Here is a 57,671-nt window from a genome sequence, read left to right on the forward strand (position 1 = left end):
AATACTAGTTATGATATGGATGCAGTAGACGAAATTTGTCTACTGCTTTTTTTAGTCGTTAAGAATGAATATTCTGTATTTTATTGTGGGTTCATTTATCCCGCTATTTGCGGGCAGTAAGTCTCCCGCCTCAAAATTCAGCTAGAGCAAAGAAGTTAGATGGGAGATCCACTGCCCGTAAATGCTCGATTGGTGAGGGCTGATAATCAGTGGGGGTGAACAAAATTCCCCACTGATTAAAGTTTCACTTTATAATTAATAGTAACATTTCGTATGCATACAAAACATGATCGTGAAATTAAGAATAAATTAGTGGAAAGGAGTGCAGGCATGTTTCATACAGATCGTTTACAAATTCGCAAATATACAATGGATGATTTACAGTTCTATGCTTCACTATGGGGGAACGAGAAGGTAATGCGCTATATTGGAAATGGGACGTTAAAAACATATATACAGTGTAAAAAAAGTTTGGAGGAGTGGGTCATTCCTAGCTATAAAAACGGTCTCGGTTTATTTGTATTGATTGAAAAGGAAACGGGAACAAGAATTGGTCATGCAGGGCTGGTAAAGCAGCAGATTGATGGAAAAGAGGAAATTGAAATTGGTTATTGGTTACTTCCTCAGTATTGGGGAAAAGGGTATGCAAAAGAAGCGGCGGCAGCATTTCGAGACTACGGTTTCCAAGCATTACGAATGAATAAATTAATTTCTCTCATTAACCCGAATCATCCCGCCTCAATATTTGTTGCTAGAAAGACAGGGCTCAGCTATGAGAAAACAACTTTATTTCATGGGATGGATGTTCTTGTTTATTCCATTAAACGTGTTGGATGAAAAATTACTTTTTTAAAGGTAAATTGCATTTTTTGAAGAATGGTATATGAAAATAAAGGGGGGATTACATGTACATTTATCATAATGGACTTATTATTCGTGAGGGAACGAGTAGCGTACCAGCATATGCAATTAAAGCATTGTTTGAAGATGCCGGTTGGAGTAATGATAATATCCCTTCTTGGCAAATTGAAAAATTTACGATAGCATTCGAAAATTCAACATGGGCTTTCACAATTTGGGATGAGGAAGAGATGGTTGCGATGGTTAGAGTCATTTCTGATGGAATTATGATTGCGAACATAGTAAATTTAGTTGTGAAGTGTGAATATAGAGGGAAGGGATTAGGTAAGAAGCTTGTAGCTCTTTGCCTGCAAAAACTTCCCCACGGTGATTGGTTTGCGCATACATCAGCGAACAATTTTGATTTTTATAGAAGTTGTGGATTTGAAGTTAGAGAGCTATCGAGAAATGGAACATGTGCGTATTATGGATACCAAGTCGCGAAAAGAGATGGTCACCGATAAATGAATGGAAAGTAAAAAAGTATAGCGAGGTAATTTTGAGACTTTTGATAATAGAGAATGGATTGAGGCTCGTTTTATGATAAAATAAAAGAAAATTCTGTTTATTATTAGGGGGATAAAAATGAGTGTAAAAGCTGGGGATGTATTTAAATATGAAAGAAGATTTACTGAGGAAGAAGTTTTTGAATTTGCAAATATTACCGGTGATAAAGGTAGACACCATGTGGAATACGATGAAAATGGAAGATTAATGGTTCATGGTTTATTGACTGCTAGCATTGGGACGAAAGTGGGAGAAGAGTTACATTACATAGCAAGAGAATTAGTAAGTGAGTTTATTAGACCAGTTTTCACAGGAGATACGATCACTTGTGAACTAACTTTAACAAATGTTGAGCAAATGGAAGGCTATAAAAAAGTTTCAATCGAGTCAGTTTATCGCAATCAGCATGAAAAGACTGTACTAGTTGGGACAAGTTATGGAATTATAAGGGGATAAAAAAGAAGCCTGTTTAACAGGCTTCTTTTTTTATTATTTAATAAACACGTTTTCGATTTTCCGCATAACTCGAGATGAGTAATAATGCAGTTTCTTCTCCTATATTACGAACAATATGAGGAACGCATGCATTCCATGAGAAAGAATCACCTTCTTCTACAATTGCAATATCTTCACCGTGCTGAACTTCTAGTTTTCCGCGTAATACAAGGTGACATTCTTCCCCTTCATGGGCATTTGGTGAGTTTTCTTTCGGGAATCCAGTAGGGATTTCTACTAAAGATAGGCGAAGGCCCCCTTGCTCCGCAACATGTTCAATTCTTTGCTCATCTTTGCCGTATACACTGTATTTCCGTTCTTCTTTTTTGACAATTTTTAATCGATCTTTTTGCTCTAACAATAAATAGGGAAGGGGAACGTTTAAAAAATTGGAGATCGTTTCTAAAGTTGAGATAGATGGTGATGTTTTATTATTTTCAACCTGACTCATAAATCCTTTAGAAAGACCTGTTCCCTCGCAAATTTGTGCAATTGTTATGCCTCTACGTTGACGAATTTCACGTATTGCAGAACCAATATTCATAAAATCAAGCTCCTTTTTGTAAACAACTATTTGTATCATAGCAAAAAAAATATATTTTTTCCCAGTGAAAATGAATTGACGAATAAAAAAAATTAGTGTATGTTTTGTAATGTAAATAAAAGTTTTGTATAAGAAAACTATAAAGGAGAGAATGAAATGAATCAACATATTGGTAACTTAATTATTCGTATCGTGTTAGGGGTAACATTCTTCATGCACGGTTTAACAAAATTCCAATCAGGAATTGACAATATTGCAGGATGGTTTACAAGCATTGGTTTACCAGGAGGACTTGCATACGGTGTAGCAACGTTTGAATTAGTTGGAGGTCTATTATTAATTCTAGGTTTAGGTGTAAGATATATTGGATTATTATTTGCACTTGTTATGGTTGGAGCAATCGTAAAAGTGAAATGGTCAGCTGGTTTATTGGGAGATGGAAAAAATCCTGGTTTCGAATTAGAACTTGCATTATTAGCAATGGGTGCATACTTATTTGTTGCAAAAGCTGATGGTTTTGTAGATAATTTCTTAAAAGAAAAAATGTCAAAGAAGAATTAATTTAAATGGGGGGGCTAACAAGATGAGTTTTCAACTTCATCCCGATACAACACTTGATGTTGTTCATTTATACGTATCTAATGTAAAGAAATCACTAGAGTTTTATACGGAAGTACTAAGTATGAAGGTGCTAAAAGAAGAAGAAGCAGTCGTTACATTTGGGAATGAAAATGGTGAACCACTTCTTATCATTGAAGAAAAGAAAGAAGCTTTTCCGAAGCAAAGAGGAAGAACAGGGTTATATCATTACGCAATTTTATTACCAAGTAGGCAGGATTTAGCGAATGTTCTTCATCATCTTGTAGAGATGGTATATCCACTACATGGCGGAGCCGATCATTACTTTAGTGAAGCTCTTTATTTAGCTGATCCAGATGGAAACGGGATTGAAATTTATCATGATCGACAAAAAGAAGTTTGGCGTGATGAGAATGGAGAACTCCCATTTGTTAGTAACCCGTTAGCTGGTGAAGAATTATTACAACAAGGAAGTACATGGAATGGCTTTCCAGCTGGTACTGTGATGGGGCATATTCATTTCCATGTAGCTGATTTAGAGGAAGCGAAACGTTTCTATGTTGATGGTCTTGGTTTTGAAGTAACGATCCCAGCTCGTAATGGAGCGTTGTTCGTATCTGCAGGTGGTTATCATCACCATATCGGTTTAAATACATGGCAAGGTGAAGGGGTACCACCGCAAATGCCAGGTTCTGTTGGTTTAAAATATTTCACAGTTGTACTAGCGAATGAAAAACAAAAAGAGCAAGTATGTGAAAGCTTAAAAAATATTGGCAAGATTGCTACGTACAAAGATGGAATATTACAAGCCCAGGATCCATTTGGACATTGTATCCATTTCAAAATAAAAGGAGAAGCCTAAAAAGGCTTCTCTTTTTTATTTTCTTATAATTGCTTTTTCGTTTTGTAAAAATAGTTCATCAAATTGTTTTGCAAGCTCAAAATCTAGTTTCGTTAAACCTTTTGCATTCCAAGATGACAAAGTAATAATAACTGCTTTATACTGGATAAGGATAAATGGATGGTGATTATGTTCTTCTGATAGTTTGGCGGCTTCAGAGACAAATTCGACTCCTTTTAAGTAGTCGGAAAACATATATTTTCGTTCAATCCATTTCTCATCTTTTACCATCCATTTATCTACCTTCAATAATTCTTCGTGAACTTCTTCTTCAGTTAATCTTAGCATCATTTTTCACATCCTTTACTGGAAGTAAAGCAAGACCATTGTTAATAAGGCGTGTTACAGCTTCATCAGTTGTGAAAGTAGAAAGTTGTTGTAGTAAAGTTGCCGATGCTTCATGCCCTTTGTTATGCTCTAAAAGTAACTCTAATATTTCAAGGCGCAGCAACCATTCTTTCGCATAAAATTTATTTAATACTTCTTGAATTGCTACTAATTGATCGATATGCGCGTTGTGTAAAATCCCCTCACTTCGAATATCTCGCACTGTTTGATACATACGTTCAAGTTCATTCAGTACAAGTGGAGCAGGAAGTCCTTGAACTTCTTCATCCATTGGGAAAAATGCTGCGGCATCTGCGGCACCTGGGAATACTGAAGTGATTTGTGAGCCAACAGCCATATCAAATGCGCCCCATGAAGCATCAAATAAAACGCGGGCGTTATAAGTAACTGTGCAATCGATAAAGGAAATAAGAGCAATTTTCTTATCGTTTTTCACAATATCTGTTACTGTTCCTTTTACATGAATACCACTTGCGAAAGTAAACTCAGCGATAGTTCCAATTGTAATTCCTAATGATTGTAGTTGTTCGTCTGTACAATTTTCTAATGCAATATTTTCAGTGAGTAATCCAATCGGTGTTCCAAATCCGTCACTGTGTACAGAAGTAGAATGATTCGCTAACTGTTTATTATGAAGCGCTAATGCCGTTGGCGAATTTGTTCGCATGTAAATTAATTCACCTGCATCGTTTTCAATTGTCTCGCTAAATGTACCTGTAATTTGTAATCCACTATTTAGCTCAGCTGTTGCATAGTTCTCAGAGCGAATTGCTTTTTCTAAACCTTCTTTTCCACCTGTTTTAAAGGCCATTGTTTTAGAAAATGTTTCAAGCGCATCTGTTAATTCTTCAAAGGATTCACAAACAAATAGTTGTGGTTGCATTTTTGTTACGTCATAAGTTGTCCCTGTACATGCTTCGATAGAAAATGGAACCTTTTCTACAGCGTCTGTTAAGCAATGTTTGCTTTCGCCAACAGAAGAAAGGAGACCAGCACCATATATCTTTGGATCATCTATATTTCCGATCAATCCATATTCTACTGTCCACCAGAAAAGACGTGAAATTTGTTCAGCTTCCGATAAACCAGAAACTAAGTTTTGTTTTTCAATTACAGCATTTTCAGCAGCCTTAACTTCATCAGGAGTAGAAGTAGGGCTTTCTTTTACTATCGTTAATGTACGAACAGCTTCAAATGCATCATGTTCTTCTTTTGTAGAGAAAGCTTTTGCACCAATTTGCCCAAAACGTTTCACATATTTTGCATATGTAGGATCAAGTAAAATCGGTGCGTGTCCTGCGGCTTCGTGTACGATATCTGGAGCTGGTGTGTACTCGATATTTTCTACTTTCCGGATATCTGTTGCAATCGGTAGTAATCCGTGTCCTTGAAAATCGAAGAATGCTACGCCAGGAATAAGTCCGTCAATTGTTACAGCGCCCCAGCCGCTTGGTGCCAAACACTCATTCATTTCTTCTACTTTTGGAATTGCATCTATATTAATACCAGATGATTGTAGTCCGTTCACATAGGCTGGATGAGCAACGTCTTTTAAGAAGCTATGATTTTGTCTCATAATATAACGCCACACAGCGTGATTCACCGGTGTGTATTGATCATAATGTTGTGTGGATACAAATGGTTTTAAATGCGATGGAATTTCTGTTTTCTTTGTCATTTAGACATCCTCCTTTTTTTCAATAAAATTGAATATCGATTTCGAATAGCTTGTATCACCCCCTTTCATTATTTGTAAGCGCTTATAAAATTTTATCATAAGATTCGGAATTATTTAACATCTGTTTCTGTGAGAAATAGAAAAAGCCCCTATCGGAAAATCCGATAGGGGCGAAAGAATCGCGGTACCACCCTATTTGTAAGTGGAAATATACTTACATCTCAATTAATGATAACGGAAAAATTCCGTCTTTTCCTTCATGCATAAAAGCACTACGAAAAAGAAGCTCCAGAATTGTAATTCATACTTATATATGTGCTAATTTCCACCGACCATTAGCTCTCTGTAACAGGGATATAAGATACTACTGCGATTCTTTCAACGCGTATATATGAAATTGTGTAAGAGGATGGACGCAAAAAAGTCCCTATCGGAAAATCCGATAGGGACGATAAAAATCGCGGTACCACCCTATTTGTAAACAACTAATTGTTTACCACTCACTTTACGATAACGGAAAGATCCGTCTTTCTCTTCATGCATAAAAAGCATTACGGGAAAGAAGCTCCAGAATTGTAATTCACGCTTGTATATGTACTGATTCGCACCAACCATCAGTTCTCTGAGACAGTGATATAAGTCGCTACTAGTATTCCTTCAAAGCCGATATATAATTCGTTCAACTAAACTATGTTTTGTATTATAAAACTATATTAAAAAAATTGTCAACAAAAATTTTTTATCCCGTGTTAATTAGCAGTAAAATTCCTACCTCAAAATTCGGTTGGAGTAAAGAAGTGAGAGGGAAGATTAACTGCCCGTAACTCCCGATTGGTGAAGGCTAATAATCAGTGGGGATGAACGAAATCTCCACTGATTAAAGTTTCACTTTATTTCACTTCTAAACTAACAGTTAAATTAGAGGTATTGCCAGCTGCATCAGTTGCTACAATGTGAATAGTATTTTTCCCTTCTTGTAATTGAGTGCGATCGAAATAAATGTCATAGCTTTTCTCCCAAGGGTTCAGGAATGCCTGGTCCCATACACCATTTCCGTTAATTTCATATTGCATTCTCACTGGAATACCAGGTGCTATCCAACCAGATTCTGACATCCAATCTAGTAGAATATCATCAACTTTTCCTCTAATTACGAGATTTTCTTGGTCAACTTCGTATGTTAACTTAGGTGCAGTTCGATCAAGAAATACAGCAGCTGTTTGTTTTGTTTCTCCGCCAGAATTAGAAGCAACTGCTTCGATTTGATATAGCCCGTCAGCTAAAGGAGTGCCATCGGTTTTTGTACCATTCCATTTGAAAGGTTTGTATCCAGGAGTTGCATTTTTAGCTTGATGGATAATCCCTTGATACGTTACACGTTCTTTCGTAACTAAATTTGCATGCAATGTTACATCATCCACAGGCGCAACTAAATAGTAGTTGATGAGATTATCATCTAGTACGTGGTCGCCATTTGGGCTAAAAGTAGAATTAATAATTTCAAGTCCATCGATACGTTTATAATCTTTAGGCTCGATACTAAATGTGAATGGAATTCGAATTTCTTCTTTTGCCCCTTGTTCTTTTACATATACATTTCCAGTATACACACCTTGTGGTAGTGAGCTATCTACAGTGATAGTAAATGGTTTTTCGGTACTACTATTCGGTTGAATGCTAATCGATGAAGGGACAGAAGCTTTTACTTTTGTGTTTGTGTTTGCATCTAGTAACTCCACACGAGTTGAAAAACTTTTCTTTTTACTAGAAAGGTTTTGTAATGTAACATTTTGCGTCAGTTTTACTTTTCCGCTATTTGGCTTAATAAGACCAAAGCTGACATTGTTAGGTTTTACTAATACATTTGTTTGAGCTGCTTTCGGAATGCTAATTAAACCTGATCCTTGTGCCATAACAGGGTATGTATTTTCATTGACATCATGTAATGTTTTTGCATTGTTAGCAAGAGCCGCTTTCAATTGTTCTGTCGTCCAATCAGGATGCATTTGACGCAAGAGGGCAACCGCTCCAGCTACTTGCGGAGCAGCCATACTTGTTCCGTTATGCGATTCATAGCCGCCTCGCGGTACTGTACTAGTAATTTGTACTCCAGGTGCAACAACATCAGGCTTTATTAGCCAACTTCCTTGTGATGGTCCTCTTGAACTAAAGTTACCGATAAGTTCTGTTTGCTTTGGTTGTCCAATTTTTATATTTTTCTTTCGTTTTGTAATTAAAGTTTTTAATTCTTCCCCATTTGTATTTGATAATTGCATTACTGGGACAGCTAGATGTTCACGTGAAAAATATTCCGGCATCATATTAATTTCTTTTTCGCTAGAGATTAATAACACACCAAGTGCACCAGCTTGTTTCGCTTGTTCTGCCTTTACTAATGTACTAGAAGTACCTTGTAAAATAAGTGCGAATTTCCCTTTCACATCTTGTTTTGCATAATCACTTGGATTGCCATAACCAACGTATACAAGAGGGGGATCATTTCCTATTGGAAAATCGGATTTTGATAACGGTAACCCTTGATATGTTTTGCTGGAACCAGCTACTTGGAATGTTGGAAACGGGATAGAAACCGTAGATGCTCCAACAGAAATGACACTACTTGCGTTACCGGGAGCATCAACAGACCAAGGTTTTGGTCCGTCATTTCCATTTGAAACGACAGTAGTAACACCAAGTTTCGCTGCTCGTTCTAACGTTAATGTTACAGGCTGATCAGGTACATTTAAATCCTGCCCAAGGGAGAGGTTTAACACATCCGCACCATCTTGAATCGCTCGCTCAATCCCTTGGATAATATCATCTGTTGTACCAGTTCCACCGTCATTCATTACACGATAGGCTAGAATAGAAGCGTTTGGAGCAACGCCTTTAATTTTTCCATTACCCGCAATAATTCCAGCTACATGAGTACCATGTACGTTACCATCCATTGGATCGCTATCTTCATCAACCGTGTCATATCCACCGATATAATTTGCCTTTAAGTCAGGGTGTGTATAGTCTACGCCAGAGTCGATAATGGCTACTTTCATGCCTTTTCCATCAAGCGGTTTGCCAGATGGATCTTTTAAATTCCACGCGTCAGGTGCACCAATTGTCGGTCCACCGATATTTGGTGCTTCTTCGTTAGTAGTACTTTTTGATGTTTCATGCAATTTATATGTTAAGTTCGGATAGACTGCTTTTACTTCAGGTAAAGAGGCAAGAGAGGTAATTTGATCTCCAGGAACTGAAATAGAGAATCCGGAAAATAACGTATTATACACTTCTTTAATTTTTGCACCAGGTGCTTTTTCTTTTATTTTCTTAGTCGTATCTTCTTGTGCTTTTTTTAGCTCAGCATGATAAGACTGCGCATTACTATTTTGTAAATCTGGAGCATGCTGAATATTACTTTGAGCAGCGAGAGGTGCATGTTGCAATTCTACAATTACTGATATTTCTTTTGTTGTTTTCGTTTCAACATTTTGAGCAATTTTATGTTCTCCCCACTGTTCAATCGTTGTTTTTAATTGTGGACTAAATTGCTTCTCCTTTTGTAGTGATTCAGCATGAGCGCTTAAAGCTCCAAAACTAGAAAAGACAAGCGCCATGCTTAATAGTGTAGATGTAGTTTTTTTCATTGATACTCCCCCTAATAAAAAAGTTCCAATATTCAGAAATGTAATCTTACATTTTAGTTAGAACTTATAAATATAAATGTTGGCTAAACTATACTTTCGACATAATTCATACCAATCCTCTATGAATTGAAAATTTCTTGGGGAATTTTTTCTGATTATGTCGAATCGATATTTTTCACATATTGTAGGAAGAAAGTGAGGAATGCTATGAGGGAAATGGAGTGATGGTATGAAAAGGCTAATAGTAAGTGGTAGTGTAGTGTTGTTTATGTTTGTATGTTCTATCACTATTACTAGCGCAGAAAATAATAGTGTGAAAGTTGCTTTTATTCGTCATCATAACCTTTGGATTAAAGTTGATGGGAAAGAAAAACAACTTACAAAAGGAGAGAACATAACAGGGCCAAAGTGGTCACATGATGGAGAATGGCTGGCATATGTAAAAGGGAAGAAACAAAATATTCTTGAGTTATATCGGCTGAAAGATGGAAAGAAAGTTACACCGTTTCACTCAGAAGCATCGAATTATCAATGGTCACCAACAGAAAATATAATTGCATTTATATTTACAGGTACATTGAATACATTTGATGTAGAAAAAAAGAATGCAGATTTTGAAAATGTATCGGCTGGTGTGGGTGATTATGCATGGTATCCTGATGGAAAGAACTTTCTTGTATCCTCTGAAGCGCACTTACTTCCAACAGGATGGACAGGGGCTCAGCTATATGAAGTGCAAAAAGATGCACATATGAATCCTCACAAAATGAAGCATTTGTATGCATTGCCAAATGAACATGATGATTTTCTAGCGCTAGTAGCAAGTGGCTTTAAGTGGTCACCAGATCAAAAGTGGATTTCATTTTTAGCGGTACCGACAGCTTCATGGTCAGCTGATAGTAATACGCTTTGCTTAGTTCGAGCAGATGGAAGTCGGTTTGAAAAAGTAGATCAAATGTTATTAAACGAACAATGGTTTCAATGGTCACCATCAAAAAATATATTAGCTTATATTGAAGGGAGCGGAAGAGTGGCATTAGAAAATAAACATTTAAAAGTAAAGGAATTGCCAGCACTTCAGCAGAACATATTTACGCCGAAAGGATATGTTGATTGGGATTTTGTATGGAAGAACGATAGAGTAATTATCGTTTCACGAGCAAAAGAGGCAGGAATAGAAACTCCACCAGAAAAAAGGCCACTACCATCTTTATATGAGGTCGATAGTACAAGTAATGCACAGCATCAAATCACAAAGAAAACGAACAAGCAAGGGGATTACCACCCGATCTTCATGAAGAAGAGTAATCAATTAATTTGGATACGTTCAGACCGTAAGAAAGCGGATGTATGGCTTGCTCATAAAGATGGGAAACAGGAAAAGAAGTGGATTGAAAATATAGATGTACCAGAGTGGTATTATGAGAAATGGAATTGGGAAAATGTTATCTCGGTGAAAGAAGAATAAAAAACTGCCTAAAAGATCGTTTTAGGCAGTTTTTTACTGTTATTTATGTGTTTTATTTGGCTTTTTTTTCGCTGGGTTTCCGTTCCCTTGGCGCTTTCTATTTTGTTCATCTTTTGCTTGTTTTTCATGTAGTGTATCTAAAAATTCATTCGAGTTACTCATGTTTATATCTCTCCTTTCATTTTGTCATGATTACTATAACCATTTAGGAGGATAATCATGAGTTAGAAGTTAGGCACTTAATTTTCCTCGATAATGTAAGTAAAATATTCCATACATAACAAATAGCATGAGTAAAACTTGTAACTCTACATTTTCCTTTAAAATAGCTGCGATAGGGTCTGGTAAGTATGGTGATTTATCGTTTGTGCTTAAACCTAACCATTTATTTAAGAGGCTAATGGTACAAAACATAAAAACACCGGACCAGCTTGCCGTAATTGCTTTTTGTTTAATTTTTGTTTCACGTTCATCATCTGTAATCCAAGGATTAGCAGTTTTATCACTACTAAAGAAGCCGTTTATATATCCCCATACAATCATTCCAATAAAGACAATTATCCATTTCATATATGTAATTCTCCTTTCGGTGTAAAAAGTTTTTTACATGTGATATTGTAATATTTTACAAACATTCATGTCAAACCTTTTTTACATATAGGTTTTTATACAGCAGGAATAAAGTATGAGATAGGGAAGAAATATGTAAGAGGATTACATAATGAGAGGAGGAAGGGGATGAAAATTGTCTTTGTTCGGCACGGGGAAGGGGAACATACAAGGGATTTGCCATCAAGTTTACAAGTGCTGCATCCGTCATTGACGGATGAAGGAAGGAATCAGGCTAATTTAATTCAATGCGATGTACCATTGCAGGAAACGGATATATTAATTGTTAGTCCTACACTTAGAACTTTACAAACGGCGACAATATGGAGTGCGAAAGTAGCTTGTCAAAAAATCGTCCATCCATATGTATCTCCGCGTATTTTTCCTTATCGAGAAGAAGCGAAAACATTACCGTGCGATTATATAGTAGAGCAGGGAATGATAACAAAGTTATTTCCGCATTTTTCGATAGAGAAAAGCTCAAATAATCAGTTATGGAAGGAAGGTATAAACACTATTTCAGAGAATAGTTTTCAGCAAATAGTAGATGAATTTCTTCTTTGGTGTTATGAACTGAGTGCTGAAAGAATTTGCATTGTATCTCATGATGGAACAATTACAGCATATAGACAATATTTACAGAAAGTCGTTTTAACTAGATCAGATTTTTTGAAAGAAACAGGTATATATGAAATGGCTTTATCCCATAAAAGTCTGATTGATAAGGGCTGATTATAGAATGGGGGTTGTATGTTGAATATTGCATTAGTAATTGGTTTTAATTCGGATTTAGAGGCGCAATCAATCCGAGCATCTCTTGAATATTTTGGTGCAAGGGTTGTGACATATTGGATTGGTAGACCGAAAGATTTTGTGGAAGTTCTTTCTGGAAAGAACTTATTTAACAATATTAATTATATTATTTTTTGCTTTCATGGTGAAGAAGGGAAGTTTGTCATGGAAGAGTTAGGCGAAGAAGTATATGAACAAGATGAACCGAGAGGGTATTTTGGTGCAGCAGAAATTTATAAATATGCAAAATTGCATAATACACATATTGTAAATAGTGGGTGCACGTTAGGGGAGCAAAATCTAGCAAAATCTTTTTTACATAGTGGTGCGAAATCATATATTGGATCGATTAATTATGTAGATGGAAATGCAGCACTTATGTTTACTATACGCTTATTTTATGGGGTTATTAACCATGGGAAAACGTTAGAAGAAGCGTTTCAAGAATCGAGTTTAATTGATGAGGAGACACATACATTTCGATTCTATAATTAGTGTGAAACACGTTTATTCTATATTCGAATAAACGTGTTTCACATTTAACTCACAATTTTTTTACATTTTTTTCAATGAAAATGATTATCACCTGTGGTATGATATGTTCAAGTTTTTACAGGTAATAAAAGTTACTATATAAACGTTAGTTTTTAATGTTTCATACATATGTCATGAATTATTCATAATTAACGTTTGAAAAATAAGTAACTAATGTTATTATATTAACTGTAACTAACTTAATTACAACTTTAGGAGGAAGATATGGTTATTCAATTTTTAAGAGAAAACAAAGCAGTTTCTTTTGCATTAGCAGTAATTCGAGTATATCTTGGTTACACATGGTTAATGGCTGGAATCGGTAAACTACAAGGAAAAGGATTCGATGCAACAGGTTATTTGCAAGGCGCAATTGAAAAATCTAAAGGCGCACAACCGGCTGTTCAATCTTGGTGGGCATCATTCTTACAAGAGTTTGCAATTCCAAATGTAGATTTGTTTAATACGCTTGTAACATGGGGAGAAATTTTAGTCGGAATTGGTTTAATTGTAGGCTGTTTAACAAAAACAGCGGTCTTTTTTGGTCTTGTAATGAACTTTTCCTATATGTTTAGTGGGTCAATTGGTGTGAATCCTGAGATGGTTATCTTATCTATGTTTGTTCTTGTTGCCGGTATGAACGCTGGGAAATTTGGAATGGATGGCTTCGTTATCCCGAAAGTATTAGGATCAAAAACTCAAAAACGCCAAAAGCAAGCTGCTTAATATATGAAAATGGGTATCTCACAATGAGATACCCGTTTATGTTATTTTTCAATTTTGATCGGATTGTTCTTAAAGAAGTCTTGTACATACCCGACAAATTCTTGTGGTTCTTGGCGAAATGGTGCATGATAACCTTTTTCAATAATATGTAAAGTGCTATTTTTTAAGAATTGATGATACGTTTCTCCTTCTTTCCAAGAAACGCTACTATCATTTCTGCCCCATATAATTAAAGTTGGCTGTTTCATTTCATTCGCATTAATTTTAAGACGTCTAGGCCATAGTTTCATTTTGTTATAATGTTCTTCATCATTACGTTTGAATTTCACTTTGCTCTCATCATAATCTGTAATAGAAGAAACGGCATTTAAATCAGTCGACAATTGTGGTTTTGGTGAGCCTTGTTTATTAACGAATGTATGAGGGCCACCTGTAGCATCAGTTAAAATAAGGTGAGTAACTGCTTCAGGATATAAATATGTTAAATTTAGAGAAATTTCTCCCCCCATGGAATGCCCCAGTATTGCGAATGAATCATATCCTAGTTTTTTCATTAATTTATAATACAAATTTGCATGAGTTGGAAAAGAATAATAAAAATCCATTGGCTTAGATGAGCGCCCGAATCCCAAAGCATCTACAGAAATAATTGTATGATCTTTTGCTAAATCGGAGTAGATCTTTTGAAAACCATCTGATGACCCTCCAAAGCCATGAATCATAAGTAAAGGTGGTTTTTCATTACCAATCTTTTTAAAGTAAATGGTTTGACCATCTATTTCTACCATTTTTTCCTCGGTAGCTAGTTTCGCTGTAATTGTATTTTTAACTTGCTTTACTTGTTCTACTGGCTTTTCTGCTGCACTACATCCTACTAATAGTGTAAGAGTAAGACAACCTACCATAAAATAGCTAAATCGCTTCAATTAGGTGTCTCCTTTCTAACATAACGCTGTATCTATCATAGCAAATAGCATATTACGATTTCCAGGAAGTTGGCTACCATTTTTTATCATAAGAGGTGAAAGGAGCGTTTCTTGGAAATTTTCTGTTTGAAGAAATTGACGAAATGTAAATTGTGAGTGTGGGACATCAATTCGTACTATACCATTCCAACATTCACATATCTTTTTTAATAATTGAATAGAATCTTCTTCTTGCTTGGCGATAAGTGGATTGATACATAATATATTGCCCTTTCGTATGCATAATGAAAAAGCTTCTATACAGTTATTTCTTTCAATTTTAAAAGAGTGTACGGCCCTTGGTAATAGCAAAGAGTAAAGTAGAGAACGATTCATACCAGTTGCAATTTGATCGAGAGAAGTAAGAGATATAAGGTCTTCTTCTTGTACTTGTTGTAAGTGAGAAGGGTACGTCTTAATAGTTTGCTTTTCAAAACGATGAATCGTTGTTGCTGTTTGAAATCCGCATGATGTGTATAGAGGTTCGCCAGCTTTTGTCGCAATAAGTGCAATGGGTTGTTTTGGATGAATTTGTTCCAAGCAATGATTTAGCAACATGCGCCCGATTCCGCGTCCTTGAAAATTAGGGTGAACGATTAACATACCAATGGAAGTGAAGTTACTTGTAAAGGGAAATACTCCTCCAGTCGCAATGAGTTTGTTTTCATGAATGTAACCTACAAGTGTGCCGATAGAAAGATACATTTCGAATTGTTTTTTCATAAAAATTTCATCGTGTAACCATCCAACAGATTTGCAAAGATTAAGTAATTCAAAAATAAAAGATTCATTTAGCTTTACTATTTTCATAAAGGCTCACCGCATTTCTATTTATTTTCATAAACATAGAGTCAAAATGTAAAAAAAGAGATTTACGTTAAATGAAATCCAACTTGTTTATATTTAAATTGTAAAGGGCAGGATAGTTGATACGAAAAGACAAAGTTATACAAATTATAACTGATATTTACATAAGTTAACAAAAAATTTACATACAGCTAATTTTCTCTTAATAGTCTTCCATTAAATTTGATAGTGGGAAATGAATAACCTAATTAGGGGGACAAGACAGTGAAAAAGTTTGTGAAAAAAGCATGGCCATTTGCAGTTGTGGCATCATTAGCAGTTACTTCGGTAGCAACATGGAATTTTACTCGTTCTAGTGAGGTTAATGCAGATGAGAACGGAAGCAATGCAAAGATTAAAAATGTTATCGTATTAATTGGGGATGGTATGGGCCCTTCATATATGACGGCTCACCGGTATATGAAAGATAATCCAAAAACTTTTGAAATGGAATCTACAGAATTTGATAAGCATCTTGTAGGAACACAAAAAACATACCCAGAAGATGAACATGAAAATATTACAGACTCTGCATCAGCAGCAACAGCTATGTCAGCAGGGATTAAAACATATAATGCTGCAATTGCAGTTGATAATGATAAAGCGGAAGTGAAAACGGTTCTTGAGCAAGCGAAAGAAAAAGGGAAATCAACGGGACTTGTTGCAACTTCTGAAATTACACATGCAACACCAGCTGCTTTCGGTGCGCATGACATTAGCCGTAAAAATATGGACGCAATTGCAAATGATTATTTTGATGAGAAAATTAAAGGGAAGCATAAAGTAGATGTTATGCTTGGCGGCGGCGTAAAGAACTTTGTTAGAAAAGATCGTAATCTTACAGAAGAGTTTAAGAAATCTGGTTATAGCTATGTAACGGATCGAGATCAATTGTTAAATGATAAAAATGATCAAATTCTTGGTTTATTTGCACCAGGTGGATTAGATAAAATGATTGACCGTAATGATAAAACACCTTCATTAGAAGAAATGACTAATGCAGCAATTGAGCGTTTGAACAAAAATAAAAATGGTTTCTTCTTAATGGTGGAAGGAAGTCAAATCGACTGGGCTGGACATGATAATGATATCGTTGGTGCAATGAGTGAAATGGAAGACTTCGAAAAAGCTTTCAAAGCAGCGATTGAGTTTGCGAAAAAAGATAAAAATACGTTAGTTGTTGCAACGGCAGACCACGCTACAGGTGGATTATCTTTAGGTGCCAATGGCGAGTATAACTTTAAAGTAGATCCAATTAAAGCTGCAAAACGCACACCAGACTTTATGGCAAATGAGATTGCAAAAGGTGCAAATGTAGAAGAAACATTAAAAAAATATATTGATTTACAATTAACTCCAGAAGAAATTCAAGCTGTAAATGATATAGCTCCGTCAAAAGATGTAACAAAGATTGATAATGCAATTGAAGATATTTTCAATAAACGCTCGGTTACAGGCTGGACAACAGGCGGGCATACAGGGGAAGATGTAAACGTGTATGCATTTGGTCCAGGTAAATACTTATTCTCTGGCGTTCAAGAGAATACAAATATAGCGAAACGTGTCTTTGATATTGTTGGCGGCGGCGATCCGAATAAAGGAAGACGATAATTAAGAGCGAAAGTGAGGCGAACTGCCTCACTTTTCTTTTTAGGAGTTGGGAATATGAAAAAATTATTTAGGGAATTAAGATTCCTTCTAGTATTTGTAGTATTACTAGTTGGATGTCAACAAGAAGAGAATAACGTAGAACAAAAATCTATTATTAAAAAAACTGAGGAAAAGGTACAAATAACAAAAGAAGAAGAGAGATCTATTCAAGATGTTATGAATACATTTGTGCGAACGACGAATGAAAAAAATCTTGCAGAACATATGGAGTTATTTTCAAAGAAGATGCCTAGTGCTGAAGACTTAAAAACACAAAAAGAAGCCGCATTTCAAAAGGGAAATAAGAAAATTGAATTGGAACATATAGATATGAAAGCTAGTAAAGTAGGGTATGTTATTGTTGAAACGAAAGAAAAGGAAGTAGATGACAGTATCACTCTTCAAAAGAAAGTACAGTATGCTCTTGGAAAAGAAGATGATAAATGGAAGATTGAAGAGGTTCGAACAATAGAGAAAAAATAACGTGAAACTTTCATAAGTGTGGGGGTCGTACTTCCCAAACTGGTAGAAAAAAGGTTCTCATTGGCGAGAACCTTTTTTTATAGTGGTAGCATAATTTGATTTGAGCATGCCTCAATATCATCAATATCTTGACGAATTGTGGCCATTTTATTATCAAGATCTTCAGCTTTCATTGCTGCATCATGTAGTTCATCTTTTAAATACTCCGGTATTTTCCCTTCATATTTATAATAAAGTTTGTGTTCTAAACTTGCCCAAAAGTCCATTGCCAGTGTACGTAACTGAATTTCTGCAAATACATCTTTTGTACCAGAATTTAGTGATAAAGGATATTTAATAATCATGTGTAAACTTTTATATCCGTTTCGTTTTGGGTTAGCGATATAATCTTTTACTTCAATGACTTCCATATCTTCGCGTTTTTGAATGACTTCTTTCAAATGATAAATATCTTCTACGAAGCAACATGTAATACGAATACCAATAATATCTTGTAAATGTGTTTGAGCGTTTTCAACTGTTGGTAATAAGCTTTTGCGTTCTAGCTTTTTAATAATACTTTCAGGTTGTTTTAGTCTTGTTTTTATATGTTCAAACGGGTTGTAATCCTCTAGGAATTGAGCTTCCCGGTTCATAATTTCAAATTTAGTTTTTAACTCTTCTAAAGCAAATGTATATGGTAATACAAAAGCTTTCCAGTAGTTAACTGTTGATTGATTATATTCCATTTATATACACACCTTTTCCTATTTACAAGTGAGGTTGTTATTATACTAAATACCAAATCATATAAGCACAAGCAGCAAATGATGAGATCATAAAGCGATATTTAGTTTTCATACTTTCAACTCCTTTCGAGTAAGATTCTATATAAATAAACGTGATTGTTAATAAGTTCACTATGTACAATTTCTATAGTAATAGATTCGTGTGAATTTCGTATGAACTAATTGTTTCAGCTTTTTGTCTTTTTTGCTGTTAATCATAATTATTATTCGGATTTAAAGTGTTTTCATTTGATTTATCCATTTGTATAAATTAATGTATATTTAAATTTATAGTTATTAAGGAGGATATATGGTGAACTTTGAAGAATTAGCAATTGCTAGACGTTCTGCAATGAAATTTATACAAGGTATAGAAATCCCTGATGAGGATTTTAAAAAAATATTTGAGTTAACTAAGCTTTCTCCATCTTGCTATAATTTGCAGCACACACATTATGTTGTAATTCGTGATCAAGAGCGAAAAGAAAGATTAAAAGAATTAGCGTTCGGTCAATATAAAGTATCGAGTGCATCAGCGGTAGTGCTCGTTTGTGGTGATAAAAGAGCATACCAAAATGTTGAAAATATTTACTTCGGTATGAAAGTTTTAAAAATGATTGATGAATGCGAATATGAAGATACCATTAGGCAAACGAAAGGTTTATATGAAGGAAAAGGAGAGCGTTTCATGGAGGATGAAGCGATTAGAAATGCTTCGTTAAGTGCGATGACTTTTATGTACGCAGCTAAATATTATGGCTATGATACATGTCCAATGATTGGTTTCGATGAAAAAGCAGTACAAAGTGAATTAAATATGCCAGAGCATGTAATACCTGTTTTAATGATTACGATAGGGAAAAGTGATACGACTAAAGTTCGTCCAAGAGGATATCGAAAGCCAATTAGTGAGTTTGTTACATACGAATCGTTTTAATAAAATTTATTTAACTATAAAAACAAGGGGATTCTAAATAGAATCTTCTTGTTTTTGCAATTGACAAATAGAATGAAGTTTTATAATATATAAATCGTAATCATTACGTTTTAGTTTGCGATCTTTGAAAGAAAGGAGAATTACCTATGCGTGTAAATATTACATTAGCTTGTACGGAGTGCGGTGATCGTAATTATATTTCTAAAAAAAATAAACGAAACAATCCAGAACGTATCGAATTAAAAAAATATTGTCCACGATTAAAGCGAGTAACGTTACATCGTGAGACGAAGTAGAAGACTAGAGATATCTCTAGTCTTTTTTTGTTAATAAGTTTTGGTTTTCTTTGTTATAATTACCTTAAATTGTAACGAAGGAGAGGGTATGGTGAATCAAAAAGATAAAGAAAGAAAAGAGCACGTAGCTCATATTATTGAAATTCCAGATGAATATAGGCTTGTTGTAGATGATCAAGAAGGGGTTGATGACCCGTATCATCTATTATGGTGGGGACATAAAGATGATGAGGAGAAACAGATACAAATTACATTAAATAGACATACTGGTAATTTAATTGAATTTAGGATAGATGATGGAAATTCTTTTTCGAGTGATAAGGGAGCGATAGAGGAGAATAAAGCAAGAGAGGTTGCAAATACATTCTTAAAAAAATATACAAAAGAAGGATATGAATTCTATACATATGTAACGGTTAAGGACGACAGGCGCGGTTGGAAAGAAGTAAATTATATGCAAGAAGTGAATAGCTATCCATTGCCGAATACTGGGTGTGTTGTGCGAGTGCACCCTTCAGGTAATGTTGTGCATTTTCATTACAATGGACAAAAAGCCATAGAGAAAAAAACGTTATGGCCAAGTGAAATTGTTGGGGAGAATATCGTTTTAGAAAATTTGAAAGCTAGACAAGATATGAGACTTGTATTTGTAGATTTAACATACTCTTCATGTGAGTATGAAAACGGGGAAGAAGTAAAAGGGTACCATCTTGTATATGAACCAGAGCCTAGTCATGCGTTTATTGATGCAAGTACAGGTAAAGATTTATATGGGCCAGAACACTATAAATTACCTTCTACAGTACTTGTTGATAAACCGCTAAAGAGTAGTCAAAAAAAAGATGTGTTTGATTTATTTGATTGGGACAAGGGGAAGTTTGTCAAAATAGATGAAAAAGTAGATGAGGATGAAGTCCGGATAAAATTTGTATTAAAAGAAGAATTACAAAAAGAAATAGAAGAGAAGGATTCATATTCAATGGATGAGTTTTATAAAAAACATTTTCCAATGTTGAAACATAATGAATTCGTTGTAATTACTCTAGATAAAGAAACAAATCAATTGCTTTCTTTTTTTATGTGGAAGGATGAGAAAAAAAGGAAAACAATCTTATCAAGAGAGCAATGTTTAAGCAAGGCACTTCAATTTTTAGAGCATATTATCCGAGATGCGACAAAGTATGTTCAACTTTGGGATAATTATGAGGAGGAAGAGGGGATAGAGAGGTTTTCCTTTTCAATCTATGTAAATGACATTCACGTAGAGCGGAAATATATTATGATCAACATCAATGCAGAAAATGGAGCTGTGATGCACTACTCTGGAGAGTCTGGCAACTTTATAAAAGAATTACTTACATATGAAACAACACCAAAAGTAACAAAAGAAAAAGCGTTAGAAATATACAGAGAGGCTATCCGAGTTAAATTAGAATGGTTTTTAGATCATGATGCAGAGGAAACCCAGTACAAACTACTGTACAAACAAACGACAGATGAAAAACATAAAGAACCTTTTGATTGTAGTCGGGAAATTCGTTATATTGATGCTCAAACTGGGAGAAAGATTTGGAGTAAGTAAAATAAAAAGAGTTATTTTTCAAAGAATATAAAAATAACTCTTTTTATTTTTATAATTTGCCTGTTCGTTTTTCAAAAGTAAATGTGATAGGAAGATCGGAATGAGAACTATCGTTTTTAAATGTTACTTTCCATTCTTTAGTATGGGCTTTAATTTCAAAATTAAGAAGATTCATTGCTCTACGTTTATCTATTTCTAAAAACATATTATGAATTTCCGGTTCTTGCTGTAAATTAAGAGCCTTTAGTGTGACTGTAAATGTGAAAAAATTCTGCCCTTCATATACTATCCTTGCTATTTTTGTTTTTGGTGTATTTAACACTACATAAAAACGGTCTGATTGAGTTAATTGTACAGAGTCATCGGTAATTTCATTCTCGTTAGTTTGAAGTTCAACTAAGAAAGATGTACTACGGGAAGAATCTGTTTTGCTTGTAATATGTAATTCAGTAGGAATCATGGGTATTTCATAAAACTCATTTTTTATTATAGTATTGTAGTCTTCTGAAAATTTACGAACTTCTTTTGGAAAAGAGTCTTCTTCTTGTGTATTTAAAAAGGTTTTATGTTGCTTTGGAAATTTTTTATTAAACTTTAATGTTTCTTTAAAGTAATAATTGGATCCAGTCAAAAATAAACAACTACAAATTAATAAAAAAATTCGATACGGATTTTGAAAGTGAAAGAAAAATAGTATACATGTAATAATTCCAATTACATAGAGAATAAAGATAAGTAGTTCTAGTTTTGAGTGAAAGGAAAAACCATAGTTATGAAAAAATTTCATTCCAGTTATAATTTGAGCTCCAAAAAATAAAGAAATTCCAAATTGAAAAAATAATAAATCAGGCCCTCTTTTAATAACAAAAGTAATGAACGAAATGAAAAGTAAAAATCCCCCTAAATAAATTGTTACATTTAATAATCGATCTAATGTAATCATGAATAGTGTCCCCTTTAATAGCATATTCATATATAAATAACAATTTCTTTTAATTATAATATAACAATAAAATATTTTAAATGTTAGAAGTGTTGAGTTTTATAAATAAACTGTACAGACACAAACAACCTCACGCCTACATACACATAATAAAGACCACTATTTTGGCGGAGGTGAAAGGTTTGAGTCTATTCGCCGCAATTGGATATATGGTTCGAGAAGTGTTTGTCTTTGTTTCTTATGTAAAGAATAATGCGTTCCCGCAGCCGTTATCATCAGATGATGAGAGAAAGTACTTAGAGTTAATGGAGCAAGGTGATGCTCAAGCGAGAAATCTTTTGATTGAACATAATTTACGGCTTGTAGCTCATATCGTTAAAAAATTTGAGAACACAGGAGAAGATGCAGAAGATTTAATTTCAATTGGTACGATCGGGCTCATTAAAGCGATCGAGAGCTATTCTGCAGGAAAGGGAACAAAGCTTGCGACGTATGCAGCACGCTGTATTGAAAATGAAATTTTGATGCATTTACGTGTACTAAAGAAAACGAAAAAAGATGTTTCACTTCATGATCCGATTGGGCAAGATAAAGAGGGCAATGAAATATCGCTTATTGATATATTAAAATCAGAGTCTGAAGATGTAATTGATATGATTCAGCTTAGTATGGAGTTAGAAAAAATTAAAGAGTATATCGATATTTTAGACGAAAGAGAAAAAGAAGTGATTGTGAAACGTTTTGGACTTGGGCTAGATAAGGAGAAAACACAGCGGGAAATCGCTAAGGCGCTTGGTATTTCTAGAAGCTACGTATCAAGGATTGAAAAGCGTGCTTTAATGAAGATGTTCCACGAGTTTGTAAGGGCAGAGAAAGAGAAAAAAGCGAAAGAGTAAAGTGTATTAGAAGCAGCCATATTTTAAAAGGGGCTGCTTTTCTTATTGTAAATAAGAAAAGAAAACGCGTTATGCTAAGAAGAAATACATGTTCACTGTTGAAAATGACGGATTCTATCTGTAATATTAGAAGGTGCTAAATAATTTAAGAATAATACCATACTTAGTTTTCTGTATGTATAATAAGGCTGCTTTATATGATATGTGGGAATAAGAACCAATTTTACATATGATATAGAAAGAAAAGAAGGGAAAACTAAAGTTATAGACTGATTAGGGGGTTTCGCAATTTGCGACGTACATTATATCGACTTATGATAGAACTTACAAATGGTCGCTTTACTTCTTATATATTACGTAAATTTGCACAATCTCGTTTGAGCTCTATCATTATTCCATCGTATGCGAAAGTTTTTCAAATTAATCAAGATGAGATGGAAAAGGGCTTGAAGGAATATAGAACATTGCATGAATTATTTACGCGTAAGCTAAAAGAAGGAAAGCGTAGTATTGATACAGATGCATCGAGTATCGTTAGTCCTGTTGATGGTGTTTTTGCAGATCATGGTCCTATTGAGGATACAAAAACATTTGATATTAAAGGAAAGCGCTATTCAATTGTGGATATGCTAGGTAATGAAGAACGTGCAACGCGATATGCAGGCGGTACATATATGGTAATTTATTTGAGTCCAAGTCACTATCATCGCATTCATAGTCCGCTTTCTGGTTCTGTGACTGAAAGATTTGTACTCGGTAGAAAATCATATCCGGTAAATGCAGCTGGTATGGAATACGGGAAAGAACCGCTGTCAAAAAATTATCGTTCTGTTACAGAAATAAGCAGTGATGGTGAGCATATGGCTCTTGTAAAAGTAGGTGCCATGTTTGTTAATAGTATCGAGCTTTTGCATGAGAGAGATACTGTTCAAAAAGGTGAAGAAATGGCATACTTTACATTTGGTTCAACAGTTGTGTTATTGTTTGAAAAAGATATGATAGAAGTAGTGCAGGAATTAAAGAGTGGACAAGAGCTTCGTCTTGGTGAAAAAATAGCTACTCGATTAGCTCATAAATAAAGAAAAGCTTTTATAACCGTAAGTAAGAGTTATGGGCAAAGATACTTAATGATGAAATCCCCTAGATGGGAGTACTTGTTTATTCGAGAGCCATCGTAGGATGGCTCTTTTTACAGGGCATCCAATAATTTATCCTGTAACTGTTTGATTGGTACGGGCTAATTAAACTTTCACTTTATATGTAATCAAGAAGATTTGACAAGCTTGTCCTCTAATGAGCGTCTAATGATTTCTTGTTTTATAAGTAAAATGAAGTCGGGATTTAATTTTAGTTCTTTTGCTTTATAATAAGACTCAGTGAGTAACTCAGTGGATAACTGTTCCATATGTTTTGTTTTCAAGGTGAGTCACCTCCTAATAATATAAGGATTGATTCGTTGATGCATTTAATGTACCAAAAAAATATGACAGTCACAAACGGGTGGTTATCCACATACCTAGGTGGATAAAGTGTGTATAGTTTGTTAGTAAATTCCAAATCAACTGAAAGATTAATGTGGAAAATGTGTACAATTTTATCCACAGGTTATATATCGAAAAATGTTGTCGAAAAATTTTATGAAAAATCCTCAAAGAGGTGAAAGAAATTGAAACTATTTTTACCAAATGAATATGTGAAAAATGTATATCATGTTCAACCAGAAGATTTAAAAAAACGTGGGATTAAAGGTGTTATTACTGATTTAGATAACACTTTAATTGAATGGGATCGTCCAAATGCAACCCCGCAACTTGAAAAATGGTTCTTGAAAATGAAAGAGCACGGCATCCAAGTAACGGTTGTTTCAAATAATAATGAGCAACGTGTAAAAGATTTTGCTGACCCATTAGGCATTCCATTTATTCATAGTGCACGTAAACCATTTGTTCGAGCGTTTAAGCGTGCGATACAAGAGATGCGTTTACAGGCAGAGGAAGTTGTGGTAATTGGAGATCAGTTACTGACTGACGTGCTTGGTGGAAACCGAGTAGGGCTTCATACAATTTTAGTTGTACCGGTAGCACAAACGGACGGATTAGTGACGCGCTTTAATCGAAAAATTGAACGCAGAATTATGAAAAATATGAAGAAAAAAGGTTTAATTAACTGGGAGGAATAAAGTTTGACTGAAACAATTAAATGTATTGGTTGCGGTGTAGAAATTCAAACAGAAAATAAAAACGAAGTGGGGTATGCTCCTACCTCATCTTTAGAGAAAGAACAAGTTATTTGTCAACGTTGTTTTCGCTTGAAGCATTACAATGAAATTCAAGATGTATCGTTAACAGATGATGATTTCCTACGCATTTTAAATGGAATTGGAAAATCAGATGCATTAGTAGTCAAAATTGTAGATATTTTTGATTTTAATGGTAGCTGGTTACCTGGTTTACATCGTTTCGTAGGAAATAATAAAGTATTACTTGTTGGAAATAAAGCTGATTTAATTCCAAAGTCAGTAAAACATGATAAAGTAAAGCATTGGATGCGCTATAGTGCAAAGCAACTAGGATTAAAACCAGAAGATGTCTTTTTAATTAGTGCAGCGAAGGGACAAGGAATTGCTGAACTAGCAGATGCTATTGAGTATTATCGCGGCGGCAAAGATGTTTACGTTGTTGGATGTACGAATGTAGGGAAATCGACATTTATTAATCGTATGATTAAAGAATTTAGTGATGAGACTGAAAATGTAATTACAACATCTCATTTCCCAGGAACAACACTTGATTTAATTGATATTCCATTAGACGAAGAATCTTCTTTATATGATACGCCAGGTATTATTAACCACCACCAAATGGCTCATTATGTTGGAAAGCAAAGCTTAAAGCTTATTACACCAACAAAAGAAATTAAGCCGATGGTATTCCAATTAAACGAAGAACAAACGTTATTCTTTAGTGGATTGGCACGTTTTGATTATGTAAGTGGTGGTCGTCGTGCGTTTACTTGTCACTTCTCGAATCGCTTAACAATTCATCGTACAAAGCTTGAGAAAGCAGATGAATTATATAAAAATCATGCTGGGGATTTACTAAGCCCACCAACGCCAGAAGAATTAGCAAATATGCCTGAGCTAGTGAAATACGAATTTAATATTCGTGAACCTAAAACGGATGTTGTATTCTCTGGATTAGGATGGGTTACTGTGAACGAACCAGGAGCAAAAATTGTTGCACACGTACCAAAAGGAGTAAGTGTTTCACTACGTAAATCTTTAATTTAATATGGAGAGGGATTTATGAAACAATTATATGGTGTAATCGGAAATCCAATTGGACATTCATTATCACCCGTTATGCATAACAATGCATTTGAACACTTGAATATGAATGCCCATTATCATGCGTTTCTTGTTGAAGAGGAAGTGCTAGGGGAAGCAGTAAGAGGTTTAAAAGCATTAGGTATTTCAGGATTTAATGTAACAACTCCGCACAAGGTTGCTATTATGGAGTATTTGGATGAGATTGACCCATTGGCAAGGAAAATCGGTGCAGTAAATACAGTGGTTCATAAGAATGGAAGGTTAATTGGCTACAACACAGATGGGATTGGTTTTGTTCGAGCGTTGCAGTCAATTAGTCATGAACCACTTCAAGGGAAACGTATTTTGTTACTTGGTGCAGGTGGTGCTAGCCGAGCTATTTATTTTTCTCTTGCTGATGTAGGTGTAAAAGAGATTGATGTAGCCAATCGTACAGTAGATAAGGCGAAAGAACTTATTGCTGCACGTACGGCCGATGTTAATTCTGTTGCTTTGTCGTTAGAAAAAGCGACAGAAGAACAAGGGAATTATGATATTATCATTCAGACGACAACAATAGGTATGCATCCACACGTCGAACATACGCCATTACAAATTTGTTCGTTAAAAAAAGGAACGATTGTATCAGATATAATTTATAATCCATTTGAAACGAAAATTTTATGTGAGGCAAAAGAGCAAGGTGCAATCATTCAAAATGGTATTGATATGTTTGTGTATCAAGGAGCACTTGCATTTGAAATGTGGACAGGAAGTGTACCGAATATCGGGAGAATGAAACAATTAGTTATAGAAAAGCTTGGAGGCTAACATATATGTTAACAGGAAAACAAAAAAGATTTTTACGTGCACAAGCACATCATTTAACACCAATTTTTCAAGTAGGAAAAGGCGGAGTAAATGAAAATATGATTAAACAAATCGCAGATACTTTAGAAGCTCGTGAGTTATTTAAAGTAAGTGTATTACAAAACTGTGAATTTGATCGCCGTGAGGTTGCGGAAGAACTTGCAAAAGGTGCACGTGCTGAAATCGTTCAAGTAATTGGAAGCACAATCGTTTTATACAAAGAATCAAGAGAAAATAAACAAATTAAGCTTCCTCGATAAAAAGATTAGCATGCGCTATTTTTATCGCTGATGCGTAATGATGTAGAGAGCGAAACCAATTGAACTTTTATTAATAGCAACTCTCTTCATTCCTAACCAAGGAGAGTTGCTGTATGTAAAAGGAAGGGGCGTTTCTTTTGAGGAAAATTGGCATCATTGGCGGTACATTTGATCCGCCTCACTATGGACATTTGCTAATTGCAAATGAAGTATATCACGCTTTGGATTTGGAAGAAGTATGGTTCTTGCCAAACCAGATTCCGCCACATAAACAAGGACGTAATATTACAAGTATAGAAAGACGTTTACATATGTTAGAGCTCGCGACTGAGGCAGAAGAACACTTTTCTATTTGTTTAGAAGAGTTAAGCAGGAAGGGCCCATCTTATACGTATGACACTATGTTGCAATTGACGAAGAAGTATCCGGATGTGCAGTTTCACTTTATTATTGGTGGGGATATGGTTGAGTATTTACCGAAGTGGTATAACATTGAAGCTTTACTTAATCTTGTAACGTTTGTTGGAGTTGCGAGACCTGGGTACACATTGCATACGCCGTATCAGATTACTACAGTGGAAATTCCGGAATTTGCAGTTTCTTCATCCTTATTACGTGAGAGATATAAGGAGAAGAAAACGTGTAAATACTTACTTCCTGAAAAAGTACAGGTATATATCGAGAGGAATGGGTTGTATGAATCGTGAGAATGCACTTCATATTGTTAAACAACAAATGCATGAAAAACGTTATACACACACAATTGGTGTAATGGAGACAGCGATTGAGCTGGCTAAGTTATACGGTGTGGACGAGAAAAAAGCAGAGATGGCAGCTATATTCCATGATTATGCGAAATGTAGAGCGATTTCAGAGATGGAAGAGATTATTAAACGTGAAGATTTGCCGAAAGATTTACTTTGCTATAATAAAGAGTTGTGGCATGCGCCTGTTGGGGCATACTTAGTAGAAAAAGAGGTAGGCATTACGGATTCTGAAATTTTGCAAGCTATTACATATCATACAAGTGGTCATGAGAACATGACAATGTTAGATAAAGTAATTTATGTAGCTGATTACATTGAGCCAGGGCGAAAGTTTCCAGGTGTGGAAGAGGCTCGTAAACTCGCATATACGGATATAAATCAAGCTTTATTATTTGCGTTAAAGAAAACAATTCAATTTTTAATGGAAAAAAATCAGACGATTTATCCATTAACATTCCAAACATACAATGCAGTTATCAAGGAGGAAATGAGTAAATGAACGATAAAGATTTATTAGTATTAGCGGCAAAAGCAGCTGATGATAAAAGAGCAGAAGATATGGTTGTCCTAAATATGCAAGGTATTTCACCAATTGCAGATTATTTCATTATTTGTCACGGTAATTCAGATAAACAAGTGCAAGCAATTGCACGTGAAATTAAATCAAAAGCACATGAGTTCCAAATCGACGTACAACGTATGGAAGGTTTTGACGAAGCACGTTGGGTATTAGTTGATCTTGGAGATGTAGTTGCTCATGTATTCCATAAAGATGAGCGTAATCACTATAATTTAGAGCGTCTATGGGGCGATGTGCCACGTGAAGATATTACAGAAGAGCTAGGCCAATGAAATACGAACAATTTGCATTGTTGTACGACGAACTAATGAATGATGTCCCTTATGATAAATGGGTGGAATTCACAGAGGAAAGCCTGCAGCAAGCAGATATGAAAGAGGCAAAAATTCTTGATGTAGCATGCGGTACGGGTAATGTAACCCTTCCGCTTGTGCAAAAGGGTTACGATTTAATAGGTGTCGATCTTTCAGAAGAAATGTTAACAGTCGCTCAGCAAAAACTGGGAGCAGAGGGATACTTTATTCCTTTTTATCAACAAGACATGCGAGAGCTTGATGTTCCAGGTGAGTTTGATTGTGTAACCATCTTTTGTGATTCATTAAATTATGTATTGCAAGAAGATGGAGTGCAAGAAACATTTAGAAGAGTATTTCACCATTTACGCCAAGATGGCTTGTTTTTATTTGATGTACATTCTTTATATAAAATACATCATGTATTTCAAAATGAAACGTATACAGTGAATGGAGAAGAAATATCTCTTATTTGGAATTGCTTCCCTGGTGAAGAATCAAATAGTGTAGAGCATGATTTAACATTCTTTGTTCAAGATCCAGAAGAAGATGTGTACCATCGGTTTGACGAATGTCACGTGCAACGTGCATATCAAGTGGAAGAGTTAACGAAATGGCTTGAAGAAGCAGGTTTTACAGTGCTTCGTGTAACAGGTGATTTTGAGCGACTTGAAGTTACAGAACAAACAGAGCGTATTTTCTTCATGGCGAAGAAAAACGGATAAAGTGAAACTTTAATCAGCGGGGTGCGAAGCTCCCCGCTGATTATTAGTTGAACCAATCGGGCTTTTACGGGCAGCCCGACCCCCTCCTAACTTCTTTGCTTTCGCTGAGTTTTAAGGTGGGGATCTTACTGGCCGTTAATGCGGGATAAAACAAAAGCAACCGAGAAGGTTGCTTTTGTTTTATAAAGAAGATGTATTTTTAGTTCTAGCATAATCTGAAGATCGTATGCGTAAAGTGTGGGAATAGTAGTTGAAGTGAAAATGTATTGTAAAAAAGTAATTATTTATAAAAAGGATTTGGAATGTAAATGACGTATTTATTATGTGTGTTTATTGAATTGCTGATCAACGCATTCTAAATCTTCATCAAATTTTTCATGTGTTCGCTCGATTAACTTATGGAACATATCTCCAACGTGTTCTTCTAAAACCCGAATGCCTTCCCCAGTAACGCCGCCTTTCACGCAAACCTTTTCTTGTAAGGTAGGTAATGTGAAGATTTCTTTTTCAAGTAATTTCCCCATCCCCACGACCATTTCACTTACTAAAGTAGTAGCCTCTTCGTGTGTAATATTTGTTTTATCTACAGCAGCGTTAATGAAGCATTGTAGTAAATAACTAAAGAAAGCAGGACCGCAACTTGCTATATCAGATGAAACGCGCGTTATATCTTCTTCTATTACAAGAGGTGTAGAAATGTTTTTGAATAGACGAAGTAATTTTTGTTGCCATTCTTCAGAGCAATTATCTCCAAATGTAAATAGTGAGGCGCCAGAGAGGGCGCGGTTTGTGATACTTGGAATGATACGCGCGACGTGACAAGGTACGAGAGTCTCTAATTGTGATGGAGATATTGGACTCGTAATAGAAACTAAGCACGTTTCATCAGAAAAATGTTCAGCGTATTTTTTTAGGATAGGGTATATATCTATCGGCTTAACGCAAATAAAAATAAGTTGTGATTGTTCGATTACTTCCGGGATTGTTTTTGCTATATGAACAGAAGGGTATTTTTCTTTTATATGATATGCTTTGGCAGGCGTCCGATTAATGATTGTAAGGCACGAAGGTTTGACAGCACGGGTTTCTAAAAATGCATCGATTAGTATATTCCCCATGTTTCCTGTCCCTATAATTCCTATGTTCAAAGTTTCATCCCTCCTTCGTAACAGCTTTCTCCTAAACAATATGAATGATGTTATAAATTTATGATTAGAGGTGTAAAATGATGTGGGATTTTCCGAAAAAGTGGTTAGGTTTAGTAGCTATTATTGGAACTTTACTTTTTCTTGTTTTTTGGAAAACGAATCAGAGTGTAGAACGAACGCCTATTACAATGAATGTGCAAGAGAAGGAGATAGAAAAAAAGGGTAAACCGAAAATATCGGATACAAAGGAACAGAAAAGAACAATTATAATTGATGTGAAAGGAGCGGTTAATAAAGAAGGGGTATATGAAATGAAGGAAGGAGATCGCGTAAAGGATGCGGTTCAAAAGGCTGGTGGTTTTTTATCAGAAGTAGATATCAAAAAAGTGAATTTAGCACAAATTGTACAAGATCAAATGCTTCTTTATATACCGAGTAAAAATGAGTCAGAACAAGGGATGTTTACTTCTTCTAAGGAAGATGGCAAGATTCGAATAAATACAGCAGCGAAGGAGCAATTGGAAAAGATTACAGGAATTGGCTCTCGAAAGGCAGAAAGTATTTTGAAATATCGAGAAGAACATGGTCCGTTTCAGAAAATAGAAGATTTATTAGAGATTGATGGGATTGGTGCGAAGTCTCTTGAAAAGATAAAAGATCAAATTATTATTCCGTAAAAGATTGACGAAGTTTTTCTTCTTTCGCTACACTACAAGTAGACAAAAAAGTAGGTGAAAAATATGGAACGAATTTCATGGGATCAATATTTTATGACGCAAAGCCATCTACTATCGTTACGTAGTACATGTACAAGGCTTGCGGTAGGAGCGACAATCGTTCGCGATAAACGAATTATTGCTGGTGGATATAATGGTTCGATTAAAGGTGGCGTACATTGTATAGATGATGGTTGTTACGTAATCGATAATCATTGTGTTCGGACAATTCATGCCGAAATGAATGCTTTATTACAATGTGCCAAGTTTGGTGCGAAAACAGAGGAAGCAGAAATTTACGTTACGCATTTCCCTTGTTTACAATGTTGTAAGGCAATTATTCAAAGTGGTATTACAGCGGTTTATTATGCGCAGGATTATAAAAATCATCCATACGCCATAGAGTTATTTGAACAAGCGAATGTAACAGTGAAGCACGTTCCGCTAGAATATGATATTGCTGCATTAGAGGAGCAAAAACGTTATACGGAGTTAAAAGAATTATTTGCGTCTTTAGAAAAAGATAATTTATCAATGGAAGAATTACAGCATGTATTCACGAAAGCAAAAATGATGCTATAAGGAGTGAGTATAAGTTGCAGGAACAATGGGGGTATGTTGCAATCTCGTTTATAATAGGGATTGCAATTGCCTTTTCCTCGTCACTTTTATTGATAGTTTTTTGCCTCTTTTTAAATATTTTCTTCTGTTTATATCGCACTTCGCGTAAAACCTTCTTTTTTTGCATTGTAGCGTGCTTTAGTGGCGCTATATACACTTCTTATGTTCAAGGGTGGAATAAGTCTCTAGGAGAGTCCTATGGAGTTACAAGAGGTGTTATACAAAATACACCGCTTGTTAATGGCGATCGCCTATCTTTTCAATTTGAAGATCACAATAAAAATATAGTGCAATTAAGTTATAGAATAAAATCAGCCTTGGAAAAGGAAAAAATGCAACAATTATACGCAGGGATATCATGTGTATTCGAGGGTGAGAGGAAAGAACCACAAACAGCTCGGAATTTTCATGGTTTTAATTACCGTGATTATTTATACAAGCAACATATTCATTTCACATTTGAGGCTACATATATTTCTGAATGCTATAAAACATCACTGTCGCTTATGCAATGGATTCTCCTTTTGAGGCAACAAGCAATCTCGAAAGTTACAGAAATGTTTCCAGAGCAATCAGGTGCTTTTATGAATGCGTTACTATTTGGTGATAGACAACAAATGACGTTTGAAGTGGAAGAGCAATATCAACAGTTTGGTCTTATACATTTGTTAGCAATTTCAGGTTCGCACATTGTATTGTTAATGGGGATAGTATATTTTATTTTGCTAAGAAGTGGTGCGACGAGGGAGGTAGCAACAATTTGCCTTATCGTCTGTATTCCTTTGTATATGGTTTTAGCAGGGGCGTCACCATCTGTTATAAGGGCTTCTATAGCAGGAGTTTTGATGTTGATTGCTTTTATGTGCTCGATTCGTTTATCTAGTTTAGATGCTTTAAGTGTAACAGCTATATGTATGCTTATATATGACCCTTATCTTGTTTTTAATATTGGATTTCAGTTTTCTTTTGTAGGTAGCTTCGCTTTACTTTTGTCTGCTCCGTTCTTATTAGGGAGTAGCAACGGAGTAATCCGAAATTCTATTTATATTTCTATCATTTCACAGCTCGTTAGTACTCCGATTTTGTTATATCACTTTGGTTATTTTTCTCCATATAGCATTTTCCTCAATCTCTTATACGTTCCGTTTTTATCTATCATTGTATTACCATGTAGCATTATTATTTTACTGTGTATGCCAATTGTCCCGTTTCTCGCAAAAGGATTTGCGAATGTATTATCAATAGGCTTGAGTATGTCTAATGATTTTCTAAGTTATTGTGAAAGTTTACCATTTACCCAGCTTGTTTTTGGGAAAACGCCCTTCAATCTTGTAGCTGTATATTGCGCGAGTATTGTCAGTATATTGATGGTTTGGGAAAGGAGAGCGCCGAAAAAAATGGTGTGTATAGTTGTGAGTGTATTTCTTTTTATTAGCACGTGTCATTATGTATATCCATATTTTAGAGGAAGCGGAAGTGTAACATTTATTGATGTTGGACAAGGTGATGCAATATTAATTCGCCTTCCGTATGATAAAGGGATTTATCTTATTGATACAGGTGGAACGCTTCGTGTTAATAAGGAAGAATGGCAACAAAAAAAGCATGAATTTTCTGTTGGAAATAATGTTTTAATACCCTATTTACAAAAAGAAGGTATTAAAACAATTGATAAATTAATCGTAACGCATGGAGATGCAGATCATATAGGTGCTGCGCAAGAATTATTATCATATATACCTGTAAAAGAAGTGGTATTTGGCCGAAAGGGAAAAGATGCAGTATTAGAAAAAGTAGTAAAGAAACAGGCATTAGAAAAGGAAATGAAAATAACTGAAGTGGGGGAAGGGGAGAGTTGGAGTGTAAATGAAGCTGAGTTTTTCGTTTTAGCTCCAAAAGGAAAAGAAAAAAGTGAAAATAATGCTTCAATTGTAATATGGGCAAAATTTGGAGGATTGACGTGGCTATTTACAGGCGATTTAGAAGAAGAAGGAGAGCAGTTTTTGGTATCTGCGTATCCAGATTTGCGAGTGGATGTTTTAAAAGTTGCTCATCATGGAAGTAATACGTCATCTATAGAGTCTTTTTTGAACGTTATACAGCCCCGTGTAGCGATTATATCTGTTGGTAAGCAGAATAGATATGGACACCCGCATAAAGAAGTAATAGAACGTTTGGAGAAGATGGGGAGTGCGATATGGCGCACGGACAAGCAAGGTGCTATTTCCTATGTTTTTAAAGGGGAAAATGGAACCTTTCAAAGTAAAATCACATATGATAAGTCATATAATAGGTGAAAAAGAGAAGACTGCCATGAAGTGGCAGTCTTTAAGAACCGATAAATTTAATAACAGTTGCAATGATGAAAAGTGTTGCGAAAAAACCAAATGAGACGATAAATCCTACCCCTGAATCAATAGCGTCATTGCGTTTACTTTGAACGTTTTGTTCAAAATCATTCATTTAGAATCCCTCCCCAACATTCCACTTTAGTATAAAATATTGTCAGAAAAAAATCTACAATTTCAATGTGAAGAGAAAATGAGCTTTTTGCGAATTTTAGATTATGAAGTAACGTGAGTTTTTTGTTTCCAAGCATGTTAACAGTTGGCACTTATACTGGAATTTTTATTGTGAATAATAAAGGGAAGGTGATTACCGCACACCAATAAGAAACCCGGGGCTTATTGCGTGGCGTTTAATATAAATAAAGGGACGGGTTATAAAGCCTGTTCCTTTGTACTTGTAAAACAAAAGCTAGGGCATTAGTATAAATATATATTGCCAAGTTAGGGAGTAGGAAAAAGTATGAGTGATATACATAAAAAAATTAAAAAGAAACAGTTTGCTCCGTTATATTTACTATATGGGACGGAAGCTTTTTTTATAAATGAAACGATAAAGCTTATTACGACAGAAGCACTTGAAGAAGAAGATCGAGAGTTTAATGTTGTGACATACGATTTGGAAGAAGCGTATTTAGAAGATGTGGTTGAGGATGCGCGTACGCTTCCTTTCTTTGGAGAGCGGAAAGTACTGTTAATAAAATCACCGCTATTTTTGACTTCGCAAAAAGAAAAGTTAGAGCAAAATATAAAAATTTTAGAAGAATACATTGGTGAACCTTCTCCATTTTCTATTCTTGTTTTTGTTGCGCCTTACGAAAAACTTGATGAGCGAAAAAAAATTACAAAACTATTAAAGAAAACAGCAGATGTAGTAGAAGCGAATGCGATGCAAGTGCAGGATGTTCAGAAGTGGATTGTTGCTCGGGCAGATGAAGTGCATGTGCACATTGATAACGCGGCTGTTAGTTTGTTGCTAGAGCTGGTGGGAAGTAATGTAACGATGTTGGCGAAGGAAATGGACAAGTTAACGTTATACGTTGGTATGGGCGGAGAGATTACAACGAAACTTGTTGCAGAGCTTGTGCCAAAATCAGTTGAGCAAAATGTATTTGCTTTGACAGAAAAAGTGGTGAAAAAAGATATTGCAGGTGCGATGCAAATTTTGGATGGATTATTTACGCAGCAGGAAGAACCGATTAAATTGCTTGCATTATTAGTGAGTCAATTCCGTTTGTTGTATCAAGTGAAAGAGTTACAGCAACGTGGTTATGGGCAAAATCAAATTGCATCACATATTGGTGTACATCCGTATCGTGTAAAATTGGCAATGAATCAAACGAAATTTTTCTCTTTTGAAGAATTAAAAAAAGTGATTATAGAATTAGCGGAAGCTGATTATAGTATGAAGACGGGAAAGATGGATAAGAAACTTGTGCTCGAGTTTTTCTTAATGCGATTAAATCATATGTGATGACACAAAAAAAGTTCATGTACCTAGTGCATGAACTTTTTTTGTATATAAAAAAACGATCCAAATGGATCGTTTTTTAAACGCCTTACGCGTTTACTTGTTTCGCTAAGCGAGATTTTTGACGAGATGCAGCGTTTTGGTGGATAAGACCTTTACGAGCTGCTTTGTCAAGTTTTTTAGAAGCAGTTTTGAAAGCTTCTTTAGCATTTTCAAGATCGTTATTAGTAACTAAAGCTTCTACAGTTTTAACAGCAGAACGCATGTCAGACTTGATAGAAGCGTTATGTGCACGACGCTCTTCGCTAAGTTTAGCGCGTTTGATAGCAGATTTGATGTTTGCCATACTTTTCACCTCCCTGGTGCAATCGAATGACTCGATTCTTACATAGAACAAGTGATATTCTATCAAACGGTGAAGAGAATTGCAATAGTATATCCATGAAATTTCACGTAAAGGAAAGAATGACCTTATATAACTTTGGGAAATCTAACGATATTTACTATGAATTACGGAGGAGATACGATGAAAGAACCATTGGATTTAAGTAAATATAGCGTTAGAACTGACCTTGCTGTAGAAGCTCATCAAATGTTGCAAGAAAGCCAAGAAGAACAAAAAGGGATACAGGGGGTAATTGTAAAAGAGAGGGAAGAAGAAGGTACTATAATTACAAAAGTAACAATTGATGAAGCTGCCTCTGAAGCGATGGGTAAAAAACCTGGAAATTATTTAACGCTTGAAGTACAAGGTATACGTCAGCAAGATACAGAACTTCAACAAAAAGTGGAGCGTATTTTCGCAAAAGAATTTTCTTATTTTTTAGAAGAGGTTGGTGTTACAAAAGAAGCGAGCTGTTTAATTGTAGGCCTTGGGAATTGGAATGTAACACCGGATGCTCTTGGGCCAATAGTTGTAGAAAATGTATTAGTAACGAGACATTTGTTTCAATTGCAGCCTGAAAGTGTAGAAGAAGGATTTAGACCTGTTAGTGCAATTCGTCCGGGGGTAATGGGGATTACAGGTATCGAAACGAGCGATGTTATTTATGGGATTATTGAGAAGACAAACCCAGACTTTGTAATTGCGATTGACGCATTAGCTGCCCGTTCTATTGAACGAGTAAATAGCACGATACAAATTTCTGATACTGGAATCCATCCTGGATCAGGGGTTGGGAATAAACGTAAGGAACTAAGTAAAGAGACATTAGGTATCCCTGTTATCGCAATTGGTGTTCCGACTGTGGTCGATGCCGTTTCGATTACAAGTGATACGATTGATTTTATTTTGAAACATTTTGGTCGAGAGATGAAAGAAGGAAACAAACCTTCAAGATCTTTGTTACCAGCGGGATTTTCATTTGGAGAAAAGAAAAAATTAACAGAAGAAGATATGCCAGATGAAAAGAGCCGAAATATGTTTTTAGGTGCTGTTGGTACGTTAGAAGAAGAAGAAAAAAGAAGGTTGATTTATGAAGTGCTATCGCCTCTTGGTCATAACTTAATGGTGACCCCAAAAGAAGTAGATACTTTTATTGAGGATATGGCGAATGTAATAGCGAGTGGTTTAAATGCAGCGTTGCATCATCAAATTGATCAAGATAATACGGGAGCGTATACACATTGAGGGAGAAAGATGATAATAGTTTGAGTCGTTTTGCGCTTTTGTGTATATGTAGTGTAGCTTTATGTTTACTTATGATGATAGCAGGAGTGTCACTTGCTAATCATGGTTTGAAAAGTATGAAAGGTTATCGGCAATTGTCGTATGAACAAATAGCTCATATGACAGGGACAGAGAGTACAGGTGCTGAATCAGAAATTTTGGGTAGTTCGTTTTCAGCTTCAGAAAAACAACAACAATTAGAACGTTTAAGAAGTTTTAATGTTGTAGAAGGAATTGGGATGGCGGTAGCAAGTGTAGCTTATGAAATGACGAAGTTCGGAACGGATATAGTTGTTGGGAAAATAAAGGGGATTTTTAGCTAAGAGTAGCATGGGAGATGGTTGTTTTACTGATTTGTAAGACAACAGTTTTAAAATTTGAAAAGGGTTTGTCTCTTATGGTTTATTCGCATAAGATATAGATAGAATGATTTGTATCGTAAGCAGCACGAGTTTTCATTGAATCTTTGTTGCTCTATTGATATAATCAGTGCTAGTGTATATTGGCGAGACTATTAGGAGTTGAGAACATAGATGAACAAAGAAGAAAGAGCAAAAAGACAGTCCAAAATTCGTAATTTCTCTATTATTGCTCATATTGACCACGGAAAATCAACGTTAGCAGACCGTATTTTAGAGAAAACAAATGCGTTAACACAACGCGAAATGAAAGCTCAGTTGCTTGACTCTATGGATTTAGAGCGTGAGCGTGGTATTACAATCAAATTAAACGCAGTACAATTAAACTATAAAGCAAAAGATGGTGAAGAGTATATTCTTCATTTAATTGATACACCAGGACACGTCGACTTTACGTACGAAGTATCTCGTAGTTTAGCGGCTTGTGAAGGCGCGATTCTTGTAGTAGATGCAGCGCAAGGTATTGAAGCGCAAACGTTAGCGAACGTATACTTAGCGCTTGATAACAACTTGGAAATTTTACCAGTTATCAATAAAATCGATTTACCAAGTGCGGATCCAGAACGTGTACGTCAAGAGGTAGAAGATGTAATTGGTTTAGATGCATCAGAAGCGGTACTTGCTTCTGCAAAAGCTGGAATTGGTATTGAAGAAATTTTAGAACAAATTGTTGAAAAAGTACCAGCTCCGGCAGGTGATTCAGAAGAGCCGTTACAATGTATGATTTTCGACTCTTTATATGATCCGTACCGTGGTGTAATTGCTTATATCCGTGTTGTAAATGGAACGGTAAAAGTTGGCGATAAAGTACGTATGATGGCAACGGGTAAAGAATTTGAAGTAACAGAAGTAGGTGTATTTACACCGAAAACTACGCAACGTGACGAGTTAACAGTAGGTGATGTAGGTTTCTTAGCAGCATCTATTAAAAACGTAGGTGATACACGTGTTGGTGATACGATTACACATGCGAAACGTCCAGCTGCAGAGGCGTTACCAGGTTACCGTAAATTAAACCCGATGGTATTCTGTGGGCTGTATCCAATTGATTCTGCTCGTTATAACGATTTACGTGATGCGTTAGAAAAATTAGAGTTAAACGATTCTGCTCTTGAGTTTGAACCAGAAACATCTCAAGCGTTAGGATTTGGTTTCCGTTGTGGATTCTTAGGACTTCTTCACATGGAAATCATTCAAGAACGTATTGAACGTGAATTTAAGATTGACTTAATTACAACAGCGCCAAGCGTTATTTATAAAGTTTATTTAACAAACGGTGAAGATGTTATTGTTGATAATCCATCTAATATGCCAGACCCACAGTCTATCGATCGTGTAGAAGAGCCGTTTGTGAAGGCTTCAATTATGGTTCCGAATGACTATGTTGGAGCTGTAATGGAAATTTGCCAAGGTAAACGTGGAACGTTTATTGATATGCAATATTTAGATGAAACGCGTGTTACATTAACATATGAAATCCCGTTATCAGAAATCGTATATGACTTCTTCGATCAATTGAAATCAAATACGAAAGGGTATGCATCATTTGATTATGAGTTAATTGGTTATAAACCATCTAAACTTGTGAAAATGGATATTCTTTTAAATAATGAACAAGTGGATGCTTTATCATTTATCGTACACCGTGATTCAGCATATGACCGTGGTAAAGTAATTGTAGAGAAATTAAAAGAATTAATTCCGAGACAACAGTTCGAAGTGCCAATTCAGGCGACTATCGGAAATAAAGTTGTAGCACGTTCTACAATTAAGGCGATGCGTAAAAACGTACTTGCAAAATGTTACGGCGGTGACATTTCTCGTAAGCGTAAACTTCTTGATAAGCAAAAAGAAGGTAAAAAACGTATGAAGTCTGTTGGTTCTGTAGAAGTGCCGCAAGAGGCATTCATGGCTGTACTGAAAATGGATGACAACTAATATTTGAAATAAAAAAGAAGTCGTTTGTGCGGCTTCTTTTTTCTGTATAATTACTTTTTAGACATCTGAGCAGCTCTCATTTACAATAATGAGAGAGCTTTTTAGTTCATATAGAGTTAGGAGATTGTTAATGTCCGAAAATATTCGAAAAGATATTCAAGATAAAATACAAAATGGCAATTTTAATTGTGAAAAGGAATTGACGCTTTCTATTATTAGTGGAAAGTGGAAAGTTGTGATACTGTGGCATCTTGGTGTGGAAGGGCCTCATCGTTTTAGTGAATTACAACGGTTATTCCCAAGCATTTCTCATAAAGTTTTGTCGAACCAATTAAAAGAGTTAATGGAAGATGGGATTGTTGATCGAACAGTATATCCCGAAATTCCTCCTCGTGTTGAGTATTATATGACGGAACTAGGCATGTCACTTTTACCGATCGTTGAAATGATGTATGATTGGGGAAAAATGCGAATGGAACAAATTCGTAATACGTTAGAGAAGTAGAGAATCCTCCGGAGTGCGGAGGTTTTCTTTTTAGAAAGGTAGGAGTTATATTTGGTACAAGCTGCATATATTCATATCCCGTTTTGTCAGCACATTTGTCACTATTGTGATTTTAATAAAGTGTTTATTGAACGCCAACCGGTTGATCAATATTTAGATTATTTAGAGAAGGAAATAATAAATACGGTTCAAAGAGTTCCGTTTGATAGTATGAAAACGATTTTTGTGGGCGGTGGAACTCCGACAGCGTTAAATATGGAACAGACAAAAAAATTACTCGAGATTATTAATCGTCATTTGCGCCCGTTTGCTCCGAATTGTGAATTGACATTTGAAGCGAATCCAGGAGATCTACCGAAAGAGAAGTTGAATGTACTACTAGAAGGTGGAGTGAATCGAATTAGTTTTGGTGTGCAAACGTTCCGTGATGAACTGCTTGAGAAAATCGGGCGCAAGCATACGAGGGAAGATGCATTCCTAGCGATTCGAGAAGCTCAGGAAGTAGGCTTTAAAAATATTAATGTAGATATTATTTATGCTTTGCCAGGACAAACGATAGAAGATGTGAAGGAAACATTAGACATTGCTTTTACGCTTGGTGTACAACATTTCTCGGCATATTCATTAATTGTGGAACCTAAAACAGTGTTTTATAACCTAATGAATAAAGGGAAATTGCGTCTTCCGGGTGAAGACCATGAAGCGAAAATGTATGAAATGGTAATGGATGAAATGGAGAAACACGGTTATAACCAGTATGAAATTAGTAATTTCTCAAAAGGTGACAATAAAAGTAGACATAATCTCACATACTGGAATAATGAAGAGTATTATGGCTTTGGAGCTGGAGCTCATAGTTATGTGAATGGGGAACGTATTCAAAATGTAGGTCCGCTGAAGCAATATTTTAATAAAATTGATGAAACAGGATTTCCGTATTTAGATGTTCACGTGGTGACGGAGAAAGAAAAGATGGAAGAAGAGTTGTTCTTAGGACTTCGAAAAACAAAAGGTGTATCTAAAATAGCATTTCAAAAGAAATTTAATATGGAGATGGATCAAGTTTTCGCGAAGCAGTTACAAAACAACCAAGAACAAGGATTGCTTGAAGAGAGCGATGGATATGTTCGTTTAACGCGAAAAGGAAAATTATTAGGGAATGAAGTATTCCAATCATTTTTAATTGACTAATTAAATGTTCCATTAACGTGAAAAAGTTTCATTATTTCGTGACGTTTCCGTTGACAATTGAATGTCAATTTTGGTAAGTTATTAATAGATTTAGCACTCAAAGACAAAGAGTGCTAACAGAGGTGATGATGAGATGCTTACGGAACGTCAGCTCTTAATTTTACAAACAATTATTGATGACTTTATTGGATCAGCGCAGCCTGTTGGGTCTAGAACGTTGGCTAAAAAAGATGAAATTACATTTAGTTCAGCTACTATTCGAAATGAAATGGCGGACTTAGAAGAATTAGGTTTTATTGAAAAAACGCACAGTTCTTCTGGACGTGTTCCTTCTGAGAAAGGCTACCGATTTTATGTAGACCATCTTTTAGCGCCGCAAAACTTACCGAACGCTGAAATTGTACAAATTAAAGATTTATTTGCTGAAAGAATTTTTGAAGCGGAAAAAATTGCACAGCAATCTGCTCAAATTTTATCAGAACTTACGAATTATACGGCCATTGTTCTTGGACCGAAGTTAAGTACAAATAAACTTAAAAATGTACAAATTGTGCCGCTTGATCGTCAAACTGCAGTCGCTATTATTGTAACTGATACAGGGCATGTACAAAGTAAAACGATTACCGTTCCGGAATCTGTTGATTTATCAGATTTAGAAAAAATGGTTAATGTTTTAAATGAAAAGCTATCTGGCGTACCGATGGAAGAACTTCATAATAAAATCTTTAAGGAAATTGTTACAGTTTTACGTGGGTATGTTCATAATTACGATAGTGCAATAAAAATGTTAGATGGTACATTTCAAGTTCCGTTATCGGAAAAGATATACTTTGGAGGAAAAGCAAATATGCTTTCGCAGCCAGAGTTCCATGACATTCAAAAGGTTAGATCTTTGCTTACCATGATTGATAATGAAGCCGAATTTTATGACATTTTGCGTCATAAACAAGTCGGGATTCAAGTGAAAATTGGTAGGGAAAACACTTCGACGGCTATGGAGGATTGCAGTTTAATTTCTGCAACATATTCGATCGGCGAAGAGCAACTTGGAACAATTGCTATTTTAGGTCCGACAAGAATGCAATATTCTCGTGTAATTAGTTTGTTACAGTTATTTACGAGACAATTTACAGATGGACTTAAAAAGTAAATGAGAGTAATACATTCGCTCAAGTGATGAAATTTTCATTGCTGTGTGTAATATATAATGCTTAGGTAATCATGCTATGCATGATACCTAATACCTTTTAAGGAGGTGAATATTGTGGAAGAGCGTAACGAACAAGTGGTAGAAGAAGTAAAAGAAGCGCAAGTTGAAGAAGCTGTCACGCCAGAAAACAGTGAAGAAACTGTAGAAGAAAAAAGTGAGGCTGCTCTTTTACAAGAAAAAGTAGATGAGTTACAAGCGAAACTAACGGAAACGGAAGGTCGCACATTACGTCTACAAGCTGATTTTGAAAATTATAAGCGCCGTGTCCAAATGGATAAACAGGCTGCTGAAAAATATAGAGCACAAAGTCTAGTTTCAGACATCTTGCCAGCTCTTGATAATTTTGAAAGAGCAATGCAAGTGGAAGCGACTGATGAGCAAACGAAATCCTTGTTACAAGGCATGGAAATGGTGCATCGTCAATTGTTAGAAGCGCTGACTAAAGAAGGTGTGGAAGTGATTGAAGCTGTTGGTAAACAGTTTGATCCTAATGAACACCAAGCTATTATGCAAGTGGAAGATAGTGAATTTGAATCAAACGCGGTTGTGGAAGAATTCCAAAAAGGTTATAAATTAAAAGACCGTGTGATTCGCCCATCAATGGTAAAAGTAAATCAATAATTTACATAAAACTAGGAGGATTCGCCATGAGTAAAATTATCGGTATTGACTTAGGTACAACAAACTCTTGTGTAGCTGTTATGGAAGGTGGAGAACCAAAGGTTATCCCAAATCCAGAAGGAAACCGTACAACACCTTCTGTTGTAGCTTTCAAAAATGAAGAACGTCAAGTTGGGGAAGTTGCAAAGCGCCAAGCAATTACAAACCCAAATACAATCATGTCTGTTAAACGTCATATGGGTACAGACTACAAAGTAGAAGTTGAAGGTAAAGATTATACACCTCAAGAAATTTCTGCAATCATTTTACAAAACTTAAAAGCTTCTGCTGAAGCATACTTAGGTGAAACAGTAACGAAAGCTGTTATTACAGTACCTGCATACTTCAACGATGCAGAGCGTCAAGCAACGAAAGATGCTGGTCGTATCGCTGGTTTAGAAGTTGAGCGTATCATTAACGAGCCAACAGCAGCAGCACTTGCTTACGGTTTAGAAAAACAAGACGAAGAACAAAAAATCTTAGTATATGACTTAGGTGGCGGTACATTTGACGTATCTATCCTTGAGTTAGCAGACGGCACATTCGAAGTTATTTCAACTGCTGGTGACAACCGTCTTGGTGGCGATGACTTTGACCAAGTTATCATCGATCACTTAGTAGCTGAGTTCAAAAAAGAAAATAACATTGATTTAAGCCAAGATAAAATGGCGCTTCAACGCTTGAAAGATGCAGCTGAAAAAGCGAAAAAAGATCTTTCTGGTGTAACACAAACTCAAATTTCATTACCATTCATTAGTGCTGGAGCTGCTGGTCCATTACACCTAGAATTAACGTTAACAAGAGCGAAATTCGAAGAGCTTTCAGCAGGTCTTGTTGAAAGAACATTAGAGCCAACTCGTCGTGCATTAAAAGACGCTGGTTTTGCTCCAAGCGAATTAGATAAAGTTATTCTTGTTGGTGGATCTACTCGTATCCCAGCTGTACAAGAAGCTATTAAACGTGAAACTGGTAAAGAGCCATATAAAGGTGTAAACCCTGATGAAGTTGTAGCATTAGGTGCTGCAGTTCAAGGTGGCGTACTTACTGGTGATGTAGAAGGCGTTCTATTATTAGACGTAACTCCACTTTCTTTAGGTATTGAAACTATGGGTGGCGTGTTCACGAAATTAATCGAGCGTAACACTACAATTCCAACAAGTAAGTCACAAGTATTCTCGACAGCTGCTGATAATCAACCAGCAGTAGACATTCACGTATTACAAGGTGAGCGTCCAATGTCAGCTGACAACAAAACGTTAGGTCGTTTCCAATTAACTGACCTTCCACCAGCACCACGTGGTATTCCACAAATCGAAGTAACATTCGATATTGATGCGAACGGTATCGTTAACGTACGTGCGAAAGACTTAGGAACAAGCAAAGAGCAAGCTATTACAATCCAATCTTCTTCAGGTCTTTCTGATGAAGAAGTAGAACGTATGGTACAAGAAGCGGAAGCAAATGCTGACGCTGACCAAAAACGTAAGGAAGAAGTTGAACTTCGTAACGAAGCTGACCAACTTGTATTCCAAACAGACAAAGTTGTAAAAGATTTAGAAGGTAAAGTAGATGCAACTGAAGTTGCAAAAGCAACAGAAGCGAAAGAAGCATTACAAGCTGCAATTGAGAAAAACGAGCTTGAAGAAATTCGTGCGAAAAAAGATGCTTTACAAGAAATCGTACAACAATTAACTGTTAAATTATACGAGCAAGCTCAAGCAGCTGCTGGTCAAGCAGAAGGTGCGCAAGGTGCACAAGACGCTGGCACGAAGAAAGACAATGTAGTTGACGCTGAGTTTGAAGAAGTAAAAGAAGACAAGTAATTCAACTGTAAACATAATAAGTAAGATGACAAAAAGTCAAAGTCAAGCGTGCCTTGACTTTGGCTTTTTTCACGAATGAGAAGTGATGTGTGAGGATCTTAAGTTTTTCGCTTTGCATACTGTAAGTGAGGAAACTTTGTTGCAAAGCACTTTCTTTCGGTGTTAAAATTACGTTTATGTGAAAGATTCGGGGGTTGTAAATTTATGAGTAAACGAGACTATTATGAGGTCCTTGGACTTAGCAAGGGCGCTTCAACAGATGAAATAAAAAAAGCGTATCGTCGTTTGGCTAAAAAATACCATCCAGACGTAAGCAAAGAAGAAAATGCAATTGAAAAGTTTAAAGAAGTACAAGAAGCATACGAAGTGTTAAGTGATGATCAAAAGCGTGCGCAGTACGATCAATTTGGTCATGCTGGTGCAAATCAAGGATTCGGTGGATTTGGCGGCGGAGGAGACTTCGGCGGTGGCTTCGGTTTTGAAGATATATTTAGTTCTTTCTTTGGCGGTGGCGGCGGCAGACGCCGTGATCCAAATGCTCCGCGCCAAGGTGCTGACTTACAATATCAAGTCACTTTAGATTTTGAAGAAGCTATTTTTGGTAAGGAATTAAATGTGGAAATTCCAGTAGAAGATCCATGTGATACTTGTAAAGGTAGTGGAGCAAAACCAGGAACTTCAAAAGAAACATGTAAACATTGTTCAGGCTCTGGTCAAGTGAGTGTAGAGCAAAACACACCGTTTGGTCGTATCGTAAACCGTCAAGCTTGTGGTCATTGTTCAGGAACTGGACAAATTATTAAAGAAAAATGTACGACATGTCACGGTTCAGGTAAAGTTCGTAAACGTAAAAAAATCAATGTTAAAATTCCAGCGGGTATCGATAATGGTCAACAAATTCGTGTGTCTGGAAAAGGTGAAGCCGGCGTAAATGGCGGACCAGCAGGAGACTTATATGTTGTCGTTCATGTAAGAAATCATGAATTCTTCGAGCGTGAAGGAGATCATATTATTTGCGAAATGCCATTAACATTTGCACAAATGGCGCTTGGTGATGAAGTGGAAGTTCCTACTGTTCATGGTAAAGTGAAGCTGAAAATTCCAGCAGGAACACAAACAGGAACAGAATTCCGCCTAAAAGGAAAAGGTGCTCCGAACGTACGTGGATACGGTCAAGGAGATCAATATGTAGTCGTTCGCGTTGTTGTACCGACGAAATTGACTTCACAGCAAAAAGATTTATTACGTGAATTTGCAGGACAAGAAGAGCAGGATGATAGTTTATTCGGAAAGCTTAAACGTGCTTTCAAAGGGGAATAATGGAAATAAAAAATGGAGTTGGTAAATTGTGAAATGGTCAGAAATTAGTATTCATACAACAGAAGAAGCAGTAGAAGCTGTCTCTCATATTTTACATGAAGCTGGTGCTAGCGGAGTTGCGATTGAGGATCCAGCGGAGTTAACGAAAGAGCGCGAGCAACAATATGGTGAAATTTATGCATTGAATCCAGATGAATATCCGGCGGAAGGTGTATTAATAAAAGCATATTTCCCACAAACGGATTCTTTACATGAAACGATTGCAGGTGTAAAATCATCTATTGATGTGCTTCCATCTTACGACATTGAAATTGGTACTGGAAATATTACCGTTAACGAAGTCAATGAAGAAGATTGGGCTACTGCTTGGAAAAAATATTACCATCCAGTACAAATTTCTGATACATTCACAATCGTACCGACGTGGGAAGAATATACACCATCTTCTCCTGATGAAAAAATCATTGAATTAGACCCAGGTATGGCGTTTGGTACAGGAACTCATCCAACAACAACGATGTGTATTCGTGCTTTAGAAAAAACAGTACAGCCAGGTGACGCTATCATTGATGTAGGAACAGGTTCTGGTGTGCTTAGTATTGCAGCGTCAAAATTAGGTGCGTCTTCTGTTCAAGCATATGATTTAGATCCGGTTGCAGTTGAAAGTGCAGAAATGAATGTGCGTTTAAATAAAACAGATGATATCGTGTCTGTTGGGCAAAATAGTCTTTTAGAAGGTATTGAAGGTCCTGTTGATTTAATCGTAGCTAACTTATTAGCAGAAATTATTCTTTTATTCCCTGAAGATGCAGCGAGAGTTGTGAAGTCAGGTGGATTATTTATTACATCGGGCATTATTGCTGCGAAGGAAAAAGTAATTTCTGAGGCGTTAGAACAAGCTGGATTTACAATTGAAGAAGTGTTACGAATGGAAGATTGGGTAGCAATTATTGCACGAAATGCGTAATATAGATTTTAGTCTATAATGAAAAGGGGGGTCTCTCACTATAAGGTGAGGGACTTGCCGTTTGTTATATGAAAAATGATAATGTTTCGTTCTTTTCGTAAGTGTTGACTTACGAAAGGAACGAAACTCTACTAAGGTGATTATATGCAACGTTATTTTGTAGAAGAAAAACATGTAAGTGAAGCAAAAGTTCGCATTGTAGGTGATGATGTACATCACATTGCGAGAGTAATGCGTATGACAGCTGGCGATCAAATTTATTGCTGTGTAAACGGAAAAACAGCAGTATGTTCAATTGATGAAATTACCAGTGAATTTATTAATACGGCTATTGTAGAATGGGTAGAGGCGTCAAGTGAACTTCCTGTTTTCGTGACGATTGCAAGTGGACTGCCAAAAGGAGACAAGCTAGAGTTGATTTTTCAAAAAGGAACTGAGCTTGGGGCAGCTGCATTCTTACCATTTCAAGCATCTCGCTCTATCGTAAAATGGGATGCGAAAAAAGCTGATAAAAAAGTTGAGCGTTTAAGAAAAATTGTGAAAGAAGCTGCGGAACAATCACATAGAAGTGAAATTCCGGAAGTACATGCTCCGGCATCATTTAAACAACTGCTTACAATGAGTGGTGAGTATGATGTTTGTCTTGTTGCTTACGAAGAGGAAGCAAAACAAGGCGAGAAATCTAATTTTGCGAAAGCTTTAACGACAATGAAACCAGGTCAAAAGCTATTGATTGTATTTGGCCCAGAAGGCGGTTTAGCTGAGGAAGAGATTACAGCGCTTCGTGAACATAAATTTGTACCATCTAGTTTAGGACCAAGAATTTTAAGAACAGAAACGGCGCCGTTATACGCGTTAAGTGCTGCTTCGTATCATTTTGAATTGATGGGGTGATGATCAATGTCAACTGTTGCGTTCCATACGTTAGGTTGTAAAGTAAACCACTATGAAACAGAAGCCATTTGGCAATTGTTTAAACAAGGTGGTTATGAAAGAACAGAATATGAAAAGAAAGCTGATGTTTATGTTATTAACACATGTACAGTAACGAATACTGGGGACAAAAAAAGCCGTCAAGTAATCAGACGTGCTGTGCGTCAAAATCCAGATGCAGTTATTTGCGTAACGGGATGTTATGCACAAACATCTCCAGCTGAAATTATGGCGATTCCAGGTGTAGATATTGTAGTTGGTACACAGGATCGTGAAAAGATGTTAGGTTACATCGAAGAATTCCGTAAAGAGCGTCAACCAATTAATGCTGTCCGCAATATTATGAAAACACGTGTGTACGAAGAACTTGATGTACCTTATTTCACGGATCGTACACGTGCGTCTTTAAAAATACAAGAGGGTTGCAATAACTTCTGTACATTCTGTATCATTCCTTGGGCGCGTGGTTTAATGCGTTCTCGTGATGGAAAAGAGGTTATTAAACAAGCACAACAATTAGTGGATGCAGGCTATAAAGAAATCGTATTAACGGGTATTCATACAGGTGGATACGGCGAAGATATAAAAGATTATAACTTAGCTGGATTACTTCGTGATATGGAAGCGGAAGTAGGCGGATTAAAACGTCTTCGTATTTCTTCTATTGAAGCGAGTCAAATTTCAGATGAAGTAATTGAAGTGTTAGATAAATCTGAAGTAGTTGTACGTCACTTGCATATTCCGTTGCAATCTGGTTCTAATACTGTATTAAAACGTATGCGTCGTAAATATACGATGGAATTCTTCCAAGAGCGTTTAGATCGTTTGAAAGAAGCGTTACCAGGCCTTGCGATTACATCTGACGTAATCGTTGGTTTCCCAGGTGAAACAGAAGAAGAATTCATGGAAACATACAATTTCATTAAAGAGAACCGCTTCTCTGAGTTACACGTGTTCCCTTATTCAAAACGTACAGGAACACCTGCAGCACGCATGGAAGATCAAGTTCCTGAAGATGTGAAGAACGATCGTGTTCATCGTTTAATTGAGCTATCTAATCAATTAGCGAAAGAATATGCATCAGCGTTTGAAGGTGAAGTGCTTGAAATCATTCCAGAAGAGCAATTTAAAGACGGCGACCGTGAAGGGTTATATGTAGGGTATACAGATAACTACTTGAAAATTGTATTTGAAGGATCAGAAGAATTAATTGGTAAGCTAGTGAAAGTGAAAATTACGAAAGCTGGCTATCCATATAACGAAGCGCAATTTGTTCGTGTTCTTGAAGATGATGTGAAAAAAGAATCAGCAAGCGCATAAAAAAGAGCGTGCAACCGGAAATGGTTTGCATGCTTTCTTTATTTGAAGCGGTTAAGAACTAGAAGGTGGGGAGGCGTTTCGTGCATCCCTGTATGAAAAAAGTTGAAATGATAAAAATATAGTTGTCTTCATAAAAGAAGGATACTAGATATTTGTATAACTTTTGAAAAGGAAATGCTTCTATTCTTCTTTTATTCTGCCAAATAGTTGACCTGAAGTGATGAAATGTATTATAATCGTAAAAGACATGCTGAAGAAGTGTTTCTTTTTGCATGCTGAAGTTAGTATGTAAGTGTGATGTTTCGGAGGGAGGGAAAGAGAATGTCAAAAACAGTCGTTCGTAAAAACGAGTCTTTGGAGGATGCACTTCGCCGTTTTAAAAGATCGGTTTCTAAAACTGGTACACTTGCTGAAGCAAGAAAGCGCGAGTTTTATGAAAAACCAAGTGTAAAACGTAAGAAGAAATCTGAAGCGGCAAGAAAGCGTAAATTCTAAGAGAGGGTGTAAGTTATGAGTCTTCTCGGTCGTTTAAACGATGATATGAAACAAGCGATGAAGAATAAACAAAAAGAAAAATTAACCGTTATTCGTATGGTTAAGGCTGCTTTACAAAATGAAGGTATTAAACTGCAACATACTCTTACTGAAGAAGAGGAAGTAACAGTTTTAGCTCGTGAAGTAAAACAGTATAAGGACTCCCTCCTTGAATTTAAAAAAGCTGGTCGTGAAGACCTTGTTAATAAACTGCAAAGTGAAATTCAGATTTTAAGCGCATATTTGACAGAGCAATTAACTGAAGAAGAACTAGTTGATGTAATCAAACAAGTTATTTCTGAAGTTGGTGCGACTTCTAAAGCAGATATGGGTAAGGTGATGACTGCTGTTATGCCGAAAGTAAAAGGTAAAACAGACGGATCACTTGTGAATAAGTTGGTTATCCAGCTATTAGCATAAAAAAACGTCTCATTTCGTATGAGACGTTTTTTTATTGTTCTTATTAAGGGAAAAACGCTATATTGCTTAAAAAGCGTTTCTGTAAGTGATAGAAACGCCTCTGGTATGTAAAAAAGGGTAACGGCCTTAGTTATGATTAATCCCACCATAAAAAAAGCTTTTTCGTTTTCTTAATTTCTTCGACTAACTCCTCAATGCTTTCTGTTCCTTGTTCCACTATATCTGGACAAAATTCATACATTTCTTGCGCGAAAGATTGCATTTCGGCGTCTGTAGGTAACACGCTAAAAATGGTATCAACCCAGTCATAATCTGCACTGATTATGATAAAAGGATAGCGATCATTCCATTTTCTTAGTTTAAAAATAACATCTTTATTGCTAACTTCGTAATTAACGCCATTTGTTGGTTGGATTGCAAGGATATCAAATTGGCCATTTCCTTGTATACTTCCAATGCTACACTTACTCTTACTTCCTTGACTAAAATTTCTTTCACAAATAAAAGCTAAGTATGGGGGGCTGAAGCTCAGATTGAAGTTTTATAACTTGCTGTTCAGCATAATCTTCAAAGGTAACGACAGAGACTCCAGCTATTTTAGATTTTGAATCAGTTGCATAGAAGGGCTAGATACTACTGTCAGTGACTTGTTTTATAACGTTCAAAATTTCTTGACTAAATCCAATTTCCTTTCGTATTTCCTTGCTTATTAATTCATTTTTTTGTTTTTTAGTGAATCCTAATATTTTTTGAAATTCATATAACAACTACCTATAAAGTATTCTTACTTACAACGTAAAATTTAGAGTGGAGCAATTTCTTTTTCGAATTTTATTTCATTTGTCTAATGAATGACAACTACTTATTCTATGGTCAGTATGTCACGCCCAGAACAAATTGTAACAGGGTTTTTCAAGTTTCTAACTTCTCACTAGGCTCAATTTCTTCATGCAACTTGTACTGATATGCCCTAGGGGCGCATATTCTTGTATTAATACTTCTATTATTAAGGATCACATCCTCTGATCCATCATTGTCCCGATAAATATGATTTCATATAGCGACTGTTTTATTAACATGATATGAACTCTTACAGAATATAGTTATGTTAGTGAAGTCGTTATAACACGATAGGCACTTGTGAAGAAATACATATATGGGATGAGAGGGGGGTCTTTCGAGATGAAGAAATTAGAACAAATGAAAAATTGGTTAACAAAACAAGTAGACCTACCAGTGGATGTATTAATGGATCTACCTCGGATTACTCTTGTTGGGCAAATACATATTTATATAGAAAATCATCGGGGACTATTAGTGTTTTCAGATAAAGAAGTGCGATTGCTTTTAAAACACGGTCAATTACTAATTAAAGGACAATCCTTTGTTATTAAAACGATTCTTCCAGAAGAGCTTTTGCTCGAAGGGATAATTGAGCAAGTAACATTTTTAGAAAATGAAAAAAAAGGTGATTGAAGTGAAACTTCCATTAGTGAAGTTTTTCTTCTTTATCCTGTAAAAGTTTCGTTGATAGAGATCGATTACAGTTTTACTTTGTTTCATTTTAGTACGAGCTATTTTAATGCTTCAAATCTACTTTTAGAAAGGTAGTGAAGGTGGTAAATGAAAAATAAATGGTTTATAAAGTGGCTTGGATATGTAAAAGTGCGAATTGAAGGTAGAGGAGCGGAACGGTTTGTTAATGAATGTGTACGGAGGAATTTATTAGTTTGGGATGTTAAGAAGATAGCTGATGAAACGTTAGTTTTTTGTATGTTGTTACGCGATGTGAAAAAAATAAAACCAATTTATAGAAAAAATGAATGTAAATTATACTTTATTGGACGTTATGGTTTTCCTTTTTGGAATAAGCGTTTAATTAAAAACAGTGGATTTTTAATTGGGTTTTTAATTTTCTTTTTTGGCGTGATTGCAATGTCCAATATGGTTTGGAAAATTGAAATTACAGGAGCAAAACCTGAAACAGAATATATATTGATGAAAGAATTGGATAAAATGGGTATTAAAAAAGGAAAACTACAGTTTCAAATGCCGAATGTAGAAGATGTACAACGCCATTTGACAGATAATATTAATGCCATTACTTGGGCGGGATTAGAAGTAAGAGGAACGACGTATCATTTTAAAATTGTTGAAAAAAACGAACCGAAAAAAGAAAAGGAACAAATGCCGCAAAATTTAGTAGCAAAAAAAGAAGCGATTATTACAAAAACGTTTGTAGAAGTTGGAAAGCCGGTTGTACTGAAAAATGATCATGTGGAAAAAGGGCAGATTCTCGTATCGGGAATATATGGTAATGAGGAAAGTCCAACGATTGTTTCAGCGAAAGGTATTGTGTATGGCGAAACGTGGTATACATCTAAGGTGGATGTCCCGTTAAAGACGCAATTCCAAGTGTATACTGGTAATGTATACAATGAACATTTTCTTAAATTTGGGGGTACGAAAATAAAAATATGGGGATTTCAACATGATAAGTATAAACGCTCTCGTACTGAAAGTGTAAAGCATGATGTGAAATTATTTGGTTTTACACTGCCGATTGCATATGAAAAAGATGTTGTGAGAGAAGAGGAAGAAGCGAACCGAGAATATACAGAAAAGCAAGCGCTGAAAGTAGCGAAAGAGATGGCCGAAAAAGAACTAAAGAAAAAATTGGATGAACATGCTATGATTGTAAGTGATAAGATTTTGAGTAAAGAGGTTGAGGCGGATCAACTAAAAGTCACATTGCATTATACTGTGATTGAAAATATTGCAGAGCCACAACCAATATCCGAATCCGATATTCAAGGAGACTGAGTAATGGCAGAACAATTAGTAGAAATGAACCAACAATTGGAAAATACTAACGAAGCAATCGCTCTTTTTGGAGTCAATGATGCGCATTTAAAAGTAATTGAACGAGAACTGAATGTATCGATCGTAACTAGAGGAGAAACTGTTCACGTATCTGGGGCAGTTGAAACGGTGACACTCGTAGAAAAAATCTTACAGCAATTACTTGTTGTAATTCGTAAAAGTATATCAATTTCAGAGAGAGATGTTGCGTATGCAATTCAGCTCGCACAACAAGGGAAAGTTGCTCAATTTGAAGAGTTATATGAAGAAGAAATTTTCAAGACTGCAAAAGGTAAATCCATTCGTGTAAAAACAATGGGGCAAAGACGATATATTCATGCAATGAAGAAGAATGATATTGTCTTTGGGATAGGGCCTGCAGGAACTGGAAAAACATACTTAGCCGTAGTAATGGCTGTGAGAGCTTTAAAACAAGGATATGTAAAGAAAATCATTCTAACAAGACCTGCTGTAGAAGCTGGAGAAAATTTAGGTTTTTTACCAGGGGATTTGAAAGAGAAGGTAGATCCATACTTACGCCCATTATATGATGCCTTACATGATATTCTTGGACAAGAATATACGCAGCGTATGATGGAACGAGGAGTAATTGAAATCGCGCCGCTTGCTTATATGAGGGGGCGTACGCTTGATGATTCATTTGTTATTTTAGATGAGGCTCAAAATACAACGGGTGCTCAAATAAAAATGTTTTTAACAAGATTAGGTTTTAGTTCTAAAATGGTTATTACAGGGGACCCTTCACAAGTAGACTTGCCAAAAGGGGTAAAATCAGGGCTATCTATAGCTGCTAATATTTTATCTGGTGTATCAGGTCTGTCATTTATTACATTAGAACAAACAGACGTTGTCAGACATCCATTGGTGCAACGTATTATTGAGGCATATGATAAAATGGAATGATCCTATTTGTCAGGATCATTTCTTTTTGTATGATAAGGTTGGCGAACGGCATATTTTTTACTATCATGAAAGATAAGGAAAATAAACTATAGGTACTGGTGTATAAAATGTTACCTCAAAGTATCGTTGGGTAGAAGAAATGAAAGCTATAAATAGTTTCACTTTATTTCTGGAGAGGAGAAGGTATTGAAATCATGTCAAGATCTCAAGAAATTTCTAAGTGGTTTCGTAATTTACAACATTCGAAAAAACTAAGTTGGATTTCTTACGTTGTATTAGGAGCAGTGCTGTTTTTTGCGCTTATGAATAATGTAAAACCAGAGCAATTAGATGTTAACATGTATTCTATTGCGAAAAAGACAATCCATTCTCCTATAAAAATTGAAGATAAAGTTACAACGGATAAAAAGAAAAAAGAAGCCTCTACAAAAGTTGAAGATCAATATACATATAAAAGTGAGTATAAACAAAATAAAGTTGATATTGTGAATGACGTCTTTGCTAAAGTGGATGAAGTGGTGCAAGAGATTAAAGCTGTTGGACCGGATGATCAAAAAAAGATGACTGATGCTGAGAAAGTGGACAAGTTAAAAAAGAAACTACCCGCTGACTTAACGAAAGAATTATCTGATTCAAACTTACTAAATTTGATTAATGCAGATTCGAGCCAATTAGTATTAGCGAAAGATGCTGCGGTCACAGCGATTAATAGTATCATGACTGAGCACATTAAAATGGACGAATTGAAAGATGCGAAAGAACGATATGTAAGTGAGATGAATAGTGTTAATGTTGATAATGGTTTAAAAGAGTCAATTAAGGCGCTAGGAAGATATGCAATTTCAGCGAATTATTTTTATGACCCGATCTTAACGAAAGAGAAGAGAAAAGCAGAGGAAGATTTAGTTCCACCTGTTTATATTCTTCAAGGACAAGTTCTCGTTAGAGAAGGTGAAACAATTTCAAGTGATGTGTATAATCAGTTGAAATTAGTTGGCTTGTTAGAAAAAGGGAACGGTTTTCAACCTTATGTTGGATTAGCGGTACTCATTGGTGTGTTACTATACTTTATGCATAAACAATTTGAATTATTTTTAAAGAGAAAAAGAGAAGATAGACCGTATGTTTTAGCGTATATCACAATTTTGTCTATCACAATCGTTTTAATGAAAATCATTAGTTTGTTTCAAAAACTTGAATATGCAGGGATTGCATATGTTGTCCCGGTTGCGATGGGAACAATACTTGTGAAATTAATGATTGGTGATCGATTTGTCTTTTTAACGAGTATGATTTTTTCTGTATGCGGAAGTATTATGTTTAATGAAGGAGTAACGAGTACATTAAATTATAGTGTAGGGATTTACGTATTGTTAAGTTCATTATCGGTTAGTATTTTCTTGAGAGAAAAAAATCGTCGTACAATGATTTTACAAGCTGGTATACTCGTTTCTGTATTAAATGTAGTCGTATTGGCGGCGCTCTTATTATTACGTAATGGGAATTTTTCGCCTCTTGAAATTGGTACGCAATTATTAATGGCTTCACTTTCAGGGATTATATCATCCGTTTTGGCTATGGGGATTTTACCATATTTAGAAAGTGGACTTGGAATCGTATCAAGTATGAAGCTTATGGAACTATCAAGTCCAAATCATCCGCTTTTACGCAGAATTTTGTTAGAAGCGCCAGGGACATATCATCATAGTGTAATGGTAGCGAATCTTTCTGAAGCTGCTTGCGAAGCAGTCGGGGCAAATGGTGTATTAGCGCGTGTAGGGGCATATTATCATGATGTAGGAAAAACAGTACAACCACAATTCTTTATTGAAAACCAAATGGGGATTGAAAACCCGCATGATAAATTAGATCCTGTAACGAGTAAAGATATTATAATTGCTCACGTAACGGATGGAGTAAGAATGCTCGAAGAATATCATATTCCACAAGAAATTATTGATATCGCGGGGCAACATCACGGTACAACGTTACTGAAATATTTTTATTATAAAGCGATTAAAGAAGATAAAGAAAAATATACAGAAGAGATGTTCCGTTATCCGGGTTCAAAAGCAACTTCGAAGGAATCGGCAATTGTTGGTATTGCTGATAGTGTAGAAGCTGCGGTACGTTCTATGAATCACCCAACGCCAGAACAAATTAATAATTTAGTGCAAAGCATTATTAAAGATCGATTGCAAGACGGTCAATTTAGTGAATGTGATTTGACGTTTAAGGAACTACAAATCGTTGGGAAAACGTTATGTGAAACGTTAAATGGTATTTTCCATTCGCGTATTACATATCCGGAAATTCCGGAAGAAAAGGAGAAAGAATGAGTTTGTTAATTGATTTTATTGATGAAACAGAAGAAGTAAAAGAAGCGTATATGAGTTTAATTCGTGAAGTGTTAGAAAAGGCAGCTCAAATGGAAAATATCGAGGATGGCGCGGAGGTATCGGTGACATTTGTAGATAATGAGCGCATTAGAGAAATTAATCGTGATTACCGAGATAAAGATCAACCTACAGATGTAATATCCTTTGCCATGGAAGAGATGGGAGAAGGGGAAATGGAGATTGTTGGTGCAGAGATGCCGCGCATGTTAGGTGATCTTATTATCTCTATTCCAAGGGCGAAAGAGCAGGCTGAAGAGTACGGCCATTCTTTCGATCGTGAACTTGGATTTTTGGCGTTACATGGCTTTTTACATTTGCTTGGTTATGATCACATGACAGAAGAAGAAGAAAAAGAAATGTTCGGAAGACAAAAAGAAATTTTAG

At 35.7% G+C, this 57,671-nt stretch carries 61 protein-coding genes, 1 pseudogene and 2 other annotated features (1 of these 64 cut by a window edge); of the genes and pseudogenes, 47 read left to right on the plus strand and 15 right to left on the minus strand.

From position 1 onward, the window contains the following. Positions 1-273: 273 nt before the first annotated feature. The 3 genes from ASE54_RS30085 to ASE54_RS30095 all read left to right on the plus strand — a co-directional run bounded on the left by ASE54_RS30085 (position 274) and on the right by ASE54_RS30095 (position 1,863). The gene (locus ASE54_RS30085; protein ID WP_003263049.1) at positions 274-837 is read left to right on the plus strand and encodes a GNAT family N-acetyltransferase; all 564 of its coding nucleotides are present in this window, start codon (positions 274-276) and stop codon (positions 835-837) included. A 68-nt stretch (positions 838-905) separates the two neighbouring features. Continuing rightward, positions 906-1,364 (plus strand): GNAT family N-acetyltransferase, encoded by a 459-nt coding sequence (locus ASE54_RS30090; RefSeq protein ID WP_000276127.1) that lies wholly within the window; start codon positions 906-908, stop codon positions 1,362-1,364. Between the two features lie 121 nt (positions 1,365-1,485). After that, positions 1,486-1,863 (plus strand): MaoC/PaaZ C-terminal domain-containing protein, encoded by a 378-nt coding sequence (locus ASE54_RS30095; protein ID WP_000111564.1) that lies wholly within the window; start codon positions 1,486-1,488, stop codon positions 1,861-1,863. A 37-nt stretch (positions 1,864-1,900) separates the two neighbouring features. Here ASE54_RS30095 and ASE54_RS30100 read toward each other — a convergent pair whose 3' ends face one another. Next, entirely contained in the window at positions 1,901-2,446 is a 546-nt protein-coding gene (locus tag ASE54_RS30100; protein WP_001020693.1) for an XRE family transcriptional regulator, read from the minus strand. Positions 2,447-2,602: 156 nt separating this feature from the next. Here ASE54_RS30100 and ASE54_RS30105 point away from each other — a divergent pair, with 156 nt between their 5' ends. Together ASE54_RS30105 and ASE54_RS30110 are read left to right on the plus strand one after the other, a co-directional pair. Then, positions 2,603-3,007 (plus strand): DoxX family protein, encoded by a 405-nt coding sequence (locus ASE54_RS30105; protein WP_001071553.1) that lies wholly within the window; start codon positions 2,603-2,605, stop codon positions 3,005-3,007. Positions 3,008-3,029: 22 nt separating this feature from the next. Continuing rightward, positions 3,030-3,887 carry a VOC family protein gene (locus tag ASE54_RS30110; RefSeq protein ID WP_000009843.1) on the plus strand — a complete coding sequence of 286 codons (858 nt, stop codon included), beginning with the start codon at positions 3,030-3,032 and terminating at the stop codon, positions 3,885-3,887. Positions 3,888-3,902: 15 nt separating this feature from the next. Here the strand turns inward: ASE54_RS30110 and ASE54_RS30115 are convergent, their stop codons facing one another. The 3 genes from ASE54_RS30115 to ASE54_RS30125 form a co-directional block, all read right to left on the minus strand. After that, complete coding sequence (locus ASE54_RS30115; protein ID WP_000979537.1) at positions 3,903-4,217, minus strand: 4a-hydroxytetrahydrobiopterin dehydratase; 315 nt, start codon at positions 4,215-4,217, stop codon at positions 3,903-3,905. Further along, a complete protein-coding gene (locus ASE54_RS30120) occupies positions 4,198-5,952 on the minus strand; it encodes an aromatic amino acid hydroxylase (protein WP_000163195.1) in 1,755 nt (584 codons plus the stop codon). The genes ASE54_RS30115 and ASE54_RS30120 overlap by 20 nt, the downstream gene beginning before the upstream one ends. A gap of 163 nt (positions 5,953-6,115) precedes the next feature. Further along, positions 6,116-6,343, minus strand: a binding site (T-box leader). A 50-nt stretch (positions 6,344-6,393) separates the two neighbouring features. Further along, positions 6,394-6,622: a binding site (T-box leader), on the minus strand. 220 nt (positions 6,623-6,842) lie between these two features. Next, positions 6,843-9,596 (minus strand): S8 family serine peptidase, encoded by a 2,754-nt coding sequence (locus tag ASE54_RS30125; protein ID WP_000754156.1) that lies wholly within the window; start codon positions 9,594-9,596, stop codon positions 6,843-6,845. Positions 9,597-9,825: 229 nt separating this feature from the next. Here ASE54_RS30125 and ASE54_RS30130 point away from each other — a divergent pair, with 229 nt between their 5' ends. Next, positions 9,826-11,064: a PD40 domain-containing protein gene (locus ASE54_RS30130; RefSeq protein WP_000825729.1), complete on the plus strand. Its 1,239-nt coding sequence runs from the start codon at positions 9,826-9,828 to the stop codon at positions 11,062-11,064. A gap of 39 nt (positions 11,065-11,103) precedes the next feature. Here the strand turns inward: ASE54_RS30130 and ASE54_RS30135 are convergent, their stop codons facing one another. Beyond that, positions 11,104-11,226 carry a DUF4023 domain-containing protein gene (locus ASE54_RS30135; protein ID WP_000071866.1) on the minus strand — a complete coding sequence of 41 codons (123 nt, stop codon included), beginning with the start codon at positions 11,224-11,226 and terminating at the stop codon, positions 11,104-11,106. Positions 11,227-11,295: 69 nt separating this feature from the next. Then, positions 11,296-11,634 carry a hypothetical protein gene (locus ASE54_RS30140; protein ID WP_000871148.1) on the minus strand — a complete coding sequence of 113 codons (339 nt, stop codon included), beginning with the start codon at positions 11,632-11,634 and terminating at the stop codon, positions 11,296-11,298. A gap of 168 nt (positions 11,635-11,802) precedes the next feature. On the opposite strand from ASE54_RS30140, the gene ASE54_RS30145 reads away from it, so the two are divergent. The 3 genes from ASE54_RS30145 to ASE54_RS30155 all read left to right on the plus strand — a co-directional run bounded on the left by ASE54_RS30145 (position 11,803) and on the right by ASE54_RS30155 (position 13,725). Further along, positions 11,803-12,405, plus strand: a complete 603-nt coding sequence (locus ASE54_RS30145) for a histidine phosphatase family protein (RefSeq protein ID WP_000706241.1) — start codon at positions 11,803-11,805, stop codon at positions 12,403-12,405. Between the two features lie 18 nt (positions 12,406-12,423). Beyond that, positions 12,424-12,960, plus strand: a complete 537-nt coding sequence (locus ASE54_RS30150) for a hypothetical protein (protein ID WP_003309942.1) — start codon at positions 12,424-12,426, stop codon at positions 12,958-12,960. A 264-nt stretch (positions 12,961-13,224) separates the two neighbouring features. Beyond that, positions 13,225-13,725, plus strand: a complete 501-nt coding sequence (locus ASE54_RS30155; protein WP_000236591.1) for a DoxX family protein — start codon at positions 13,225-13,227, stop codon at positions 13,723-13,725. A gap of 41 nt (positions 13,726-13,766) precedes the next feature. Here ASE54_RS30155 and ASE54_RS30160 read toward each other — a convergent pair whose 3' ends face one another. Together ASE54_RS30160 and ASE54_RS30165 are read right to left on the minus strand one after the other, a co-directional pair. Then, a complete protein-coding gene (locus ASE54_RS30160) occupies positions 13,767-14,651 on the minus strand; it encodes an alpha/beta hydrolase (protein WP_000819811.1) in 885 nt (294 codons plus the stop codon). Positions 14,652-14,666: 15 nt separating this feature from the next. After that, complete coding sequence (locus ASE54_RS30165) at positions 14,667-15,500, minus strand: GNAT family N-acetyltransferase (protein WP_000706701.1); 834 nt, start codon at positions 15,498-15,500, stop codon at positions 14,667-14,669. Between the two features lie 261 nt (positions 15,501-15,761). Between ASE54_RS30165 and ASE54_RS30170 the strand changes: the two genes are divergently transcribed. Both ASE54_RS30170 and ASE54_RS30175 read left to right on the plus strand, forming a co-directional pair. Beyond that, the gene (locus tag ASE54_RS30170; protein ID WP_000714908.1) at positions 15,762-17,147 is read left to right on the plus strand and encodes an alkaline phosphatase; all 1,386 of its coding nucleotides are present in this window, start codon (positions 15,762-15,764) and stop codon (positions 17,145-17,147) included. Positions 17,148-17,201: 54 nt separating this feature from the next. After that, a complete protein-coding gene (locus tag ASE54_RS30175) occupies positions 17,202-17,669 on the plus strand; it encodes a hypothetical protein (protein WP_000732777.1) in 468 nt (155 codons plus the stop codon). Positions 17,670-17,746: 77 nt separating this feature from the next. Here ASE54_RS30175 and ASE54_RS30180 read toward each other — a convergent pair whose 3' ends face one another. Continuing rightward, entirely contained in the window at positions 17,747-18,397 is a 651-nt protein-coding gene (locus ASE54_RS30180) for a GTP pyrophosphokinase family protein (protein ID WP_000456230.1), read from the minus strand. A 349-nt stretch (positions 18,398-18,746) separates the two neighbouring features. Between ASE54_RS30180 and ASE54_RS30185 the strand changes: the two genes are divergently transcribed. The 3 genes from ASE54_RS30185 (at position 18,747) to ASE54_RS30195 (ending at position 21,251) form a co-directional block, all read left to right on the plus strand. Then, positions 18,747-19,373 carry a nitroreductase family protein gene (locus tag ASE54_RS30185; RefSeq protein WP_000245980.1) on the plus strand — a complete coding sequence of 209 codons (627 nt, stop codon included), beginning with the start codon at positions 18,747-18,749 and terminating at the stop codon, positions 19,371-19,373. A 146-nt stretch (positions 19,374-19,519) separates the two neighbouring features. Continuing rightward, positions 19,520-19,669, plus strand: coding sequence for a 50S ribosomal protein L33 (gene rpmG / locus ASE54_RS30190; protein ID WP_001265617.1), 150 nt, complete (start codon positions 19,520-19,522; stop codon positions 19,667-19,669). A gap of 88 nt (positions 19,670-19,757) precedes the next feature. Further along, a complete protein-coding gene (locus ASE54_RS30195; RefSeq protein ID WP_003309944.1) occupies positions 19,758-21,251 on the plus strand; it encodes a YcdB/YcdC domain-containing protein in 1,494 nt (497 codons plus the stop codon). A gap of 49 nt (positions 21,252-21,300) precedes the next feature. Here the strand turns inward: ASE54_RS30195 and ASE54_RS30200 are convergent, their stop codons facing one another. Beyond that, a complete protein-coding gene (locus ASE54_RS30200; protein ID WP_000631114.1) occupies positions 21,301-22,194 on the minus strand; it encodes a hypothetical protein in 894 nt (297 codons plus the stop codon). A gap of 182 nt (positions 22,195-22,376) precedes the next feature. On the opposite strand from ASE54_RS30200, the gene sigK reads away from it, so the two are divergent. Both sigK and ASE54_RS30210 read left to right on the plus strand, forming a co-directional pair. Further along, entirely contained in the window at positions 22,377-23,090 is a 714-nt protein-coding gene (sigK, locus tag ASE54_RS30205; protein ID WP_000051382.1) for an RNA polymerase sporulation sigma factor SigK, read from the plus strand. 290 nt (positions 23,091-23,380) lie between these two features. Beyond that, entirely contained in the window at positions 23,381-24,169 is a 789-nt protein-coding gene (locus ASE54_RS30210) for a phosphatidylserine decarboxylase (RefSeq protein WP_001254999.1), read from the plus strand. Between the two features lie 185 nt (positions 24,170-24,354). Here the strand turns inward: ASE54_RS30210 and ASE54_RS30215 are convergent, their stop codons facing one another. Next, entirely contained in the window at positions 24,355-24,510 is a 156-nt protein-coding gene (locus ASE54_RS30215) for a sporulation histidine kinase inhibitor Sda (RefSeq protein WP_000850094.1), read from the minus strand. Positions 24,511-24,756: 246 nt separating this feature from the next. On the opposite strand from ASE54_RS30215, the gene ASE54_RS30220 reads away from it, so the two are divergent. The 8 genes from ASE54_RS30220 (at position 24,757) to ASE54_RS30255 (ending at position 29,892) form a co-directional block, all read left to right on the plus strand. Then, on the plus strand, positions 24,757-25,269 hold the full coding sequence (locus tag ASE54_RS30220; RefSeq protein WP_000765316.1) for a YqeG family HAD IIIA-type phosphatase: 513 nt from the start codon (positions 24,757-24,759) through the stop codon (positions 25,267-25,269). A gap of 3 nt (positions 25,270-25,272) precedes the next feature. Next, a complete protein-coding gene (gene yqeH / locus ASE54_RS30225; protein ID WP_000140807.1) occupies positions 25,273-26,379 on the plus strand; it encodes a ribosome biogenesis GTPase YqeH in 1,107 nt (368 codons plus the stop codon). Between the two features lie 15 nt (positions 26,380-26,394). Further along, a complete protein-coding gene (gene aroE, locus ASE54_RS30230; RefSeq protein ID WP_000812107.1) occupies positions 26,395-27,228 on the plus strand; it encodes a shikimate dehydrogenase in 834 nt (277 codons plus the stop codon). Positions 27,229-27,233: 5 nt separating this feature from the next. After that, on the plus strand, positions 27,234-27,527 hold the full coding sequence (gene yhbY / locus ASE54_RS30235) for a ribosome assembly RNA-binding protein YhbY (RefSeq protein ID WP_000955224.1): 294 nt from the start codon (positions 27,234-27,236) through the stop codon (positions 27,525-27,527). Positions 27,528-27,664: 137 nt separating this feature from the next. After that, positions 27,665-28,234, plus strand: a complete 570-nt coding sequence (gene nadD, locus ASE54_RS30240; protein WP_001226031.1) for a nicotinate-nucleotide adenylyltransferase — start codon at positions 27,665-27,667, stop codon at positions 28,232-28,234. Further along, a complete protein-coding gene (gene yqeK, locus ASE54_RS30245) occupies positions 28,224-28,793 on the plus strand; it encodes a bis(5'-nucleosyl)-tetraphosphatase (symmetrical) YqeK (RefSeq protein ID WP_001078483.1) in 570 nt (189 codons plus the stop codon). Before nadD ends, yqeK begins: the two co-directional genes overlap by 11 nt. Further along, positions 28,790-29,146 carry a ribosome silencing factor gene (rsfS, locus tag ASE54_RS30250; protein ID WP_000998173.1) on the plus strand — a complete coding sequence of 119 codons (357 nt, stop codon included), beginning with the start codon at positions 28,790-28,792 and terminating at the stop codon, positions 29,144-29,146. The genes yqeK and rsfS overlap by 4 nt, the downstream gene beginning before the upstream one ends. Further along, positions 29,143-29,892 carry a class I SAM-dependent methyltransferase gene (locus ASE54_RS30255; RefSeq protein WP_000873064.1) on the plus strand — a complete coding sequence of 250 codons (750 nt, stop codon included), beginning with the start codon at positions 29,143-29,145 and terminating at the stop codon, positions 29,890-29,892. Before rsfS ends, ASE54_RS30255 begins: the two co-directional genes overlap by 4 nt. A 320-nt stretch (positions 29,893-30,212) precedes the next feature. Here ASE54_RS30255 and comER read toward each other — a convergent pair whose 3' ends face one another. Then, positions 30,213-31,040: a late competence protein ComER gene (gene comER / locus ASE54_RS30260; protein ID WP_001020554.1), complete on the minus strand. Its 828-nt coding sequence runs from the start codon at positions 31,038-31,040 to the stop codon at positions 30,213-30,215. Positions 31,041-31,117: 77 nt separating this feature from the next. Between comER and ASE54_RS30265 the strand changes: the two genes are divergently transcribed. The 3 genes from ASE54_RS30265 (at position 31,118) to ASE54_RS30275 (ending at position 34,674) form a co-directional block, all read left to right on the plus strand. Then, complete coding sequence (locus ASE54_RS30265) at positions 31,118-31,717, plus strand: helix-hairpin-helix domain-containing protein (RefSeq protein WP_000989935.1); 600 nt, start codon at positions 31,118-31,120, stop codon at positions 31,715-31,717. A 63-nt stretch (positions 31,718-31,780) separates the two neighbouring features. Then, positions 31,781-32,338 carry a ComE operon protein 2 gene (locus tag ASE54_RS30270; protein WP_000439773.1) on the plus strand — a complete coding sequence of 186 codons (558 nt, stop codon included), beginning with the start codon at positions 31,781-31,783 and terminating at the stop codon, positions 32,336-32,338. A gap of 14 nt (positions 32,339-32,352) precedes the next feature. After that, positions 32,353-34,674: a DNA internalization-related competence protein ComEC/Rec2 gene (locus ASE54_RS30275; RefSeq protein WP_001157828.1), complete on the plus strand. Its 2,322-nt coding sequence runs from the start codon at positions 32,353-32,355 to the stop codon at positions 34,672-34,674. Between the two features lie 31 nt (positions 34,675-34,705). On the opposite strand, the gene ASE54_RS35410 is transcribed toward ASE54_RS30275, so the two are convergent. Further along, a complete protein-coding gene (locus tag ASE54_RS35410; protein WP_000997609.1) occupies positions 34,706-34,840 on the minus strand; it encodes a YqzM family protein in 135 nt (44 codons plus the stop codon). A 345-nt stretch (positions 34,841-35,185) separates the two neighbouring features. On the opposite strand from ASE54_RS35410, the gene holA reads away from it, so the two are divergent. Beyond that, positions 35,186-36,196 (plus strand): DNA polymerase III subunit delta, encoded by a 1,011-nt coding sequence (gene holA, locus ASE54_RS30280; RefSeq protein ID WP_001279923.1) that lies wholly within the window; start codon positions 35,186-35,188, stop codon positions 36,194-36,196. 85 nt (positions 36,197-36,281) lie between these two features. Here the strand turns inward: holA and rpsT are convergent, their stop codons facing one another. Continuing rightward, the gene (rpsT, locus tag ASE54_RS30285; protein ID WP_001274012.1) at positions 36,282-36,539 is read right to left on the minus strand and encodes a 30S ribosomal protein S20; all 258 of its coding nucleotides are present in this window, start codon (positions 36,537-36,539) and stop codon (positions 36,282-36,284) included. Between the two features lie 180 nt (positions 36,540-36,719). On the opposite strand from rpsT, the gene gpr reads away from it, so the two are divergent. The 14 genes from gpr to ASE54_RS30355 all read left to right on the plus strand — a co-directional run bounded on the left by gpr (position 36,720) and on the right by ASE54_RS30355 (position 51,102). After that, positions 36,720-37,823: a GPR endopeptidase gene (gene gpr / locus ASE54_RS30290; RefSeq protein WP_000662644.1), complete on the plus strand. Its 1,104-nt coding sequence runs from the start codon at positions 36,720-36,722 to the stop codon at positions 37,821-37,823. Next, entirely contained in the window at positions 37,820-38,185 is a 366-nt protein-coding gene (locus tag ASE54_RS30295) for a YqxA family protein (RefSeq protein WP_001207094.1), read from the plus strand. Before gpr ends, ASE54_RS30295 begins: the two co-directional genes overlap by 4 nt. A 210-nt stretch (positions 38,186-38,395) precedes the next feature. Beyond that, positions 38,396-40,219: an elongation factor 4 gene (lepA, locus tag ASE54_RS30300; RefSeq protein ID WP_001030948.1), complete on the plus strand. Its 1,824-nt coding sequence runs from the start codon at positions 38,396-38,398 to the stop codon at positions 40,217-40,219. A gap of 130 nt (positions 40,220-40,349) precedes the next feature. Next, positions 40,350-40,724, plus strand: a complete 375-nt coding sequence (locus ASE54_RS30305) for a helix-turn-helix domain-containing protein (protein WP_001293539.1) — start codon at positions 40,350-40,352, stop codon at positions 40,722-40,724. Between the two features lie 51 nt (positions 40,725-40,775). Next, complete coding sequence (gene hemW, locus ASE54_RS30310; protein WP_000249440.1) at positions 40,776-41,915, plus strand: radical SAM family heme chaperone HemW; 1,140 nt, start codon at positions 40,776-40,778, stop codon at positions 41,913-41,915. 133 nt (positions 41,916-42,048) lie between these two features. Continuing rightward, positions 42,049-43,065: a heat-inducible transcriptional repressor HrcA gene (gene hrcA / locus ASE54_RS30315; protein ID WP_000954942.1), complete on the plus strand. Its 1,017-nt coding sequence runs from the start codon at positions 42,049-42,051 to the stop codon at positions 43,063-43,065. A 114-nt stretch (positions 43,066-43,179) separates the two neighbouring features. Next, positions 43,180-43,746, plus strand: a complete 567-nt coding sequence (gene grpE, locus ASE54_RS30320; RefSeq protein ID WP_000392711.1) for a nucleotide exchange factor GrpE — start codon at positions 43,180-43,182, stop codon at positions 43,744-43,746. A 26-nt stretch (positions 43,747-43,772) separates the two neighbouring features. Continuing rightward, positions 43,773-45,608 carry a chaperone protein DnaK gene (gene dnaK / locus ASE54_RS30325; RefSeq protein WP_000034703.1) on the plus strand — a complete coding sequence of 612 codons (1,836 nt, stop codon included), beginning with the start codon at positions 43,773-43,775 and terminating at the stop codon, positions 45,606-45,608. Positions 45,609-45,812: 204 nt separating this feature from the next. Then, on the plus strand, positions 45,813-46,928 hold the full coding sequence (gene dnaJ, locus ASE54_RS30330; RefSeq protein ID WP_000043947.1) for a chaperone protein DnaJ: 1,116 nt from the start codon (positions 45,813-45,815) through the stop codon (positions 46,926-46,928). Between the two features lie 28 nt (positions 46,929-46,956). Next, entirely contained in the window at positions 46,957-47,895 is a 939-nt protein-coding gene (prmA, locus tag ASE54_RS30335; protein ID WP_000872100.1) for a 50S ribosomal protein L11 methyltransferase, read from the plus strand. A gap of 144 nt (positions 47,896-48,039) precedes the next feature. Further along, the gene (locus ASE54_RS30340) at positions 48,040-48,789 is read left to right on the plus strand and encodes a 16S rRNA (uracil(1498)-N(3))-methyltransferase (protein ID WP_001190145.1); all 750 of its coding nucleotides are present in this window, start codon (positions 48,040-48,042) and stop codon (positions 48,787-48,789) included. 6 nt (positions 48,790-48,795) lie between these two features. Next, positions 48,796-50,148 carry a tRNA (N(6)-L-threonylcarbamoyladenosine(37)-C(2))-methylthiotransferase MtaB gene (gene mtaB, locus ASE54_RS30345; RefSeq protein WP_000108679.1) on the plus strand — a complete coding sequence of 451 codons (1,353 nt, stop codon included), beginning with the start codon at positions 48,796-48,798 and terminating at the stop codon, positions 50,146-50,148. A gap of 321 nt (positions 50,149-50,469) precedes the next feature. Beyond that, complete coding sequence (gene rpsU, locus ASE54_RS30350; RefSeq protein WP_000048061.1) at positions 50,470-50,643, plus strand: 30S ribosomal protein S21; 174 nt, start codon at positions 50,470-50,472, stop codon at positions 50,641-50,643. A gap of 15 nt (positions 50,644-50,658) precedes the next feature. Further along, entirely contained in the window at positions 50,659-51,102 is a 444-nt protein-coding gene (locus ASE54_RS30355; RefSeq protein ID WP_014895343.1) for a GatB/YqeY domain-containing protein, read from the plus strand. 136 nt (positions 51,103-51,238) lie between these two features. Here the strand turns inward: ASE54_RS30355 and ASE54_RS37655 are convergent. Next, a pseudogene (locus ASE54_RS37655) lies at positions 51,239-51,869 on the minus strand (DUF4253 domain-containing protein). Positions 51,870-52,284: 415 nt separating this feature from the next. On the opposite strand from ASE54_RS37655, the gene yqfC reads away from it, so the two are divergent. From yqfC to ybeY, 5 genes are all read left to right on the plus strand, one after another. Next, on the plus strand, positions 52,285-52,578 hold the full coding sequence (gene yqfC / locus ASE54_RS30360; protein ID WP_000732269.1) for a sporulation protein YqfC: 294 nt from the start codon (positions 52,285-52,287) through the stop codon (positions 52,576-52,578). Positions 52,579-52,725: 147 nt separating this feature from the next. Then, entirely contained in the window at positions 52,726-53,925 is a 1,200-nt protein-coding gene (gene yqfD / locus ASE54_RS30365; RefSeq protein ID WP_000792496.1) for a sporulation protein YqfD, read from the plus strand. 3 nt (positions 53,926-53,928) lie between these two features. Next, positions 53,929-54,888 carry a PhoH family protein gene (locus ASE54_RS30370; protein WP_000840522.1) on the plus strand — a complete coding sequence of 320 codons (960 nt, stop codon included), beginning with the start codon at positions 53,929-53,931 and terminating at the stop codon, positions 54,886-54,888. A gap of 194 nt (positions 54,889-55,082) precedes the next feature. Further along, positions 55,083-57,227, plus strand: coding sequence for an HD family phosphohydrolase (locus tag ASE54_RS30375; protein ID WP_000091515.1), 2,145 nt, complete (start codon positions 55,083-55,085; stop codon positions 57,225-57,227). After that, positions 57,224-57,671: the 5' portion of an rRNA maturation RNase YbeY gene (ybeY, locus tag ASE54_RS30380; RefSeq protein WP_000054680.1), read on the plus strand. 23 nt of this gene lie beyond the right edge of the window; only the first 448 of its 471 coding nucleotides appear in the window; it begins with the start codon at positions 57,224-57,226; its stop codon lies beyond the right edge, outside the window. Before ASE54_RS30375 ends, ybeY begins: the two co-directional genes overlap by 4 nt.

The organism is Bacillus sp. Root131 (assembly GCF_001429475.1).
Taxonomy (GTDB): domain Bacteria; phylum Bacillota; class Bacilli; order Bacillales; family Bacillaceae_G; genus Bacillus_A; species Bacillus_A thuringiensis_S.

What these genes read in the sequence shown, in the direction of transcription:
- ASE54_RS30085 (WP_003263049.1), top strand. Translation starts at nt 274, where the DNA reads ATGCATACAAAACATGATCGTGAAATTAAGAATAAATTAGTGGAAAGG.
- ASE54_RS30090 (WP_000276127.1), top strand. Translation starts at nt 906, where the DNA reads ATGTACATTTATCATAATGGACTTATTATTCGTGAGGGAACGAGTAGC.
- ASE54_RS30095 (WP_000111564.1), top strand. Translation starts at nt 1,486, where the DNA reads ATGAGTGTAAAAGCTGGGGATGTATTTAAATATGAAAGAAGATTTACT.
- ASE54_RS30100 (WP_001020693.1), bottom strand. Translation starts at nt 2,446, where the DNA reads ATGAATATTGGTTCTGCAATACGTGAAATTCGTCAACGTAGAGGCATA.
- ASE54_RS30105 (WP_001071553.1), top strand. Translation starts at nt 2,603, where the DNA reads ATGAATCAACATATTGGTAACTTAATTATTCGTATCGTGTTAGGGGTA.
- ASE54_RS30110 (WP_000009843.1), top strand. Translation starts at nt 3,030, where the DNA reads ATGAGTTTTCAACTTCATCCCGATACAACACTTGATGTTGTTCATTTA.
- ASE54_RS30115 (WP_000979537.1), bottom strand. Translation starts at nt 4,217, where the DNA reads ATGATGCTAAGATTAACTGAAGAAGAAGTTCACGAAGAATTATTGAAG.
- ASE54_RS30120 (WP_000163195.1), bottom strand. Translation starts at nt 5,952, where the DNA reads ATGACAAAGAAAACAGAAATTCCATCGCATTTAAAACCATTTGTATCC.
- ASE54_RS30125 (WP_000754156.1), bottom strand. Translation starts at nt 9,596, where the DNA reads ATGAAAAAAACTACATCTACACTATTAAGCATGGCGCTTGTCTTTTCT.
- ASE54_RS30130 (WP_000825729.1), top strand. Translation starts at nt 9,826, where the DNA reads ATGAAAAGGCTAATAGTAAGTGGTAGTGTAGTGTTGTTTATGTTTGTA.
- ASE54_RS30135 (WP_000071866.1), bottom strand. Translation starts at nt 11,226, where the DNA reads ATGAGTAACTCGAATGAATTTTTAGATACACTACATGAAAAACAAGCA.
- ASE54_RS30140 (WP_000871148.1), bottom strand. Translation starts at nt 11,634, where the DNA reads ATGAAATGGATAATTGTCTTTATTGGAATGATTGTATGGGGATATATA.
- ASE54_RS30145 (WP_000706241.1), top strand. Translation starts at nt 11,803, where the DNA reads ATGAAAATTGTCTTTGTTCGGCACGGGGAAGGGGAACATACAAGGGAT.
- ASE54_RS30150 (WP_003309942.1), top strand. Translation starts at nt 12,424, where the DNA reads ATGTTGAATATTGCATTAGTAATTGGTTTTAATTCGGATTTAGAGGCG.
- ASE54_RS30155 (WP_000236591.1), top strand. Translation starts at nt 13,225, where the DNA reads ATGGTTATTCAATTTTTAAGAGAAAACAAAGCAGTTTCTTTTGCATTA.
- ASE54_RS30165 (WP_000706701.1), bottom strand. Translation starts at nt 15,500, where the DNA reads ATGAAAATAGTAAAGCTAAATGAATCTTTTATTTTTGAATTACTTAAT.
- ASE54_RS30175 (WP_000732777.1), top strand. Translation starts at nt 17,202, where the DNA reads ATGAAAAAATTATTTAGGGAATTAAGATTCCTTCTAGTATTTGTAGTA.
- ASE54_RS30180 (WP_000456230.1), bottom strand. Translation starts at nt 18,397, where the DNA reads ATGGAATATAATCAATCAACAGTTAACTACTGGAAAGCTTTTGTATTA.
- ASE54_RS30185 (WP_000245980.1), top strand. Translation starts at nt 18,747, where the DNA reads ATGGTGAACTTTGAAGAATTAGCAATTGCTAGACGTTCTGCAATGAAA.
- rpmG (WP_001265617.1), top strand. Translation starts at nt 19,520, where the DNA reads ATGCGTGTAAATATTACATTAGCTTGTACGGAGTGCGGTGATCGTAAT.
- ASE54_RS30195 (WP_003309944.1), top strand. Translation starts at nt 19,758, where the DNA reads ATGGTGAATCAAAAAGATAAAGAAAGAAAAGAGCACGTAGCTCATATT.
- ASE54_RS30200 (WP_000631114.1), bottom strand. Translation starts at nt 22,194, where the DNA reads ATGATTACATTAGATCGATTATTAAATGTAACAATTTATTTAGGGGGA.
- aroE (WP_000812107.1), top strand. Translation starts at nt 26,395, where the DNA reads ATGAAACAATTATATGGTGTAATCGGAAATCCAATTGGACATTCATTA.
- yhbY (WP_000955224.1), top strand. Translation starts at nt 27,234, where the DNA reads ATGTTAACAGGAAAACAAAAAAGATTTTTACGTGCACAAGCACATCAT.
- yqeK (WP_001078483.1), top strand. Translation starts at nt 28,224, where the DNA reads ATGAATCGTGAGAATGCACTTCATATTGTTAAACAACAAATGCATGAA.
- rsfS (WP_000998173.1), top strand. Translation starts at nt 28,790, where the DNA reads ATGAACGATAAAGATTTATTAGTATTAGCGGCAAAAGCAGCTGATGAT.
- ASE54_RS30255 (WP_000873064.1), top strand. Translation starts at nt 29,143, where the DNA reads ATGAAATACGAACAATTTGCATTGTTGTACGACGAACTAATGAATGAT.
- ASE54_RS30265 (WP_000989935.1), top strand. Translation starts at nt 31,118, where the DNA reads ATGATGTGGGATTTTCCGAAAAAGTGGTTAGGTTTAGTAGCTATTATT.
- ASE54_RS30270 (WP_000439773.1), top strand. Translation starts at nt 31,781, where the DNA reads ATGGAACGAATTTCATGGGATCAATATTTTATGACGCAAAGCCATCTA.
- ASE54_RS35410 (WP_000997609.1), bottom strand. Translation starts at nt 34,840, where the DNA reads ATGAATGATTTTGAACAAAACGTTCAAAGTAAACGCAATGACGCTATT.
- holA (WP_001279923.1), top strand. Translation starts at nt 35,186, where the DNA reads ATGAGTGATATACATAAAAAAATTAAAAAGAAACAGTTTGCTCCGTTA.
- rpsT (WP_001274012.1), bottom strand. Translation starts at nt 36,539, where the DNA reads ATGGCAAACATCAAATCTGCTATCAAACGCGCTAAACTTAGCGAAGAG.
- gpr (WP_000662644.1), top strand. Translation starts at nt 36,720, where the DNA reads ATGAAAGAACCATTGGATTTAAGTAAATATAGCGTTAGAACTGACCTT.
- lepA (WP_001030948.1), top strand. Translation starts at nt 38,396, where the DNA reads ATGAACAAAGAAGAAAGAGCAAAAAGACAGTCCAAAATTCGTAATTTC.
- ASE54_RS30305 (WP_001293539.1), top strand. Translation starts at nt 40,350, where the DNA reads ATGTCCGAAAATATTCGAAAAGATATTCAAGATAAAATACAAAATGGC.
- hrcA (WP_000954942.1), top strand. Translation starts at nt 42,049, where the DNA reads ATGCTTACGGAACGTCAGCTCTTAATTTTACAAACAATTATTGATGAC.
- dnaK (WP_000034703.1), top strand. Translation starts at nt 43,773, where the DNA reads ATGAGTAAAATTATCGGTATTGACTTAGGTACAACAAACTCTTGTGTA.
- dnaJ (WP_000043947.1), top strand. Translation starts at nt 45,813, where the DNA reads ATGAGTAAACGAGACTATTATGAGGTCCTTGGACTTAGCAAGGGCGCT.
- ASE54_RS30340 (WP_001190145.1), top strand. Translation starts at nt 48,040, where the DNA reads ATGCAACGTTATTTTGTAGAAGAAAAACATGTAAGTGAAGCAAAAGTT.
- mtaB (WP_000108679.1), top strand. Translation starts at nt 48,796, where the DNA reads ATGTCAACTGTTGCGTTCCATACGTTAGGTTGTAAAGTAAACCACTAT.
- rpsU (WP_000048061.1), top strand. Translation starts at nt 50,470, where the DNA reads ATGTCAAAAACAGTCGTTCGTAAAAACGAGTCTTTGGAGGATGCACTT.
- ASE54_RS30355 (WP_014895343.1), top strand. Translation starts at nt 50,659, where the DNA reads ATGAGTCTTCTCGGTCGTTTAAACGATGATATGAAACAAGCGATGAAG.
- yqfC (WP_000732269.1), top strand. Translation starts at nt 52,285, where the DNA reads ATGAAGAAATTAGAACAAATGAAAAATTGGTTAACAAAACAAGTAGAC.
- yqfD (WP_000792496.1), top strand. Translation starts at nt 52,726, where the DNA reads ATGAAAAATAAATGGTTTATAAAGTGGCTTGGATATGTAAAAGTGCGA.
- ASE54_RS30370 (WP_000840522.1), top strand. Translation starts at nt 53,929, where the DNA reads ATGGCAGAACAATTAGTAGAAATGAACCAACAATTGGAAAATACTAAC.
- ASE54_RS30375 (WP_000091515.1), top strand. Translation starts at nt 55,083, where the DNA reads ATGTCAAGATCTCAAGAAATTTCTAAGTGGTTTCGTAATTTACAACAT.